This is a genomic window from Microbacterium sp. CFBP9023 (assembly GCF_034045055.1).
Classification (GTDB): Bacteria; Actinomycetota; Actinomycetes; order Actinomycetales; family Microbacteriaceae; genus Microbacterium.
This window is the reverse complement of sequence record NZ_JAXCWI010000001.1, coordinates 56807-114477: the sequence shown is the minus strand read 5'-3', so window position 1 is coordinate 114477 and position 57671 is coordinate 56807. Positions and strand designations below refer to the sequence as shown.

Sequence of the window (57671 nt, the reverse complement as noted above, 5' to 3'; positions counted from 1 at the left end):
CCGCGATGCGCTCGTGCGCTCGTGGCGACTCACCCGCGGTCGCTTCTGGATCGCCTGGGGAGTCACCTTCCTGATCGGCGCCATCATGGGCGCCGCGATGCAGCTCGTGAATCTCCCCGTGTCGCTGCTGAGCTCGATGCTCGGATCGGTCATCGCCCCGACCGGCTCTGCGGACACTGCCGCGATCATGGGGTTCGTCTTCGCCCTCCTCGCCCCGCAGATCCTGCTCCTCGTGCTGCAGGCCATCACGCTCGTGGTGCAGAGCACCGCAGGAACCCTCGTGTATCTCGACAGTCGGATGCGCTACGAGGGTCTCGACCAGGCGCTGATCAGTCATGTCGAGCGACGCGACCTGGGGTGGACGGAGGAACAGCTCGGCGACCCCTTCGTCGTCGACGCCTCGCGCGCCGTCTCGAGTGCACCGCCGCCCAAGCAGGTGCCCGAATGGGCGACGATGACGCCGGCCGGCTATGGGGCGCAGCCGTATGGAGGGCAGCCGTATGGAGGGCAGCCGTACCCGGCACAGCCATACCCGGCACAGCCGTACCCCGGGCAGCAGTACCCGGCACAGCCGTACCCCGGGCAGCAGTACGGGTACCCGACTCAGCCTCCCCCTTCACAGCCGCCGTACGCGCCGCCGGCTGCGACCGTCCCGCCTCAGCCACCGGCGTATCGGCCGGCACCGGCGCCCGCCGCTCCCCCGGCATCCTCAGCGCCCGCGGACGACTCCACCTGGGCGGCCCCCGGAGCGGGCAGCGAAGGATCTGCATGATCCGCCCGCTGGACGATGTGCTGGTGCCCGACGGAGACGAGGCGAGACAGTGGGCCGAGCAGGAGCTCTCCGACCCGCGCTATGCCGATGCGAAGCCGACGTGGTTCGATCTCGTCGCGCGTGACATCGGACGGTTCCTCGCCGATCTGTTCAGCTCCGACAACGGCGCCAGCGTCGGGCCGTCTGCACTGATCATCGTCAGCGTCATCGTCTTCGGCGCTCTTGTGGCGGCCCTCATCATCTGGGGTCGCCCTCGCCGCTCCCAGGCGATCCGTCGGCCGGGTGCCGGGCTTCTCGGCGCCGAGGACGACCGTTCGGCGGCGCAGCTGCGTGCGGATGCCGACCGTGCCGCGCGAGCGGCGGACTGGGACGAGGCGACGGTCCTGCGGTTCCGCGCGCTCGCGAGAGGACTCCTCGAGCGCGACCTCATCGAGCCGTCCCCCGGCGCGACGGCCCAGGCGATCGCGCGCGAGGTCTCTGTCGTGTTCCCTGCGGAGACGACGCCCGTCCGCCAGGCCGCCGTGTTCTTCGACGACGTGCGCTATCTGCGGCATCCCGCGACCGCTGATCGCTACGCGGAGCTCGCAGCGACAGACGACCGTCTCAGTGCCCTGCGCCCGGAAGCAGTGACCGCGTGAGCGTTGCCGAGCAGCAGGACGTCCCCGCGTCGACCGCCGAACGCGCGCCTCGAGGCCGACGGTCGCGAGCTCTGCTCGGATGGCTGATCATCGTGGCGCTCGTCCTCGGCGGCGTCTTCGTCGCGATACAGGTCGGTGTGCGCATGCCCGATCAGCGGGGTTCGCTCGATCCCGAGAGCGTGAGCGACTCGGGTGCCATGGCCATCGCGCAGATCCTGCAGGAGAACGGCGTCGAGGTCTCGGTCTTCCGTTCGCGCACCGAGGCGAGCCAAGCGCTCGATGACGACGCCACGCTCGTGATGGCGAATCCGTACACGCTCTCCGACGAGGCGATCACCGAGCTCATCGATCCCGCCGACCGGGTGGTCTTCCTGTCGAGCAGCACACACCTGCTGAGCCTCTTGCGGATCGGCGACAACGCCACCCCGGATTTCACCCCGGTGCGGGCGGACTGCGACGCACCCGAGTTCGCGGACGTCGGCTCGATCCGTCCTGATCGGCTGTTCACACCCGCCGACGGCGTGGAGGGATGCTTCGGCGACGACGACGCGGCGGCCGTGCTCATCGATGAGAGCGACGGAGCCACGCATGTCGTCGTCGAGGGTGCGCGCCTCTTCAGCAACGCCTATCTCGCAGACGACGGCAACGCCGCACTCGCGCTCGCGCTGCTCGGACAGACCGAGCGCGTCGTCTGGTACGTGCCCAGTTTCGGCGACACGGACATCGAGGGCGAGACCGAGGACACCCTCGGGTCGCTCACCCCTGGATGGGTGACACCGGCCATCCTGCTGCTCATGCTGGCCGGCGTCGCGGCAGCACTGTGGCGCGGTCAGCGCTTCGGACCGCTCGTCGCCGAGACGCTGCCGGTGACGGTCCGCGCCTCGGAGACCATGCACGGTCGCGCACGTCTGACCGCGAAGGCCGGCGACGCCGCGCACGCGGGCGAAGCTATCCGTGACGGGAGCCGGCGCCGCCTGGCGCGCAGGCTCGGCCTCGCTGTCACCGCCAGTGCCGAGGAGGTCGCGGATGCCGCAGCCGACCGGCTGCGCGTGCCGCGTGGCTCGCTGCACGAGCTGCTCGCGGGCGCGCCACCCGTCGACGATCCGTCACTGATCGACCTCGCGCGCCGACTGCAGGAACTCGAGAGCGCCGTCGACGCCTCGTCCTTCACGGAGCGGAGATCCGAATGAACCGCCCCCGCCGAACCGCCGTCCATCCATCATCCGACCGGAAGCCGAGGACACCACGTGACCGCTGAGAACTTCAACGACGCCGAGCTGCGTCAGGCCATGCACCGCGTGCGCACGGAGGTCGACAAGGCCGTCGTGGGCCAGGCGGGCACGGTGACCGGCCTGCTGGTGTCGCTGCTCGCGCGAGGACATGTGCTGCTCGAGGGCGTGCCCGGGGTGGCGAAGACCCTGGTCGTGCGCTCGTTCGCCCGGGCGCTCGGCCTCGACACGAAGCGCGTGCAGTTCACCCCCGACCTCATGCCGGGAGACGTCACCGGTTCGCTGGTCTACGACGCCCGCACGGGCGAGTTCGACTTCCGTGCGGGTCCGGTGTTCACGAACATCCTTCTCGCCGACGAGATCAACCGCACGCCTCCGAAGACCCAGGCCGCCCTGCTCGAGGCGATGGAAGAACGTCAGGTGTCCGCCGACGGTGTCAGCCGAGCTCTGCCCGACCCGTTCCTCGTCGCCGCGACGCAGAACCCGATCGAGCACGAGGGCACGTATTCGCTGCCGGAGGCTCAGCTCGACCGCTTCCTGATGAAGCTGGTCGTGGGAATGCCGGAGCGGGATGCCGAGGTGTCCGTGTTGCGCAAGCACGCCTCCGGCTTCTCCCCGCGCGAGCTCACCGGCGTGGAGGCGACCGTCTCCGCGGACGAGATCCGTGCGGCTCAGGATGCGGCAGGACGCGTCGAGGTCACCGATGACGTCCTCGGCTATGTCGTCGACCTCGCCAGAGCCACGAGGCAGTCGCCCTCGGTCGAGCTCGGCGCGAGCCCACGCGCCTCCACGGGTCTGCTCGCCGCTGCGAAGGCGTGGGCGTGGCTCAACGCATCCTCTGCCGTCACGCCGGATCACGTGCAGACGATGCTCGTCCCCGTCTGGCGGCACCGGCTGCAGCTCCGTCCGGACGCCCAGATGGAGGGCGTGTCCGCGGATGCCGTGCTCACATCCGTCGTCCAGCAGACCAGGGTGCCGATCTAGGTGTTCGTCACCGGCCGTCTCGCGCTTGCCGTCGCCGTCGGCATCGTCCCGCTCGTCCTCGCCGGGCTGGCGGACTTCCCGCCCTATGCCGCCCTCGGCATCTGGGTGCTGCTCTGCGTCCTGCTGATCGTCGTCGACGTGCTGCTGGCTCCGAGCCCCCGCTCCGTCGTCGTGACCAGGCGCGTGCCGACGCGCACCCGCATCGGCGAGCAGGTCCCCGTGAGCGTCGCGCTGCAGAATCAGGGTCCCCGGACGCTCCATGCGCTGATCCGCGATGCCTGGCAGCCGACGGCCGGAGCGGGTGAGGCCCGTCAGCGACTCAGCGTCCCGCCGGGTGAACGGCGACGCGTCTCCATCCCCCTGCTGCCACGACGTCGCGGCGAGCTGGCGAGCGAGTTCGTGATGATCCGCTCGCTCGGTCCGCTCGGCCTCGCCGGCCGGCAGGCCCGTCACCTCGTACGCGGGACCATCCGGGTGCTGCCCGCCTTCTCGTCGCGGAAGCACCTCCCCTCCCGCCTCGCGCGTCTGCGGGAGCTCGACGGGAACACGAGCATCCAGGTGCGCGGTCAGGGTACCGAGTTCGACTCGCTCCGTGAGTACGTCCGAGGGGATGACGTGCGGTCGATCGACTGGCGCGCCACCGCTCGCGCGGGCACCACGATGCTGAGGACGTGGCGACCGGAGCGCGACCGCCACGTCGTGATCATCATCGACACCGGCCGCACGGCCGCCGCGCGCGTCGGCGACGGCACGAGGGTCGATGCCGCCCTGGAGGCGTCTCTTCTGCTCGCGGCCCTCGCCGCGCGTGCGGGCGACCACGTGCATCTGCTCATGTACGACCGGGTCGTGCGGGCGCGCGTGACCGGTGTGGAGGGGACAGCGCTGCTTCCGGCGCTGACCGATGCGATGGCTCCGGTGCACGCGCGTCTCGTCGACACCGATTGGCCGGGTGCTTTCGCTGCCGTGCGCACGCTCACGACCCGTCCGTCGCTCATCGTGGTGCTCACCGCTCAGGATGCGGCCGAGTCGGCTCGCGGATTCCTCGGTGCGTTCCCCGACGCGAGCAGGTCGACATCGATCCTCGTCGGTTCGGTCACCGACGACGGCATCGCGGATCTCACGACGCGGCGCGGATCTCGGGAGGAGATCTACCTCGCTGCAGCGGCCGAACGCACGATGCGCGACGCGGAGAACGTGGCCGACGCGGTGCGCCGCGCGGGAGGCGAGGCGATCGCCGCTGACCCCGAGTCGCTGCCTCCGAGGATCGCAGACCGGTACCTGGAGCTGAAGGCCGCCGGGCGCCTCTGAACGCAGAGAGTCAGCCGGCCAGGAGCCTGGGCGTACCTGCCTCGTACTCGACGAGGTCTCCGGTCTCGCCGCGGCGATACGCTCGACCGCCGATCACGAGCATATAGATGAGGAACGCCGCGAGGGCGGCGACGCCGATGCCGATCTTGACCGGCCAAGGCAGCGCCCACCCCGTCACGAATCCCTCGATCAGTCCGGACACGAACAGCGCGAAGACGAGTCCGATCGCCACTGTCGCGAGCGAGCGTCCCTCGGACGCGAGTGACTCGCCTCTCGAACGGTGTCCCGGCGCGACCCACGACCAGAACAGGTGCAGACCCGCCGCAGCCGCGACGAAGATCGATGTCATCTCCAGGAGCCCGTGCGGAAGGATGTAGAGGATCATCACATCGACCTGGTCGTGTGCGGCCATGACCGCGCCCGACACGCCCAGCCCCATCGCGTTCTGCACGAGGACGTTGATCGGCCAGATGCCGGTGATGCCGAACAGCACGCATTGCAGGGCGATCCAGGCGTTGTTCCACCAGACCATGCCCATGAACACCGCGGCCGGGTTCTCGGTGTAGTAGCCGGTGAAGCTCTCGTCGGCGTACTGCTCCAGCAGGTCCGGCGGGCCGAGGGTCGCGAGGAGTGCCGGATCTGCCGAGATCCATGTCGCGGTCCCGACGACGATCGCGATGAATGACGCCGCGATCACGAGCGTCGTCCAGCGCAGTCGATAGAGCGCGGCGGGCAGCTGCAGCGAGAAGAATCGGCCGGTCTGGGTGAGGATGCTGTCGGACGCCCCGGTGAGTCGCAGCCGCGCGCGCACGAGGATCGTCGAGAGGTACGCACCTTGAGGCGACTCCCCCACCGAGGTCTTGAGCTCAGCGAGATCCGCGGACGCCGCGCGGTAGCGGACGATCAGCTCGTCGACGCCCGCGCCGTCGAGCCGAGCACGGCTCAGCTGGTCGAGCCGTTCCCACTCGGCGCGGCGTGCATCTGTCAGCGCATCGGCATCCACCTGATTTACTGTACTCATGTCCGCCGCGCTCGATGCATCCGACGAGGTCCTCTCGGGCGAGGCCGTCGCGATCGACGTGCAGCCGATCGGCTTCGTGTTGCGAGCCGCGGGCGCGATCATCGACCTCCTGGTCAGCCTCGCGGTGTTCCTGTCGACGATCTTCCTGCGGATCTGGCTCCTCGACATCGGCGTCCTGACCCAGGCGACAGACACGATCGCCTTGATCGCCTCGATCGTGATCAGCTTCGTGGTGCTGCCGATCACCATGGAGGTCGCCCTCAAGGGCCGCAGCCTGGGCAAGCTCGCCGTCGGGGGTCGGATCGTGCGACTCGACGGCGGCGCGACCGGTTTCCGCCATGCGTTCATCAGGGCACTCCTCGGCGTCCTCGAGATCTACATGACGCTGGGCAGCATCGCGGTGCTCGCCGGAGCGTTCAGCGCCCGCTCGCAGCGGCTGGGAGACATGGTCGCCGGCACCTACAGCCAGCGCGTGCGCACGCCGAAGCTGATCCCGAGCGTCCCCGTGCTGCCGCCGATGCTCGCCGGCTGGGCGCAGATCGCCGATGTCGCGCGCCTCCCCGACCGTCTCGCGCGCCGCATCTCGCAGTTCCTGCAGAGCGCTCAGCGGATGGTCCCGTCAGCTCGCGCCCGAGTGGCGCAGGATCTCCTGACCGAGGCATCGCCGTTCGTCTCGCCTCTGCCTCAGGCCGCCCCGGAGGTTGCGCTCATCGGCATCACCGTGCTGCGGCGCGAGCGGGAGCGCAGAGCGCTGGAGAACGCCGACCGCCGAGCGGAGAAGCTCACCGGCCGACGCGTCGGGGCCTGAGCACACCGGTCTCTTCGCGAACCCCGGCGCCGTCAGAATCGGATCGCGTCGATCACCTTGACGCGAAGGGCGACCAGTGCAGGGATGAAGCCGGCGACGGCGCCCACCAGGATCGACGCGGCGAGCCCCACGAAGGCCGCGCGCATCGGGAACGGCGGAACGTCCTGGATCCCGTAGAACAGCGAGGTGACGACCCAGTCCGAACGGAGCACCGCGACGACGATCGCGATGCCGACGAGCCCCGCCACCGTCGTCGCGACGAGGCTCTCGAGGAAGACCGAGAAGAAGACCCGGCCCGAGGTGGCGCCGAAAGCGCGACGCACGCCGATCTCACGCACTCGCTGCCGCATCGCGACGAGCTGGATGTTGATCAGACTCAGAGCTCCCAGCGCGAGGATCACGGCAGCGATGCCGCCGGTGACCATCTCGAACGTCGCCTGCGCATCCAGCGCACCGGGCTGGGCGGCCCAGTCCGACCGGCTGACCGACACCGTCTGCCCGTCCGGGAGCCCTGCGCGAAGATCCATGGCGAGCACCGGTGCGATCTCGTCGACCTGCTCCTGCCCGAGCCAGACCTCGTACTGCGGCCAGGCGCTCTCCGGCAGAGCATCGACGCGGGCACGATACGCGTCGTAGAGGATGTCGACCCGAAGCTCCTCGTCTCCGAACCCCTGGCGAGGCACGACACCCACGACCTGATAAGTGCCACCCGCAGGCCCCGCGAGCGTGAGAATCGGATGCTCCGCGACGGGCGTGCGACCGATGCGATCCCACAGCGCCTCCGTGATCACGACGGGCGGGGAGAGTGCGTCGGCATCCGCATCCCGCATCCATCGGCCCACGAGCAGCTGCTCGCGGTGGATCTCGGAGTAGAGCGGATCGATCAATCGTGAGTTGACATCGACGATGCCGTCCGGCAGCTGCACCGGAACGACCATGCCCTGCGCGATCCGGGCCGTGTGGCTGAACTCGAACCGCTCGGTGACGCGCGTGAACCTCTCATCGAAGGCGTCGAAGTCGACCGGCGCCCCGTCGTCGCTGCTGATCGTGACGACCAGGGTCGCCGCCCTGCCTCCCCAGCGATCCGACTGCTCTGCCTGGAACTGACGCTGATATTCCGAGACGGCGACGACCCCGGTGAGGGCTGCCACCGAGACCGCGATGCCGATCAGGCTGAGCAGCACACGCAGCTTGTGGACGCGGATCTCCGCCCACGCATCCGACAGCGCTCCGAGGATGCCGGTCATGACGCGGCTCCGCGACGCGAGTACGGCATGGCCGGCATGCTGCCAGGTGTCGGCATCTCGGCCCCGGTGGACGTAGCCGCCGGTGCGGATGCGGCCGGGACGGATGAAGAGGGAACGGATGCGGAGGGAACGGACGCCGCGAGGGTCGAGGCTTCGAAGGCGCGGCTGAGATCCGCAGGCTCGAGGACCCCGGCGTCGAGTCGGTAGTGCCGTCGGGCACGGGCGGCCACATGGAGGTCGTGCGTGATGGTCACCAGCGCCGCGTCGGTCTCGGTCGCGACCTCGTCGAGCAGCGACATGACGGACGCGCCCGTGTCGATGTCGAGTGCGCCGGTCGGCTCGTCCGCGAGGATCAGCACGGGCCTGCGCACGAGGGCCCTCGCGATCGCGACCCGCTGCTGCTCTCCTCCCGAGAGTCGATCGGCGACCTGCTCGATGCGATGACCGAGGCCGACTCTCTCGAGCATGTCAGCGGCGATCTGCCTCCTGTTCCAGAACAGCCGACCGCGCGCATGGCCGAGTGGCATCATCACATTGTCGAGCGCGGTGCGCCCCGGGAGCAGATTGAACTGTTGGAACACGAAGCCGACGTTGTCGCCGCGCAGCCGGTCCAGCCGCCCCGACCGCATCCGACGCACTTCGCGATCCTCGAACGACACGGAGCCGGTGGTCGGAGCGTCGAGCATCCCGAGGATGTTGAGCAGCGTCGACTTCCCGGAGCCCGACCTGCCGACGATCGAGACGTGATCGCCCGCACTGACCTCGAGCGTGATCCCTCGCAGGATCTCCAGCTCCGAGTCGTCAGCGAGCCGCACGCTCTTCGTCACATCGCTCAGCGCGACGAGAGTCACCAGCTGACCCCGCTGTCGCACTGCTCGACTCCGGGAGCCACCTCGTAGCAGACCTCCTCGACCGGGGCGACGAAGCCGGGGACGAACTGGCGGATCGACTCCCCCTCTTCGAGGCCGGAGACCACCTCGACCATGGCCCCGTCATTCACGCCGAGCTCGACCGCTCGCTCTTCCGGTTCAGCGCCGTCGCCGGCATCGACCCAGACGTTGCCCGTGCCCGCGCCACCCTGCACAGCGGTGACCGGCACCACCAGGGCGTCGTCCACCTGCCCGAGCGCCAGATCCATCGTCGCCGGCAGACCGGCGAAGACGACCTGGTCACCGGGCACCGCGCATCGCACGCTCGCTGTGCCCTCGGCGCTCACCTGCACCCGCACTCCTGTGCACACGAACGGCGCGGGCCCCCCGGTGATCGTCACCGATGCGTCGGCCGGCGCATTCACCAGGCGGTACAGCTGGACCGGCTCGACGGTCGCGAGCAGGTGGTAGCGCGCGGGCGTGAGCGTGAAGATCTCGGTTCCGGTGGATGTCGCCTGACCCTTCACGAGAGCGATCTCCGAGACGTCGCCGGCCTCCGGCGCGACGACGTCCACATCCTTCTTGGGCTCGTCCTGCCTGATCGTGAAGAGCTTCTGCCCCGCCGCGACGGTCGCCCCGTCGGGGACATGCACCGCGACGACCGTTCCGGTGATCTCCGACCGCACCGGGAACGCGTCGTCGCGTGCGACGTTGCCGCTCAGGGTGAGAGCGTTCACCACCGAGCCCCGTTCGACCGGGATGACGGGATCGACGATCGACGACTCGGGGCTGACCATCGCCTCTGTGGCGTCCGGGAAGAACGCGATCTTCACGAGAGCCGCGGCGCACGCACCGAAGACGAGAACGAGAAGAAGAGGGAAGATCCAGCGTCGCCAGACGATCACGGCTGCCTTTCCGGCGGCGCCGCCCTGGCGCATCCGCGGTCAGCGTATCGGCATGCGTCGATGACCCACCCGCCCCGAGGCGGCGTGTCCCCGTCGGCGATGCGGACGGTATATCAGGCGCGAAGCGCCTCGTGCCGGACGACGAGCCATCCCGCAGGAACGGACAGGCGGTCCGCATGCTGTGCGCACAGATCGTGCGCGTTCGGGTGGCGCGCCATCCCCAGGGGCCCGAGCGCGGCCATCTGATCGCCGTAGTCGTAGGTGAGAGTGGCCACGGCCTCGCGCGCGCAGCCGACCTTAGAGCAGAGTCTTCCGTCCATTCACGCCAGGCTACGTCGAGGTTCATCGGATGAGCGGATGCCGCGCCGCCGCGCCCGTCGGACTCGGCCTAGACTTTCGCTATGCCCCGTCGCTCCCGCACCTCTGACGCACCCCGCCGCGGGGCCAGGCACGGGCGCCACGGTCGGCTCGGACGCAGCGAGGTCGTGCGCCCTCCACTCGCCCCTCTCGACGGGCGCATCGACCGGTTCGATCTGACCGTCGGCACTGCGGTGGAGTTCCTTCGAGGAACCTGGCCCGAACTGCAGGAGGTGCGGTTCGAGATCGGCGCCATGCCCGCGTTCGAGGCCGCAGACGAGGTCCCGCGCTGGTACCTCGATCACGAGAAGGCGCGCATCGTGCTCTTCCGGCTTCCCATCGAACGGCTGCTGCCGCCGGGACACGACGACTCCGCCCACCGCAGGATGGCGATCGAGAGCGCCGTGTTCAGAGCTGCGGCCGAGTACGTCGGCCGCGAGCCCTGGGACCTCGGCGGCCACGAGCACTGAGCTCAGAGACCGTCCTCGCCGGTCCGCGGGTCACGGGTAGACGGTGATGCTCTGCTGCGCCCCCGCAGCCGGCCATACCGGCCAGACCGCGAGCGCTCCGGGCGCGCTCATCGTGACGGAGGCATGCACCGGCGCCGAGGTCGACAGCGCATACACCGTGCGCGGCGTCACATCGACCGACGCCGACGAGTGGGCGGGGACAGTGACCTCGACGGGCTCTCCGCCCGATGTCGATGCGACCTGCACCGTCGCATCGACATCCTCGTCGTTGGCGAGCACGAGGCGCGGCGTCGGCCCGGCAGGAACGGCGACGTACACGTCATCCTCGAGCTCCGGCGCCGGCGTGACCCAGGCGAAATCGTCCTGCGGCCCGGCGACATCCTGCTGCCGCACCGCGGCGAGCACAGGGTTGTCCGATTCGATGCTCATCGTGTAGTCCCCCGGCGACAGCGCGGAGAGCGACAGCTCGGTGGGTGCGTCGGCGGTGAGCGGAACGGTGAACTCGTCGGCGATCGTCGACGCACCGACCTCTCTGACCGTCACGACGGCCTGGGAATCGACCTCGGGTGACATCAGCCGCAGAACCGCCATGTCTGCGTTGTCGCCCTGGTTCTCGAAGACCTGGATGCCCGGGAGCACCGGCTGACGCTGCGCAGCGGGAACCGCATCCTGCAGGTCGATGCCCGAGGGATCGAGGGTCCGGGTGAGCGACGACTGCAGTACAGCGCGCACGGGCGACCCTGTCGCGGTCACCTTGACGATCGGGAAGTCCGATCCGGCGGCGATCGAGGACAGCGCGAGCGCGACCTGAGACTCCGCGGGGACGATCACGGTGCTGGACGCCCGCGCAGACCCGAACACGCCGAGAGAAACAGTGGAGGGCACGACCCCGGGGTTCGTGAGAACGATCAGGTCCTCGGTCCCGGTGGCGACCGTTCCGCCGACGAGCCACGACTCGATGCCCGCAGGACGGCAGGGCGCCGCGGCGAGACCGAACAGGTCCGCCTCCTGCACGCTGACCGACTCCGTGGCGCCGAGCAGCGGCGCCTGGCGTCCCTCGACAGGGCCCACGAGGCGTTGCGCGGATCCGCCGTCGGCGAGGTCCTTCGCAGGCAGGGGACTCGACTCCGGTCGCCCGGACGACCCCTCGGAGGTCAGTTGGGGAGACGCCGCCGACACCATCTCGAGCGGGTTGGAGGGATCTCGACCGACCGCGCGAAGGTCACCGTTGCAGACGAGAACGGTGTCACCCGGAAGGGGCGCCACCTGCGCCTGAGCGGGCTCGTGCGAGACAGTCGGCCACGGCGCGGTGATGCCGACGACGACACCGACGACGCACGCTCCTGCGACGACGGCGCCTGTCAGGACTCGAGCGCCGGTCGCCGCCACCCGGAATGCGCGGTTGCGGGTCATCGCCGCTCCTCCTCACCCTGTTCGGTCGACGGCTGGGCCTCGACTGCCGCATCCGGCTCGGGCCCGTCCGAGGGCGCGGCGTCGGCTGTTGCGGCTGTCTCAGCGACCTCCGGATCGCTGTGCGGTTCTGCGGCGCCGTCGCGGTCCTCGGGGTGCCGAGGCAGCACGAGCGGCTCTTCCGGTGCTCGTCCGACGATGCGCGAGCGGGCGCGAGCTGCTCGCCGCGACGCACGTGTCGGCACGGACAGCAGCAGCGCCGCGAGCACGAGCACGAGCTGGACCGTGATCACGAGGCGCGCTGTCGCCTGCTGAGCGGTCGAGAGCGGAGCCCGTGGCGAGGCGTCGGCCTCCAGCCTGTAGAGCACACCACGGTCGGTCGAGCCGGCCTGGACGAAACCGGCCCGCTGGTCGAGCGATGTCACCGCGGCCGTGCGCAGAGAGCGAGCACGGTCCGACTCCTCACCCGAGACCTGTGCGAGCAGGACGTACGAGATCCCCGTCCGAGCCAGCTCATCAGCCGCATCGAAGTCCCTGGCCGAGAGCAGATCGACCGCGAGCGTCGTGAGGTCGGAGCCGCGCAGCTCCGTCGCTGTCGAGAGGATCGTCGTCTGGGCGCTCAGCGTCTCGCTTCCGCCCCACGCCACCTCGGTCGCCAGGCCGCCGTCGTTCTGCGGGGTGAGCACGAGGGTTCCGATCTGACGGTCGGCACCCGCCTGCGCTGCGACATACGCCGGCAGCGTCGATGCGGGACCGTCTCGGAGCTCCGACTCGTCCGCGTGGACCGCGGCCAGGGCAGGAACAGCGCACACGGCGATCGCAAGACCGGCGACCGCCGCGCTGAGCACCCGGACCCGTGGCATGGTCACCGCGGTGTCGAGCGTCACGAGGGCGGCTCCGGTGACGCCGATCCACGCGAGGCTGAGACCCGAACCCGGCCAGATGGCGACGGGAGTCCCCTGGGCGAAGGACACGGCGACTCCCACGGCCAAGAACGCGGTGGCCAGGCCGCAGAGCGCGACGAGCAGAAGAGTGATTCCGGCTCGCCAGCGCGGGGCGACCGCTGATGCGAGAGCGAGGAGCGCGAGCGGGGCGAGCAGCACCCCCACCCACGGCGCGAGCTCGAGGCCGAGCCACGTCGCCCACCCGGCCATGTCACCGCTGGGGAATCCGCTGGCCAACGCGAGTCTGCCTGCGGCATCGGCCGCTGCCTGCGGACCGGCCCAGATCGAGCCGGGATCCGCGAGCACCGCGAGGATGTCTCCGCGGCTCAGCTGCCAGACCACGAGCGGCGCGAAAAGGGCGACGGCAGGAATCGGCACCCAGACAAGGCGGACGGCTCCGCGGATACGAGCGCCGGCGAGGGTGATGCCGAGCGCCACGACCCACAGCAGGAGGAGTGCCGGGGCGAGCGAGGGCGCACATGCCGCGACCGCGGCGAAGAGGAGCGACGCTGCACCTGCCGCGCCCCACGAACGATGGGCCACCGCCCCGGCGTGGAAGAGCCAGGGCAGGAGGAGGTGCACCAGCACAGCGGCGGGGCGACCGTCGACGAGCGCGGTGAGGAAGGTGGGAGCGAGCGCCCACACGATTCCGGCGAAGATGCGCAGACCCGCACGATCGGTCACTCGCGTGGCCGCGAACCAGCCGCCGAGCACGGCGAGGGGCAGCGCCAGCACCCAGAGGAGCACGAGGGAGAACGACGGGGCGGCCGGCCAGAGGGAGCCGAGCACAGCGAGCACTCCGGAGAAGGGATCCGCGGGGCCGACGACGTCGACTCCGAGACCGCGCAGCCCCCAGGCGGCGTCATTCCACAGCGCACCCACCGTCGACCGCAGCGGAAGCAGCGCACCGCCACCGAGCACGGGCCACGCGAGGATCGTGGTGAAGGTCGCGATGCTGACGACGAGGGCGCCCAGCACCGCCCAGGCGCCGCCGCCCGAGAAGAACCGGAGCTCACTGACCGCTCCGCCCTCGCTGCCGTGGCCGTCATCCAGCCGACGACGAAGATCGGAGCTGCTCACACGTAACGGGGCGATGCTCGACCAGCTCGAGGTGCGGAAGGAGCGGATGCGAGAACGAGACCGCGCGATCGCGCCGAAGCGGAAGATCGCCGTCACCGCAGCCGCCCACTCGGGCGCGACGGCCTCCGGCCTCTTGCCGATCAGGTCGGCCATGGATCGCCAGAGCGCGAGAGGAAGCAGAGTGAGCCAGTGCAGCGGAACGGAGATCGCCGGGGCATAAGCGAGGCGGCGGTGCAGCTGGGCGAGTCTGGTCGCGAACGCGCGCCTGCCCCGCGCGGTCGGAGGTGTCCCTGGTCCGTCCGGTGATACGGATACGCGCGCCGAGGGCGCGAGCACGACGCGTCCGCCGCCGAGGCGGGCACGCACTCCGAGGTCGAGACCCAGGTCGGCTCCCGCGAGCGCCGGATCCGGACGCAGCGCATCGCGGACCTCGCCGCGGATCAGCATGCCGCGGATGTCCGCACCGAGCGCGTCGTCGCTGGCATCGTGCTGTCCTTGGTCGAGCTCGCCGCCGGCCAGCTCCACCGAGCGCCCCAGGGTCGTCATGCTGACGCCCAGAGAGACGATCTCGCGGTCGTTGTCGGTCTGCACGAGCTTGGGCGCCACGATCGCCGCCGACGGAGATCGTTCGAGAGTGCCGATCAAGCGCTCGAGCGCTCGCGGGTGCGGAGCGGTGTCCTGCGCGAGCAGCCAGACGGCGCTGCCCTCGAGGATGCGGGGTCTGGCGAGTTCGACGGCATCCGCGAATGAGGTGTTGCCGCGCGCCTGGATGATGCCCTCGACTGTGCTGGTCACGGCCTCGCTCTCGCGAGCCGACGCCGCGTCGCCGCACATCACGAGGGTGATGGCGGCTGCGGGCGTCGTCTGGGAGCGCAACGCATCGAGTGTGCGGAGCAGCTGCGCGCGGGCGGAGGAACCGGGGCGCGCGACGATGATTGCGTGAACTCGGGCTGGCATGACGTGGTCAGCCTATGCGTGCGACAGGAATCGGGGGCTGACCCGACCCGGCGTGGCCGCGAAGCTATGAACGCGGACGAATCACTGCCGGGTCAGCTCGCGCGACGCTTGAGCTTGCGGCGCTCGCGCTCGGAGAGACCGCCCCAGATTCCGAAACGCTCGTCGTTGTTGAGCGCGTACTCGAGGCACTCGCCGCGGACATCGCAGGACGTGCAGATCCTCTTGGCGTCGCGGGTCGATCCGCCCTTCTCGGGGAAGAAGGCCTCAGGATCAGTCTGCGAGCACAGTGCATCGCTCTGCCATGCGAGAGCATTGTCATCGTCGGTCTCGACCTTGCGAACCCCGGGAACACCGAGGTTGATCGGATCGACGAACCAGTTCTCCGGTACGTCTGAACGGTAACCCGTCATCTCGCTCTCCAACCCCTAAATTCCGCCCCCTCGGCGGGCCGTGCTCAACTAATTACACCCGTGTCATTCCCATCGGTCAAGTCGCGGATCGTAAACCCTCAATCCGGTCTTGAAGGTTCTTGACCTCCGTACGGCGTGTCGCACGTCCGCCCGAGGAGTCAGCGGCCGGAGGTGAGATCGCCGGGCGATGCGACGAACGCCTCGCCCTGGCCGCCGACGGTCAATCGGACCTCGTCGGCGGACGCGAACGCGACGGTGCCGACCGGAACATCGAGCACTGCACCGTCCGCACCGCCCACCCTGACGCGACCGGACGTCGCGAGGACCATCGTCGGTCCGTCCACGTCGATGACGACGTCCTGGCCGTCGAGTTCGACCCTTCTCAGCGAGAAGTCCGCGACGGGCACCGGGTACTCCGTGATCGCACCATCCGTCGTCGGGCGCAGCACCGGCACCGCGCCGGTCGTCGTGTCGAGGACCGAGAGTAGCTCGGCCACATCGATGCGCTTGGGCGTGAGACCGCCGCGCAGGACGTTGTCGCTCGCCGCCATGATCTCCACTCCGAGACCGGCGATGTAGGCATGCAGGAGCCCGGCCCGCAGGAAGATGCCCTCGCCCCTGCGAAGCACCACGTGGTTCATGAGCAGCGCGACGACCACACCGGGGTCTCCCGGATAGGTCTCCGCGATCGCCGCCACACCGCGGAGCGTCTCGGCCCATTCCCCCGACGCGGAGGCTGCGGCCGCGCTCACAGAGGCGACGACGTCGTCGACCACGGACCGCGCATCGCCGGACAGCAGCCAGCCGATCGTGTCGCGCAGGACGTCGCCCTCACCGCGGAGACGATCAGCGAGTTCCTCGACCCCGGCGCTCTGCTTCAACTCCCCCAACAAGCCCAGGGTGTCGCCGACGGGGCGCAGCCCGCTCAGGGATTCGAACCGGTCGCTCAGGGCGACGATCAGCTCGGGCTTGTGGTTGTCATCGCCGTAGTTGCGAGTCGGGTCCGTGGCGTCGAGCGTCGATTCTCTCGCCCACCCGGCTCTCGCCTGCTCGACGGTCGGGTGCACCTGGATGGACAGGGGCGATGCGGCCGCGAGGAGCTTGAGCAGGTACGGCAGAGCACCGCCCGTGACGGCGTCCAGCGTCCCGCCGCCCTGCACGTCGGACGGGTCTCCCGGGTGGTCGCCGAACCACACCTCCGCCTCAGGCGCACCCGTGGGGGTGCGGCCTTCCAGGTCGGCCAGGAGCGTCGGGGATCCCCACGCGTAGTCACGGGGTGCATTCGAGAGACTGAGCAGCATGCCACCAGGCTATTGGCAGGGAACCCACGGTGCCACGACCGTCCCATCGGTGACTCGCGACTTCCGCGCGGTAGCCTGAACGCGATGGCGCAATACACGAAGCACCCGGTCGCCGCCCCGCCCGCCGCTCCCGAGCGCGAGTCCACGGGGCATCTTCTGCTGCGCGGGTACATCGGCCTGGTGCTGTTCGCGACCTTCGCGCACTCGGCGGTGTACAACCTCGTGGGCGAGATCGGCGCATTCATCACCCTCCTCGTCTTCCTGATCGCGACGCTCTCCATCGGCGTTCCGATGATCGCCCGTCGGCGACCTGCCGCGTTCGCGTGGCGTCGCCTGCCCTGGGCCGCCATCGCATACACCACGCTGGCCCTGCTCTCGATCGCGTGGTCTCAGTGGCGCGGAGCGACCATCATCACCTGGGTCCTGCTCGCCACCGTCACGGTGAACGCGCTCTTCATCGTCCATGTGCTCACCTGGCACGAGATCGTGCGGGCACTCGCTTCCGCGTTCAAGTGGATCCTCGGCCTGTCCCTCGCGCTCGAACTGTGGGTCGCCCTTGTCGTCCACGCTCCGATCCTGCCGAACTTCTTCGTGCGGCCGGACGGCGAGACCGACGCCCACTGGTACTGGGTTCGCGGCAACCTCGTCGACGGCGGACGGATCCAGGGCATCGTGGGCAATTCGAACGTGCTCGCCATCGTCTGCCTGTTCGCGATCCTCACCTTCGGCGTGCTGTTCGCCGCGCGCACGCGCTGGCGCACCACTCTCGCGCTCTGGGCCCTCCTCGCGGGATACTTCCTCGTCCGGGCCGGATCCGCGACGGCATACGTGTGCGCCGCCGCTGCCGCCGCAGTCCTGGTCGTCGCTCTGCTGATGCGCCGCGCGACGTCTCCGGGCGCACGAACCCGACTGTATGTGCTGTTCATCGGCGGCGCCGTGGTCATCGGATCCGCCGTCTGGCTCCTGCGTGAACCCCTGTTCGCCCTCATCGGTCGCAGCGCAGACCTCACCGGGCGCTCCGACAAGATCTGGGACAAGGTCCTCGCGCGTGCCGCGGAGCATCCGATCTTCGGCAACGGGTTCTCGAGTCCCTGGGTCCCCTTCGATCCTGCCTTCGCCGGATGGATCGAGGATCACGGCATCACCGTGTTCCACGCGCACAACATGTGGCTCGACGTGCTGATGCAGCTGGGCGTGGTGGGGGTCGTCCTTATGGCTCTCGCCTATCTCAGCCTGCTCTGGCGTTCGTGGTTCTTCGCCATCGACCGCCCTCGCTGGGATCTGAAGTCGGACCGCGACTATTCGGCGATCACTCTGCTTCCGAGCCTCTTCACGGTCGTGCTGCTCGTGCAGGGTCTGACGGAATCGACCCCGATCATGCTCTGGGGCTGGATGCTGCTGGTCCTGCTCTCGTTCAAGATCAAGGTCGTGCCCCTGGTCGGCGTCGGTGAACGCGAGCGTGTGATCGAGCGCGGCGAGCGAAGCCGGCGGGTTCCGTGACGCCCGAACGTCGTCTGAGCGATCTGCTCGGCTCGGCCGAGTTCGCCCGCGCGTACACGATCGCGGTCCTCACAGCGGTCTTCTCGTCGTTCGCGATCGAGCACATCGCCTCATCGGTCACCCTCGCGACGATCATCGCCGTCCTGTGCGTCGTCGGCGCCTGGATCCTGTGGGTGCGCAGGGAGGAGCTGTCGCTGCTGCGGATCGCTCCGTCCTCGCTGCTGGCCTTCCTGGCGTGGGCCGCCGTCAGCATCGTGTGGACGACCGACAAGTCCGACACCGCTTTCGGTTGGATGGAGCTCTTCGGCTTCGCCTTCCTGGCGATCACCGTCGGGCACATCCGCGACACCCTCCAGACCGTCCGCGCCCTGGGCGACTCGCTGAGGTTCCTCCTCCTCGTGTCTCTGGGCCTGGAGCTCCTCTCCGGCGTGCTGCTCGACACGCCCTTCCTCTTCCTCGGCATCCAGGGAGACCTGGCCGTCGGCGGACCCGTGCAGGGGATCTTCGGCAGCAGGAACATGCTCGGTTTCGTCACCGTGATCGCACTCATCACTTTCGTGGTGGAGTGGCGGTCGCAGTCGCTGACCGCTCGCATCGCGATCCCCTCGATCGCGCTCGCGGCGCTGCTGGCCTTCTTCTCCTCCTCCCCCACCGTGCTCGTGCTCGCGGCCGCAGTCGGCGTCGTCGCCGTCGCGCTCGCGATCGTCCGTCACACCCCGCCCGAGCGGCGGACCATCGTGCAGTGGGTGCTCGGTGTCCTCGTCGCTCTCGCCCTCGCCGCCGCGTTCGCACTGCGCCATGTGATCATCGCGCTGCTCGATGCCGGTTCGGACTTCTCGATCAGAGCGACCCTGTGGAACACGATCCTCGATTTCGTCGCTCTCAAGCCGGTCGAGGGGTGGGGCTGGTACGGCGCGTGGGCCCGCGGAGAGTTCCCGTTCACGTACATCAACTTCCTGCTCGACGACCACCACCAGAGCGCGCTGAACGCATACTTCGACGTCCTGCTGCAACTGGGCGCCGCCGGCCTCGTGCTCTTCCTCCTGTTCGGCGGCATCGCCACCGTCCGGTCCTGGCTCGTCGCGAGCGCTCGGCGTTCGGTGGTCTACGCCTGGACCCCGCTCATGCTCGTCACACTCGCCGTCGAGTCGATGTTCGAGAGCTTCACGATCGTCGGCGCAGGCTGGTTCATGCTCGTGCTCTGTGCGCTGCGGGCCGGCCAGACGAGGTCGTGGCGGGAGAACATCGACGCCGCGCACACCGGAGCGATCCCGACGCTGCGTCCCGAACGCTGACCTCCGCGCCGCGCCCTCGGCGGATTCCGAACTGCTCCGGGTAGGGTGGATCTGCTCGCGGCGCCCTGCGGGCCCCGAGCCTCCGGAGATTTCACCTCGTGACTCATGCCCCCTTCGACCCGGCCTCCGCGACGATCGTCATCGTCACGTACAACCGGTCTCACCTCCTGACCGGCCTCCTCGAGAGCATCACGGCGATGGACCCGAAGCCGGGCCACGTCGTGATCATCGACAACGCCTCGTCCGACGACACCACCGAGGTCGTCGACTCCTTCCGTCCTCGGCTCGGCACCGAGATCATCTACCGACGCCTCGAGACGAATACCGGTGGGTCGGGCGGCTTCAGCGAAGGCATGCGCACGGCGTACGAGCTGGGTTCGGAGTGGATCTGGATGATGGACGACGACGTCGAGGTCGTGACCGACGGCCTGGCGAAGATGGGCAAGTGGGCCCCGCGGTTCAAGAGCATCCAGGGCCGCCGGTACGACTACGACGGCAGCGAGTTCTACTGGCAGTACCGGATCGCCGAGCGCATGGGCATCCCGATCCCGTTCGCGCCGTCCGGGTTCGATGCGTCGGGCTACAAGGAGATGAACAGCGGATGCTTCGAAGGCATGTTCATCCATCGGTCCATCGTGAAGCAGATCGGTCTGCCCGACCACCGCTTCTTCATCTACTGGGATGACCAGATGTACGGGTGGCTCGCCTCGCGCAAGACCACTGCGGTGATCGTCGACGAGTTCGTCCTGCGACGCACTCGCGAGATTAAGCAGTGGGACATGGGCATCCGCCACATGAACGCCTCGAGCAACGCCTACCGGTTCTACATCATGCGCAACCGGGCGTACATCAAGCAGTACTACCGCGTTCACCGCAACTACAACCCCGTGCTGTTCGGCCTCGGGACGTCGATGACGTTCGCGAAGGAGCTCATCCGCCTCCTCTTCGTCGAGCGCACGGTGCGAGGGACGAGCAATCTGTTCCGGGGACTCAAGGAGGGCGGCAAGCTCGGCCGCGATCGCTCCTGGACGCCCATGCCCGCTCTGGAGGACTGACCGCATGACCGACGAACCGCAGCCGGAACTCCGCTGGGCGCCACTGGAGCCGAAGCCGAGCAATCCTGGTCGTGTCTGGCTCATCGTCGGGCTCGTCGTCGCCGTGCTCGTCATCGTGGGCGTGCTGCTGTTCTTCCTCCTCCCGCGGGGCGAGACCCCGACTCCGGGAGCCAGCGGCTCGCCCTCCCCTTCCGCGTCGGCATCGACATCACCGTCCCCGTCAGCGTCAGCGTCGCCGACGCAGACCGAGACCCCTCAGCCGACGGCGGAGCCCGCGCCGACGATGACACCGATCACGACCCCGCCCCCCGTCGCCGACCCCTCGGTCGACGCCTTCCGCGGACAGGTTCAGGGCTGGCTCGATGATGCGCTGACAGGACTGCAGATCGTCAGCGAGTCCAGTGGACAGGACGCGACCGAGGTCATCGAGAGCCTCCAGGCCGACGCGCAGCGGCTCGGCGAGAGCGCTCCGCCCTCATCCATCGAATCCGCCTGGGGCAGCGCGCTGAGCGAGTACGACCAGGCGCTCAGCTCGCTGCACTCCGACGCGGCCGCAGGGATGCAGCCGAGCGTCGACAGCGCACGCTCGGCTGCGAATCAGCTTCGAGGCCTCGTCGGGCTCTGACCCCGCGGCGGCGGCCCGATCCGTTCGGCTCAGTCGCCGTCGGACTCGAGGCGGCGCAGGCGCTCCTCGTAGTGCGCCGCGAGTTCGAGGCGCAGTCGCGCGCGCTCGTGCTCCGACTGGGCGCGGCTGAGCGCCTCGTCGGCTTCCAGATCAGCCACATCGAGGCGCACGCGCAGCCACTCGAACCGCTGCTCGAGCGCGGCGACCTGAGGAGCGATGCGATCGAACTCGGATCTGATGTAAGAGAAGTCGGCCTGGGTTCCCGCGAGGCGTGCCTCGTAGTCGCGCTGCGCGTGTTCGACCTGCTCGAGAGCACGCCCCATGCGGGCGTCCACTCTCGCGTCTACACGGCGTTCGACGACGGCGTCGAGTCTGCGACGGAGTCGGTTCAGCATTCAGTCCTCAATCATTCGGGTGATTGTCGATGGTCTGTGGGATTCAGCGGTGATACGTGACGCGGCCGGAGTCGATCCAGTGCCGCACGAGCGCCGACTCCAGGTCGATCCGGTGCTCTGCTCCGACCGCCGAGGGGTCTCCGTAGGCGTGGTTCCATGATGTCTGATCCGGCGCGTCGACGAAGGAGAATCCGGCCGCATCGACCGTGGCGTCCGGGAACAGGCGGGTGGCGATCCAGAGCATCACCGTCCCCGTCGTCGCCCACTGGCCACCGCTGCGCGGATCGGCTCCCATCGCCTCGCCGAGTGGCAGCACCACCTCGCGGTTCGGCATCGTCACGATTCCGAGATCCGCGGGCCAGAAGGCCGGGAGCTTCGGGTTCTCCCAGAGCAGGCGCCCGGGTTCGATCATCAGGTAGAGGCGCTCGGAGTAGCCCTCGAAGAACCAGGGCGTCGGACGCACACCACGATTGAACACGACGACGTCGGCGCGCCGACCCACCGACGGCATGCCGTCGACGTCGTCGACACGGAAGCCGTTGACTCGGAACACGATGTCAGCCGTGTCGATCATCGCGGCGCGCTCGTCGGACGGCTCGAGCGGCTGATTTCCGACGACGGCGATCCGGCGAGCGGTATCCGCTCGCCCGTATGCCGCGACGAGCGGACGGAGTCGGTCGTAGAAGTCGACCTCTCCGGCAATCGCCCTGTCATCACCGACAAGATCCGTCACACGCCCCATGAGACCTCAGCTTAGGGCACCGCGGCGGCTGTCCCATCGGCGGGGCGGCGAGTCACGGAGAGGACGCGTCTAGAGTTGTCGGCGTGACTTCTTCGCAGACCATCCCGCTCTCCACGGCGACCATCGGCACCGGCTCCCCCGTGTTCACGATCGCTGAGATGTCGGGAAACCACAACGGCGACATCGATCGGGCGCTCGCGATCGTCGACGCGGTCGCCGCCACCGGCGCCGACGCTCTCAAGATCCAGACTTACACCGCCGACACGCTCACGATCGACTCCGACAAGCCCGCCTTCCGGGTCGCGAGCGACCACGGGCTCTGGGGCGGCAGGAACCTCTATTCCCTCTACCAGGAGGCTCACACGCCGTGGGAGTGGCATGCGCCGATCTTCGATCGCGCGCGCAGCCACGGACTCATCCCCTTCTCGACGCCCTTCGATCCGAGCTCGGTCTCGTTTCTCGAAGAGCTGGGGGTCGAGATCTACAAGACGGCATCCGCTGAGATCGTCGATATCCCGCTCCTCCGGGAGGTCGCGCGCACCGGTAAGCCGATGATCGTGTCGACCGGCATGGCGACGCTCTCGGAGATCGATGCGGCGGTCACCGCCATCCGCGGTGCCGGTGGCACCCAGCTCGTGCTGCTGGCCTGCACAGCGGCCTATCCCGCGGTTCCCGAAGAGGCGCGACTGGGCAACATCGCGGCGCTTCGAGACGCCTTCGACGTGCCGGTGGGGCTCTCGGACCACACGCTCGGGATCGGGGTCGCGGTCGCCGCTGCGGCCCTCGGCGCGGTCGTGATCGAGAAGCACGTCACGCTCGACCGAACGGACGGCGGCGTCGACGCGGACTTCTCTCTCACACCCGACGAGTTCAGCGCTCTCGTCGTGGCCTCCGAACAGGCGCGCGTCGCATCCGCGAGCGGTGTGTCCTTCGGACCGACCGCTCAGGAAGAAGCGGTGCTCGCCCTTCGCCGTTCGCTGTTCGTCGTCACCGACGTCCGAGCGGGCGACACCGTGGGACCCGAGAACGTGCGGTCGATCCGCCCCGCCGGCGGACTCCGCCCCGATGACTTCGCCCTGGTGAGCGGACGCACGTTCACGCGAGACGTCGAACGCGGCACCCCGCTGACCTGGGATGCGCTCTAGACCGCGAGTCCTACGAGAGCCGCCACCGGGCGAGGGTGAGGAAGCCGTCATCGTCGGCGGGCAGGTACGGCAGATAGCCGGCGCGCTCGAACAATCGTCGTGATGCGACGTTGTCGCCGTGCACGGTGGCCACCATGCGCACCGGCGGCTGTGCGGCGAGGGCTCGCTCCGCGGCCTGGAGCACCGATGCCGCCAGCCCGCGGCCACGGCTCTCGGGTGCGACCGTGATCGAGATCTCCCACTCGTCGGCCGACCGTCGGTCCCATCGGCAGGTGGCGACCGGCACCCCGTCGGACTCGACGATCAGGAGTCGCCGGTCGGGGTTCCGCAGGCTTCGCGCGAGCCAATCGGTGTGCGATCTCCAGTCGATCTCGCCGCGTGAGCGCGAGCCGGAGCGGACCTCCGGGTCGTTGCGCCACTCGAACAGTCTCCGCCCGTCGTCGACGTTCGCCGCACGGGCGACGAGTCCGGAGGGAGGCTCGACGGAAGGGCGGGTCGTCAGCAGCTGTTCCCAGGACGCCACGATCCGCCAGCTCCCGAGTCCGTCGACGGTCCGCTTCAGCTCGGCGGCCGTCCGGGCGAGCGATGCCGGAGAAGCCAGGAGATCGGCGAGCGCGCCGATCCTCTCCTCGAGTCCGTGATGGGGCGGCTCCCCGAGGCCCACCGCGAGCCCCTGTTCGACGACCTGACGGTAGCCGACCCGCTGGTTGTCCGCCACGCAGACGAGCGCCATGGGAAGACCCATGCACGCGAAGTCCCAGACCGAGGTGCCGGCAGCCGTCACGGCCAGGTCGTGGGACGCGGCGATCACGGGGAGGTCCTCGACGAAGCCGAGGACCTGGACGGCATGACGCGAGGACCCCGCCGCGGACAGCACGTCGGGACGCCGCCGGGGGTCGATCACCGTGATCTCCACCGGAGAAGGAACGCGATCGAACGCGGCGACGACGCGCGCGGTCACACCGTGAGGGTCCGTGCCGCCCATCACGATCAGCACGCGAGGCGCTGCCGCCGCCGTTTTCCGGGCGTCACGCTGAGCGAGCACCTGAGCGCGTACGACAGCCGCGTCGATACCGGCCAGATGACTTCGGCTGCGTTCAGGACTCGCGAAGGTGCGTTCGGACGCCAGATTGGCATCGATGGCCAGATCGGCATCGCGCACACCGAACGGACCATCCTGCATGTTGCTGAGCAGCACTGCGAGGGACGAGAGATCGGGGACTTCGCGATAGGTGTCCAGATGGATCACGTCGGCGTCCCGCCCGAGCTCCGCGAAGTCGCCGAGGCTCGCCGCGGCGCCGTCCACGGTGAGCAGCTCGAGTTCCGGATCCATCCGGCGCAGGACCTCCGCGCCGACCGCATCCACATCGCCGAACACCGACGCCGCCCACCCCCGGTCCCGCGCCTCGCGGGCGATGGTGAGAGTGCGCATGAGGTGCCCCATGCCCGCCTCGACACCGGCATTGCAGTGCAGGAGGACCCGTCGCCCGCTCATCACACGTCCCTCTCCTCGGGGGCGCGGCTGCGCCCACCCGATAGGATAGGCCGGGCATGGAACAACCCGAGCATCCGTGCCATCACGACAACGCTGAGGAGACAGAGTGTCGGTTCTCGAGGGCGCGAGCATCCTCATCACTGGCGGCACCGGGTCGTTCGGCAAGGCGTTCATACGTCACGCCCTGACCCACATCAATCCCCGGCGTCTCGTGATCTTCTCGCGCGACGAACTCAAGCAGTACGAGGTGCGGCAGCAGTTCGGCGACGACCCTCGACTCCGGTGGTTCATCGGCGACATCCGCGACGAGAGGCGACTCGCTCGCGCGCTGCACGGCGTCGACTACGTCGTTCACGCCGCTGCCCTCAAGCAGGTGGACACGGCCGAGTACAACCCGTTCGAGTTCGTGAAGACGAACATCCTCGGCAGCCAGAATGTGATCGAGGCGTCGATCGACGCCGGTGTGAAGCGCGTCGTCGCGCTGTCGACGGACAAGGCCTCGAGTCCGATCAACCTCTACGGTGCGACCAAGCTCACGGCCGACAAGCTCTTCATCACCGGCAATCACTACGCAGCCGCGTACGACACGCGGTTCGCGGTGGTCCGCTACGGCAACGTCATGGGATCCCGCGGCTCGGTCATCCCCTTCTTCTCCCGCCTGGGTGCCGAGGGAAAGCCGCTTCCCATCACTGATCTTCGATGCACGCGGTTCTTCATCACACTCCCCCAGGCGGTCGAGATGGTGATCGACACGTTCGAGCTCATGCAGGGCGGCGAGCTCCTCGTTCCGCGGATCCCGTCGATGAAGGTCACCGATCTCGCCCACGCCGTCGTGCCGGGAGCGGAACTCGTCGATGTGGGCCTGCGCCCGGGCGAGAAGCTCCACGAGGAGATGATCAGCCCGGAAGAGGGCCGTCGCGCCGTCACGGTCAGCGACGGGAAGTACTTCATCATCCAGCCCGACCTCGCGTCCTGGGGCTATCAGATGCCCGCCGGAGCCGTACCCGTGCCGGAGGGCTTCGCGTACCGGTCGGACAGCAACGATCAGTGGTACTCGCAGCAGGAGATCTCCGAGATCATCGAGGCGGGGATCTGACGATGCTGCCCTACGGACGGCAGTCGATCTCCGAGGAGGACATCCAGGCCGTCGTCGAGGTGCTCCGTGGCGACTGGCTCACGACCGGCCCGGCAGTGGCCGCATTCGAAGCGCGACTCGGCGAGATCGCCGGCGGGCACCGGGCGGTCACCGCGACCTCGGGCACGGCGGCGCTGCACATGGCGTACGCGGCTGCGGGGGTCACGCACGGAGACACCGTGATCTCGACTCCGATGACCTTCATCGCCACGACCTCGATGGCGTCGGTCCTCGGGGCCGACATCGTCTTCGCAGACGTCGAGGAGGACACAGCGCTCATCGACCCGGACGCGGTCGACGCCCTCGTCGATGAACGCACCAAGGTGATCGCCGCCGTGGACTATGCGGGACACCCCGCCGACTACGACAGACTGACAGAGATCGCGGCGCGTGTGGACGCGCTCGTCCTCGACGACGCCGCCCATTCGATCGGCAGCACGTACCGGGGTCGGCCGGTCGGCGATCTCGCGGACCTGACGACGTTCTCGTTCTTCCCGACGAAGAACCTCACGACCGGCGAGGGCGGTGCGCTCGTCGCCAAGGATCCGGAGATCGCCCAGCGCGCCCATGAGTTCCACTTCATCGGGCTGGTGCGGGATGCCGATCGCTTCGCGATGACGACGGAAGGCGCGTGGCATCAGGAAGTCCATGAGTTCGGGTTCAACTATCGCCTCGACGACATCGCCTGTGCACTCGGGATCGCCCAGCTGGCGCGGCTCGACTCGTTCCGGCGGCGACGCGCCGAGATCACGCGGCGCTACGACGCGGCTCTCGCAGGCGTCGACGGGGTCCGCACTCCGATCCAGCGTGACGACGTCGAGCTGATCCGGCATCTCTATCCGGTGCGCATCCTCGACGGACGCCGTCGGACGGTCTTCGACCGGATGCGCGCGGACGGCATCGGGGTGCAGGTCAACTACATGCCCGTGTACTGGCACCCCGTGTACGCGGACGCCGGTTATCGCCGCGGAATGTGCCCGAACGCGGAGGCCTTCTACGCCGAGGAGCTCTCGCTCCCCATCCACCCCGAGCTCACCGACGACCAGGTCGACCAGGTCGTCGAGTCGCTCCTCAGGGCTCTGCGTTGACGCGGATCGGGATCATCACGCAGGCGCGGATGACCAGCACCCGTCTTCCGGGGAAGGTGCTGATCCCGGCCGGTGGCCGCTCCATGCTCGACCACCACCTCGACAGGCTCGCCGCCACCGATCTGCCGATCGTGCTCGCCACCACCACGAACGCCGCAGACGACCCTCTCGCCGCGCTCGGGCACGCACGCGGCATCGACGTGTTCCGCGGCAGCGAGACCGATGTGCTGAGTCGGTTCGCGGGGGCGGCTTCCTCCGCCGAGTTGGATGTCGTCGTCCGAGTGACGTCGGACTGCCCGCTGATCGATCCCGCCGTGGTCCTCGAAGGCGTCCGTCGATTCATCGAGCTGGACGATCCTCACGCTCATGTCTCCAACGTCCTCCAGCGCACGTACCCGCGAGGCTTCGACTTCGAGGTGTTCTCCGCGGCCGCTCTCGCCGACGCCGACAGGAACGCCACCGAGCCGGCGGAGCGCGAGCACGTCACCCCTTATCTCTACGCGGGCGGGTCACCGCGGGCGAACATCCACTCGATCACGCAGGACGTCGATGCCTCGCGCTATCGGGTGACGCTGGACACTCCGGAGGACCTGACGGTCATCCGCAGGCTGATCGAAGAGCACGGTGCCGCGTCGCTGGACGCGACCGGGATCGTGGCGGTGCTCGACGCGCATCCCGAGCTCGCCGCGTTCAACGCGCACGTCGAACAGAAGAAGCTCGGGGAATGACCGGGAGATCGCCGGCGAATCCCGCTCAGCCGCGGTTGTAGTCGGCGTTGTAGCGATCGAGGACGTCCGCGATCGGCCCGTCGAGCATGAGCCCGCCCTTGTCGAGATAAAGACCGCGGGTGCAGAAACGGCGGAGGTCGCGCTCGTGGTGACTCACGAAGAAGAGGGTGCGCCCCTCGGCGAGCAGCTCGTCGATGCGCTTGTAGCACTTCTCCCGGAAAGCCTTGTCTCCGACCGCCAGCACCTCGTCGACCAACAGGATCGGCTCATCGAGCTGCGAGACGACGGAGAACGCCAGCCGCACCTTCATCCCGTTCGACAGGTGCTTGTAGGGAGTGTCCTCGAATCCGGCGAGTTCGGCGAAGGCGATGATGTCGTCGTATCGTCGCGCCACCTCGTCTCGCGACATGCCATGCAGGCCCGCCGTCAGAGCGACGTTCTCCCGCACGGTCAGGTCCCCCACGAATCCACCCGTGATCTCGATCAGCGGAGCGACCCCGCCGTGCACGGTCACCGATCCCTCGTCGGGGAGCAGCACCTTGGCGACGAGACGGAGAAGCGTGGACTTCCCCTGACCGTTGCGCCCGACGACGCCGATCGATTCTCCTTGCTGCACCGTGAACGAGACATCGCGCAGCGCCCAGAACTCGCCCGGACGCGAGCGACGCGACGCACCCGCGAACAGGTCCTTGAAGTTTCGGCTTCCACGGCGGTTCCGACGGAAGCGGACACCGAGATCCTTGGCCTCGATCGCGACGGTCATCCCAGCTCCTTCAGCACGGAGCGCTCGAGGGAGCGGAACGTCCACACGCCGAGGGCCAGGATCACCAGGGTCATGCCCACGCTGACCAGCAGTGTGAAGGGGTTCCACTGGTCGGGGAAGAACGGCATCCGATAGAGCATGAAGATCCCTGCGAGAGGATTGAATGCACCGAGCGTCTGGAAGATGCCGGGGAGGTCGGTGACGTTGTAGATGATCGGCGTCGCGTAGAACATCGCTCGGAGGATCAATGCGGTCGTCCGTTCGAGGTCGACGAAGAGGACGCAGAGCGGAGCGACCAGCAGGCCGAGTCCCACGAGGAGGACGGTCTGGAGGAACACCGCGACCGGCACCCAGAGGACTCCCCAGCCCACCTGCACCGTGTGCGCCGGATCCTGCTCGACCAGCAGGTTGATGATCACGAAGGCAGCGAGCACAGGCAGCGAGAAGAGGAACTCGATTCCCTTGCTCAACACGATGCGGTTGACCCAGATCGAGCGCGGGATCGCGGTGGATCGTACGAGCCGCGCATCCTTCTTGAACGCGCGCGTGAAGTCCGTGACCGACGTGTTGAACCACACCCAGGGCAGCAGAGCGCTGATGAGGAACACGATGTACGGGTCCTCGCCGACGTCGCGGTTGAAGATCTGCGTGAAGACGAACCAGTAGATCACGCTCATGACGAGCGGATCGAGCACCGACCACAGATAGCCGAGCAGGCTCGTCGAGTACCGCACCTTGAGGTCTCTGGCCGACAGCAACCACAGAGAATGCAGATAGCGCCGGGGCGTCCCGGGCGCCCCGACAGCAGCGTGACTCACGGTGTCGAGTCTACGAGAGCGAGTTGTTCCACAGCGACAGCGCCGAGCCGATGGCCATGTGCATGTCGAGGTACTGGTACGTGCCGAGGCGTCCGCCGAAGTGCACGTCCTTCTCGCCCCTCGTGAGCTCGCGATAGGCGAGCAGGCCGTCACGGTCCGTCGGGGTGTTCACCGGGTAGTACGGCTCGTCCTCGCGGTTCGCGAAGCGAGAGAACTCCCGCATGATGACCGTCTTGTCCGACTCGTAGACGTCCTTACGCTCCGGGTGGAAATGCTTGAACTCGTGGATGCGCGTGTACGGCACGTCCATGTCGGGGTAGTTCATCACGCTGGTGCCCTGGAAGTCGCCGATGTTCAGCACCTCCTGCTCGAAGTCGAGCGTGCGCCAGCTGAGGGCACCCGCCGTGTAATCGAAGTAGCGGTCCACGGGGCCTGTGTAGACGATAGGCAGCTGTCCGACCGTCGCCCTCTTGTTCAGGGGCTGAGCCTCATCGAAGAAGTCGACGTTCAGCTTCACCTCGATGTTGGGGTGATCGGCCATCCGCTCGATCCACGCGGTGTAGCCGTCCGTCGGCAGCCCCTCCCACGTGTCGTTGAAGTAGCGGTTGTCGTATGTGTATCGCACAGGCAGGCGGCTGATGATGTCGCCGGACAGCTTCTGCGGATCCGTCTGCCACTGCTTCGCGGTGTAGTCGCGGAAGAACGCCTCGAACAGGGGGCGGCCGACGAGCGCGATGCCCTTCTCCTCGAAGTTGGACGCCGTCTTGACGTCGAACTCCCCCGCCTGCTCGCGCACGAGGGCCCGTGCCTGGTCGGGCGTGTAGGCCGACTGGAAGAACTGGTTGATCGTGCCGAGGTTGACCGGCATCGGGAACACGGTGCCCTTGTGCGTCGTGTACACGCGGTGCACGTAGTTCGTGAAGCTCGTGAAACGGTTGACATACTCCCACACCGTGGCGTTGGAGGTGTGGAACAGATGCGCGCCGTAGCGGTGGACCTCGATGCCCGTCTCGGGCTCGGCCTCGCTGTAGGCGTTCCCGCCGATGTGGTGGCGACGGTCGATGACCGTCACCTTGCGGCCTGCATCGGCGGCGCGTTCTGCGATGGTGAGGCCGAAGAAGCCCGACCCGACGACAAGAAGATCCATGTTGCTGCTTTCTGCCCACAAGGCTGACATCCGCACGGCGTCGCGCGGCACACAGCAGACAACTCTACCTGCAGCGCACTCGGCGCTGCCTGTCAGCCCGCCTCGGTGCCGAGAGGCCCTCCCACGTCCAGCATCTGCTGGAGCATCGGGGCGAGCGTGCGCCCATACGAGTCGGAGAGGTGATTGTCGTCGATGTAGACGGCGACGTTGCCGATCGAGCCCCTGCACACGCCCTCAGGACACAGCCAGGGTCGGAAGTCCACCGCGATCACCCCGTCAGCCGCCGTGAGATCGTCGAAATCCTCTCCGTCGACGAAGGCGAGTTCGGGCACGTCGCACGATGCGGCGTCGGCACCCGGAACGACCTCCGAATCCTCCGACACGCACTCGTACATGTCGAAATCGAAGCGAGGATTGTCGCGCACGGCGATCACCTGGATGCCGTTCGCCGTGAGCTCCTCCGCGATCTCGCGGATCCCCTCGACGAGAACCTCGGGAGACGAGGGCGTCGCCCGGGTCGCGACCAGGTAGACCGCATCCGGCTGGACCCTCATCGCATACTCGATCGCCGCGGCGCGCCATTCGTCGCAGGGTGTACCCGCCGCCGACCAGGTCGGAGCTCCGATGCCGATGGCGCACCCTCCCTTCAGCAGAGCGACGAGGCCCCATCCCTGCTGATCGGCGAGAACGGCGAGAGGCGACATGAGCTGCTGTGCGTGCGAATCCCCCATCACGAGCACTCGCCAGGCGTCGGAGTCCTCCGCTGCCGCTGTCTGGGCGCAGCTGCCTTCCAGCGCAGGCTCCACAGGTTCGAGGTCTCCCGCGCAGCTGCCGTTCAGGTCCACCCACTCGTCATCGAGCGCCGTGGCCGGCGGCATCAGCGGGAGATCGGTGACGGCGAGATCGATCGGCGAGTCGATCTGGGCGGCACCCGGATACCCGCCGCTGTCGCTGTCCATCAGCGCCGCCGCACGATGCTGGATCGTGAGCTGCCAGGCGGCGAGGGGTGCGGCGACCAGCAGGACCGAGGCCGCGAGTGCGAGGACGCCGAGACGACGGGAGCCCTCGAAGAACGCGGCGTCGCGGATCGGGCGCTCCACGAGCGTCGACACGATCCGCGCCAGCACGGACGAGACCAGGACGATACCGGCGCCGGCCAGCCATCCCGGCTCGGACCTGCCGCTCACCATCATCCAGGTCACGAGGACCGGCCAGTGGACGAGGTAGAGCGCGTACGCGTCATGGGAGACGAATCGCAGCGGCGCCGACTCGAGGATCATCGCGGGGCCGCCACGCGGGCGGTCGCGCCCGGCGACGATGACGAGCGCCGTGCAGATCACCGGCCACAGAGCGAGATACCCGGGGAATCCGCCCTGCACGTCGAGCACGATTCCGCACATGACGATGCCGACGATCCCGACCCAACCGAGGAGTGCGGCGATCGACGGTCGGACGCGGACATGCGGGAGAGCGATCGCGACGAGCGAGCCGGCCGCGAACTCCCACAGTCGCGTGCGGGTGTCGAAATAGGCGAAGGACTGGGCGCGCATCGTCTCGACGACCGAGAATGCGAGCGAGGCGACGAAGATCGTCCCGAAGACGACGGCGAGTGCGGGGATGACGAGGTGGCGCCGACGACGGAGGATCAGCCAGACCGCGGCGATGATGAGTGGCCACAGGATGAAGACCTGTCCTTGGACCGACAGCGACCAGAAGTGCTGGAACGGACTCGGGGTCGCGGAGTCGCGAGCGTAGTAGTCGACCTCCGACAGGGCCAGCGTCCAGTTCTCGACGTAGAAGAGACTCGACCAGGCCTCACGCCAGACGCGCGGCCACTCGGTCTGCGGATACGCCGCGAACGCGACGCCGAGGACGCCGACGATCGTCACGGCCGCGGCGGGCAGCAGCCGCCGGAAGCGGCGCAACCAGAAGGACGCGAGCGCGAGCGGACGCTCCGACCCGACTCGTCGCACGAACGACGCGGTGAGGAAGAAGGCGGAGACCATCAGGAACACGTCGACGCCGCCCGAGACGCGCCCCAGCCACACGTGGTACGCCACGACCAGCAGGATGGCGAGCGCGCGCAGACCGTCGATGTCCGCGCGGCGGGTGAGCGGATCCCCGGCGACAGGCGCGGTCGGAGGAAGCGGTGTCGGGTGCGTCGTTTTCATGAGGGGCGGCGTATCGGCGAGGGGTGTCGCCGCAGTCGTCTCGGGTCGACCGTCTGCCTCTGCCAGCCTATCCGCCCGTTGCGAGCAGTCGCTCGGCCGCCGCGTCGATCTCGGTTCCCAGCAGTCTGGCGTATTCGAGATTGAGATGATCCGCGTCGTAGTAGACGGGGATGCCGCCGACCACGGCGTAGCACGATGTCGCGTCGCAGAATCGGTCGGTCAGATCCAGCACGCTGATCGACGGTGACGCTGCCTGTGCGCCCGCCACGACCACCGGGTCGACCGGGTGCGCCTCGGCTCGAGGGCGCGCGCAGGACTTCGGGTCCTCGGCATTGTGCAGCACGCAGTCGGGGCTTCTGACCTCAGCGTTGAACGGAGGATCCGCCAGCGCGAGCACCTTGATCCCCTCCTCGCTCCACCGCGTCCAGTAATCGAGCAGTCCGTCCGACATCTGATCGACCTGCGGCCGGTCGCTGCCGTCGTCCACCAGCTGGAGCCTCGACGCCATCGCGGTGATGACGAGGTCGGGATCCTCTTCGGCGACGGTGTCGGCGAGGTCGCTCGACCACTCGCGGCACCTCTCGACGTCGGCGGCACCCCACGCGCTGCGGAACCCGATGAACTCGACGTCGGCTGCGGGACACCCGCCGTAGAAACTCGTGTCGACGATCCAGCCGTGCTCCTCTGCGATGTCGAACACAGCTCCCTGCCACTGCTGCGCATGGGAGTCCCCGATGAGCCATACCCTCGTCGGATCCTCTTCGCCTCGCGAGAAATCGCACTCGTGGGTGGTCTTGAGGTCCCCATACGTGAGAATCGGCAGGAACTCGCCGCACTCCGCAGGCGTGTAGAAGTACTCGTTCTTCTTGGTCATCACCGAATAGTCCGCAGCCCCGAAAGGGTCGTCGCACTCAGCCCCCGGTGCGAGCGCCGAAGGCCCTTCGCACGTCGACGCGGCGAGGTCGTCCGGTGGGCTGTCCGCCTCGACCCTCGCCGCATATGCGGCAAGGACCGCCGCCACGAGCGCCGCGATGACGAGCATCCCCGTGACCATGAGCCCGAACGCGCGGCGTGAGGAGCCGCGCCAATATCCCCAGGTCTGTCCGGCGTCTTCGACGAACCTCTTCGTGAGCACGGCCAACACCAGCGAGATGGCCAGAACCGCGACCTTCGAGAGAGTGCTCGCTTCGCCACCGATGACGAACGGGGCGACGACGATGAGCGGCCAGTGCCAGAGATAGAGCGAGTACGAGACTCCGCCGATCCACTGCACAGGTCTCAGTGCGGTCACCTTCGCATGCCGGAGAGCGGCGTGCGAGTTTCCGGCGAGGATCACCGCTGCGGTGCCGAGAACCGGCACCAGTGCGGCGTACCCGGGGAAAGAAGTCGCATGATCATAGGCGAAGGCGGCGACGACGATGAGGCCGAATCCGAGCAGGCTGACGATGTCGGCCGCGGCTCGTCCGAGCGGGATTCGACTGCCGAGCAGCGCGACTGCCCCGCCGATCGCGAACTCCCATCCGCGCGTGAACGTCGCGAAGTACGCCTGAGGCGGAGCCATGGTCGTGTAGACGACGCTGGCGACGAAGGAGGCGACCCCCACCAGCGCGACGACCGCGATCAGCGCCGTGGCCGTCCGCGCTCTCACTCCGCGTCGCGTGTCCGGTCGTCCGGTGCGCCGCGACACGGCCAGCGCGGCCACCAGCAGCACGGGCCAGACGATGTAGAACTGCTCTTCGACCGACAGCGACCAATAGTGCTGGACCACGCTCGCCGCATCATTGAGCGCCGAGTAGTTGACCGACATCGATGCCAGGAACCAGTTCTCGACGTACCCCGCGCTCGCTGCGACCTCCCAGGCGCCCCGCTCCCAGCGAGGGTAGGGAAGGAACAGCACGAGAAGCACGAGCGACACCGCGAGGACGAGCAGCGCCGCCGGAAGCAGGCGCCGGATCCGTCGGGCGTAGAACGCACCGAGGCGCACTCCCCCGGTCCGTGTCATCTCGCCCACCAGGTGCCCCGTGATGAGGAAGCCGGAGATCACGAAGAACACATCGACTCCGACGTAGCCGCCGGGCAGGCGCATCGGCCAGAGGTGATTGAGCACCACCAGGCCGATGGCCACGGCGCGAAGTGCTTGGATGTCGGTTCGGAACACCCGCGCCTTCGGTGCCGCGGTCGGAGCGTCTGCGCTCCGCAACGACACGCTCACGACGCGAGATACTCCCTGAGGAGTTCGTCTCCCACGCGAGGGGTGAAGCCGATGCTCTGCACCCGGGTCAGGTCGAGGACGCTGTTCGTGGGGCGCGGAGCGACGGGCGACGTCGCCGCGGCGAAGTACGCGTCAGTCGACACACCCGTGACCCGCGCCGGATCCTCGCCGACGAGTTCGAACACACGGCGGGCGACGTCGGCCCAGGTGACGCTCTCGCCCTCGGATGTCAGGTTGTAGACGCCGAACGGCGGGCGGGTCTCGACGAGGGTGCGGATGAGGCGCGCGATCTCGGCCGCGAACGTGAGTCTCCCCCGCTGGTCGTCGACGACCTTCGGGTCGACTCCCTTCGCGGCCAGCGACGCCATGGTGCGCACGAAGTTCCCACCACTCCCGATCACCCACGAGGTGCGGACGATGTAGTGACGAGGGGCTGTGGAGACGGCGAGATCGCCCGCCGCCTTCGACTGGCCGTAGACGCCGAGTGGACACACGACGTCGTCCTCCGTGTACGGTCGCTCGGCGGTTCCGTCGAAGACGTAGTCACTCGACACATGCACGAGGGTGATGCCGTGCTCCGCAGCGATGCGAGCGAGAGCTGCCGGTCCGGCGGCGTTGACCGCCCACGCATCCCGCCTGCCCTCGGGCATCTCCGCACGATCCACGGCCGTGTACGCGGCGGCGTTGATGATCGTGTCGTAGTCGCGCCACCGTCGCGCGTCAGTCAGAGTCGTCGATCCGAGATCGAAATCCGCGCGCGTCGTCCATTCGACGCTGCCGACGCCTTCGAACTCGGCTCGCAGCGCGGTTCCCAGCTGCCCGCCCGAGCCGATGACGAGGGTCTTCCTCGGGGCGACCGGCTCGACATCCGCGAGACGCGGGTGTGCGAGGTCCTTCGCAGACACCTCGGCCTCGGCGAGCGGGATGGGCCAGTCGATCGCGACGGTCTCGTCAGCGAGATTCAGGAACGAGTACGAGGCGTCCGGCGACCAGTGATCGTTCACGAGGTAGGTGTACGCGGTGTCAGGCTCGAGGGTCTGGTAGGAGTTGCCGACGCCGCGAGGTACGAAGATCGCCTTCGAGGGATCCAGCTCCGCCGTGAAGACCGCTCCGAATGTCGGGCCTTCTCGCAGGTCGACCCAGGCCCCGAAGATCCGACCGGTCGCGATCGACACCCACTTGTCCCACGGCTCGGCGTGGATCCCGCGGGTCGTGCCGACGGCGTCGTTGAAGGAGACGTTGTTCTGCACCGGACCGAAATCGGCGAGGCCCAGTGCGGTCATCTTCTCGCGCTGCCAGTTCTCCTTGAACCATCCGCGCGAGTCGCCGTGCACGGGCAGATCGAAGATCTCGAGCCCGGGAATCGTCGTCTCGGTGCGACTCAGAGGCTTTCCGAAGTCGATCTCGCTCACCGGGTCACTGTCCCTTCGACGCGTAGAACGCCTCGGTCTGGTCCTTGGACGGCGCCCACCACGATTCGTTGTCGCGGTACCAGGCGATGGTCGCGGCGAGTCCAGACTCGAAGTCGGCGAACTCCGGCTTCCAGCCCAGCTCGGTGCGCAGCTTGGTGGAATCGATCGCGTACCGCAGATCGTGGCCTGCGCGGTCCGTGACGTGGTCGTACGCGTCTCGCGGCTGGCCCATCTCCTCGAGGATGAGCTCGACGACGTCCTTGTTGTTCCGCTCTCCGTCGGCGCCGATCAGATAGGTCTCGCCGATCCGACCCTTCTCCAGGATCGTGAGCACGGCGGACGAGTGATCGTTCGCGTGGATCCAGTCCCGGACGTTCTCCCCGGCGCCGTAGAGCTTCGGCCGGATACCGCGGATGACATTGGTGATCTGCCGAGGGATGAACTTCTCGACGTGCTGGTAGGGGCCGTAGTTGTTGGAGCAGTTCGAGATCGTCGCCTGGACGCCGAACGAGCGGACCCACGCGCGCACGAGCAGGTCGCTGCCGGCCTTCGTCGACGAGTACGGCGACGAGGGGTTGTACGGCGTCTGCTCGGTGAACCGCTCGGGGTCGTCGAGCTCGAGGTCGCCGTACACCTCGTCGGTCGAGATGTGGTGGAACCGCGTCTCGTGCCGACGCGCCGCTTCCAGCAGCGTGTACGTGCCGATGATGTTCGTGTCCAGGAAGGGACGAGGACTGTGCAGCGAGTTGTCGTTGTGCGACTCCGCCGCGTAGTGCACCACGGCGTCCGCTTCTGCGGTGAGCCCGTCGACGAGCTCGGCATCGGTGATGTCACCGTGCACGAATCGCACCCGGTTCTCGGGGAGCCCCTCGAGCGACGCCCGGTTTCCGGCATAGGTCAGCGCGTCGAGCACCGTGACCGTGTGATCGGTGTTCTCCACCGCGTAGTGGACGAAGTTCGAGCCGATGAAACCGGCGCCTCCGGTGACGAGGATGTTCGACATCAACGACCTCTTTCCAGGGTCTCGAGCAGGTAGGTGCCGTATCCGGACTTCACGAGCTTCGTGGCCCGCTCGCGCAGGTCATCGTCGGTGAGGAAGCCCTGACGCCAGGCGACCTCCTCGGGGACGCCGATGCGCAGACCCGTGCGGCGCTCCATGGTGCGCACGTAGTCGCCGGCATCCGACATCTGGTCGAAGGTCCCGGTGTCGAGCCACGCTGTTCCGCGCGGGAGCACCTCCACCTGGAGCGCGCCTCGTTCGAGATAGGCGCGGTTGATGTCGGTGATCTCGTACTCGCCGCGAGCGCTGGGCTCGAGGGCGCGAGCGATCTCGACGACGTCGTTGTCGTAGAAATAGAGTCCGGGTACGGCGTAGTTGCTCTTGGGGTGCTCGGGCTTCTCCTCGAGCGAGACGGCACGACCGTCGGCATCGAACTCGACCACTCCGTAGGCGTTGGGCTCCGCCACCCAGTAGGCGAACACGGCGCCGCCCTCGACATCGGTGTAGCGCTTGAGCTGCGTTCCGAGCCCCGGGCCGTAGAGCAGGTTGTCACCGAGCACGAGCGCGACCTTGTCGTCGCCGATGAAGTCCGCTCCGATCACGAAGGCCTGTGCCAGGCCGTCCGGCGAGGGCTGCTGTGCGAAGGTGAGGTTCACTCCGAACTGCGAGCCGTCTCCGAGAAGCCGCTCGAACTGCTCGGCGTCGTGAGGCGTGGTGATGATCAGGATGTCTCGGATCCCGGCCAGCATCAGCGTCGACAGCGGGTAGTAGACCATCGGCTTGTCGTACACGGGAATCAGCTGCTTCGAGATGCCGATCGTGATCGGATGCAGTCGGGTTCCTGAGCCACCAGCGAGAATTATGCCTTTCACCCCCATATCGTGCCACATCCCAGCTGGGACTCAGACAGGCACGATTTACTTGCGTCACATCGTTCACACTGGCATCGTCTGTGCATTTCCGTCACAATGAGCAGGTGACCGGCTCAAAATCCCCCCACCTGCTCGGCCTCATCGCCAGTGCAGCGGCTGTCGTCTTCGCCGCATCCCTGCTCGTGGCGACGCCGGCCAACGCCGTCGCGCCCTCCTCCTCCGGCGCTTTGTCTACTGCGGGCGCCACGCTGACATCCTCGACCGCAGTGACGGGTTCCGCGGACACATCCATCCGGGACACCGCGAACCTCGCGCAGTTCAAGCCGGGGAACATCATCTCCGATGGCGTGTTCTTCCAGAGCGACACCATGTCCGCCGGCCAGATCGACTCGTTCTTCCGCGGGAAGGTGGCTTCGTGCCGAGGTGGGTACGTCTGCCTCAAGGACTACCGTCAGAACACACCGAACCGTCCTGCGGACAGCTACTGCCGCGGATACTCCGGAGCGCCGAACGAGTCGGCGGCGACGATCATCGCGCGGGTCGCGCAGTCCTGCGGCATCAACCCGCGGGTGCTCATCGTCATGCTCGAGAAGGAGCAGAGCCTCGTCACGCACACGTGGCCGAGCACCTGGCGCTTCGACATGGCCCTCGGCCAGGGGTGCCCGGACACTGCGCCGTGCGATCCGGCCTACGCAGGCTTCTTCTACCAGATCTACGGCGCCGCCCGGCAGATGCAGATCTACGCCGAGGGACGCTGGTTCACGTACTACGCGCCGGGGAAGACCTGGAACATCCTCTACCACCCCAACCGGGCCTGCGGGTCCGCCCCGGTCAGGGTCGAGAACAAGGCGACCGCCGCTCTGTACTACTACACGCCCTACCAGCCGAATCGGGCGGCGCTCAACGCCGGATACGGCACCGGGGACGGATGCTCCAGCTACGGCAATCGCAACTTCTACCAGCTCTTCACCGATTGGTTCGGCAGCACTCAGACGACGGGCGCCGCTCCGGCCACCCTCGCGCAGGTGCCGGGTCGCGCGGAGATCTACCTCGTGCAGTCCGGTGTCCGCCACCATGTCGTCGCTGCGGAGGACCTCGCCGCGCTGCGGTCGAGGCTCGGCGGTGCCGTGTCCGTGGCCGCGGCGTACCTCGACCCGATGCCCGAGGGCAAGCCGGTCACGCGGTACGTGCACGACCCTCGCACCGGGACGCTGTACCTCCTGGAACCGGACGGCACCCGCCACCGCTTCGTCGACGCTGCTCAAGTCGCCCTGTTCGGATACGCGTTCAGCTCGTACGTCAACCTCACCGGCACCACTGCGGACCGATTCTCCGAGGGTGCCCCTGTCGGTTCGTTCTTCCGCTCGGGGGCGGACCCCGAGGTCTACCTCTACCAGGGCGGTCTGCGCAGGCATGTGGCCAACCAGCAGACCTGGCTCGAGGTCTCCAAAGGAACATCCGGGTACGTCGCGTCGATGAAGCCGTCCGCGGCCGCATCGATCGGCAACGGGCTCCTCGTCATCAAGGCGAACAGCCTGATCCGCGCCGCGGGAACACAGGATGTGTTCCTCACGCTTCTCGGCGACCGCCTGCTGCGCGTACCGAGCACCGCCCTCGCCCGTGAGTTCGGCGCTGCCGGCATCACCGTGGTGCCGAGCAGCTCGGTCGCAGCCAACACGAGAGTCGGTTCGACGCTCACCCCCGTCGTCTCGTGCGGCAGCAGCACTCTGATCGCCGCGGGCGGCAAGCTCCATCCGGTGTCGGGCACGCAGTATGGCGGCATCAAGCCGACCACGCTGGGCAGCGGGGAATGCGGCGCGATGCCCCGCTCGAAGACCACGGTCTCCGCACCTCTGTTCATCCAGCCGCAGGGAGCCCCGGAGATCTACGTCGTCTCGGGCGGCACGCTGCGTCATGTGCCGTCCCCTGCCGACCTGCTGGCCCTCAACGGGTCCAGGCCGTTGAAGGTGCTGCCCTGGTCACCGGCCACCGTCGAATGGTTCGGCACCGGTGCGGCGAACCTGCCCGAGAAGTCGTTCGTGCGATTCACCGGGCGCGAGGAGATCTACCGATACGAGAACGGGACGTTGCGTCACGTCCGCAGCATCAAGACCCTGCTCCAGCTGAACGGGGGAACCGCGCCGCGCGAATACGTGCTCCCGGGTGATCAGCTGTCGCGATACAAGGTGGGATCCCCTCTGCTGACCAGCGGAACCGACTTCGTGCAGTTCACCGGCGCGCCGGAGATCTACTTCTACGAGAACGGCAAGCTCCGGCATGTGACGTCGATCGGGGTTCTCCTCCGGCTCGGTGGAGGGCGTGCACCCGCAGTGCTCCAGCTCGCCCCCGCCTTCAAGGCCGACTACGCCATGGGCGCTCCGATCACGTGATCGTCGCGTTCGGCCGATCGGATAGGATCGGTGAACTATGAGCTTGTCGTCGGACCGTGTCCTCGTGATCGTCCCCGCATGGAACGAGGCCCGCAACGTCGGACGCACCGTGCACGAGATCCGGGCAGCGAGCGCCGACTTCGATCTGCTCGTCGTCGACGACGGATCGACCGATGACACGAGCGCGGTCGCGCGAGAGGCCGGCGCCACGGTCATCTCCCTCCCCTTCAACCTCGGCGTCGGCGGAGCGATGCGCACCGGCTTCACGTACGCGAAGCGCCACGGCTACACCCGGGCCATCCAGGTCGACGCCGACGGCCAGCACAACCCCGTCGACATCGCGCGAGTCCTCGACGGCCTCGACACCGCGGACATCTCGATCGGCGCACGTTTCGCGGACGTCGGCGACTATTCGGTTCGCGGCCCGCGCCACTGGGCGATGGTGTTCCTGGCCAAGACCGTGTCCCGGGTCGCGAAGACCCGTCTGACAGACGTGACGAGCGGCTTCCGCGCTGCCAACAGCAGAGCCATCGAACAGTACGTCCGCTATTACCCCGCCGAGTACCTCGGCGACACCATCGACTCGCTCGTCGCAGCGTGCCACGCCGGATTGACAGTGACGCAGGTGCCGGTGGCCATGCGGCCGCGCGTGCACGGCACCCCGAGTCAGGGCCCGATCGGAGCATCGATCTACCTGCTGCGTTCGGTGTTCACCCTCGGCCTGGCGATGCTGCGACGACCCGGTTCGACGAGTCGGTCCGCATCCGTGGGCGAACCGGAGGTCGCACGATGATCGTCATCGTCGGGATCGCTCTCGCTCTCGTCATCCTCGCACTGGTCTTCTGGATGCTGCTGACGCGACGTCTTCGCGAGAAGTACGCGGTGATGTGGATCGTCATCGCGCTGAGCGTCCTGCTGCTCGGGATCTTCCCCCAGCTCCTGCTCTGGGCGACATCGCTGCTCGGTGTGCAAGTGCCGGCGAACCTGCTGTTCGCTCTCGCGATCACCCTGCTCCTGGGAGTCGCGCTGCACCTCTCCTGGGAGCTCTCCCAGGCGGAGGACGAGATCCGCCGCGTCGCGGAGGAAGCGGCGCTGTCGCGCGCGGAGATCGACCGGTTGGATCGCCGCATCGCCGCTCTGGAGGCTCAGCACCGCGGCCGCGACGCCGACAGCGCTCCCCCGGCATGACGTCCGGAGCCCCGAGCGCCGATGTCTGGGGCGTCGTCACCGTGCATCGCCCGGCACAGGTGCCTCCGCTTCTGGGAGATCTCGCTCCGCAAGTCACCGGCATCATCGTGGTCGATGACGGCAGCGGTGCAGAGTTCGACGTGATCCGCGCGGACATCGCATCGACCGGTGCGCAGGTGATCACGTTGGAGAGCAACCGCGGCATCGGTGCGGCACTGAATCACGGCATCCGCTGCGCCATCGAACACGGCGCGAGCGCGGTCGTGACATTCGACCAGGACTCGACCATCGCCCCCGGCTTCGTAGCCGCTCTGGGCGCCGCGCACGAGCATGCGCGCGCGCACGGCGTTCCCGCGGGCCCCGTGGTTCCGGAGTTCTTCGCGGACGTCTCCCAGGCCGGGTCATCGACGCCGCAGGGAGTGGTCCACGCCGCCCACGCGATCCAGTCGGGCATGTATCTTCCGTCAGAGGTGCTCGAACGGGTCGGGCTGATGGACGAAGCCCTCTTCATCGACCTCGTGGATACGGACTTCGAGATCCGCTGCCTGGATGCCGACCTGCCGTGCATCGTCGCCCCCGGCCTCCGCCTGCCCCACCGCCTGGGTGCACGCTACCGGGTACCCGGCCCGCTCGGAGAGGTGCTTCCCACCCTCACGCTGAGCACGCCGTTCCGGTACTACTACAGAGCGAGGAATCGGATCGTCGTGGGACGGCGGCATCCGCGTCACCGGGCGCGCCTGCGTCGCGACGCGCGAGCCGACTACGCGTACTTCCTCATCGCGTGGATGCTGGCCAGGCCCCGATCCACCATGCGCAAGCTGCTCATCGCGGGGTTCCGTGACGGACGCGCTGAGCGCCTGGGCAGGATGAGCCCGGAACTCGCCGCTGACGCCGCTCGAGTCACCTGGCGCGCGCGCCCTGTGTGACCGGCGCGAGATCTGCGAAGGGACCGCTCAGCGTGCCACCGTCGGAGTGCGCCGCCGGCCCCGGATCAGCCACCCCGCTGCCCAGCTCGCGACATAGGCGATGACGAAAGGCGTCGGGACGGCCCGCGTGCGGCGAACCCTCCGCAACATCCCCAGGGTCACCGGCAGTCGCCGACCCGAGCCGAAGAGCCGATCCAACTCGATCGCGCGTGCCGCGCGGGGATCACGCTCCAGGAGCGTCTGCGCCATGAGCTGGCGCCACCCCACATAGATCCAGAACAGCATCCGGGTCATCGCGGACGGCGTCGCCGCCCCCTCGTACCGCACGGCGAACGTGACGGCATTGCCCCAGGCTCTCCGCAGAGTCGCGATCGGTCCGAGTCTCAGCCTGCTCGGGTCGCCGAACACGTTCGCGGAGTGCTGCACGTAGTCCTGCACGACCTCATCCGCGATGCGACCGCCTCCCTGCGCCATCCCGACGACAGCGAGCCAGTGATCGTGCGCGACCGTGTGTGAGGAGAGGCGGGGAAACGGCAGCGCCGTCGTCAGCAGGTCTCGGCGGAAGAGGCATAGCGAACCGGTGAACTGATTCACGATCATCGTCGATGCCGGGTCGAGCTGCCGGCGGTCGGTGAATCCGAGCACCTCGTCACCGGGATGGGACACCAGACGCGCCTGCCCGGAGACGATCGCCGAATCCGAGAGGTACGGGAGCAGCTTCTCGAGCTTGTCGGGATACCAGAAGTCGTCCTGGTCGCTCAGCGCCACCCACTCGGTCTCGGCGGGCACCGCTGCGAGACCCCTCTCGAAGTTCAGGTAGAAACCCAGGCGTCTGCCGTCCGCGACGATGCGGAAGCGCTCGTCCCCGGCCGCGACCTCGGCGACGACCTCCTCGACGGTCTCCAGTTCTCCGTCGACGGAGATGATGCACTCCCAGTCGGTGACCGTCTGATCGCGAATAGAGGCGAGCTGGCGGGTGAAGAGTTCCCGGGAAGGTCGGTAGGCGGCGAGCACGATGACACCAACCATGGGACCCTGACCTCTCGTTCACGCCGACTCAAGTAGTCTAGGGTCGCACGCGTTCACGTCCGCGCCATCCGGAATGGTGTCGGGCCGCAATGGTCCGAGGAGTCCCATCGATGAAGGTTCTGCTGTCACGCTTCGCGGGCTTCAGCGCCGTTCCTCTGATCTCATTCGTCGCGCCGCTGTTCCTGCTGCCGATCATCCCGAACGTCTTCGGTCTGGCGGCGTGGGGCTCCGTGGGGACGGCTCAGGCCGTGGGAACCGTCTGCGCGATAGTCGCGGGATTCGGCTGGAACATCTCGGGCGGAGCGCGCATCGCGCTCAGTGCCGACGACGACGCCCGACGTCAGCTCTTCGGTGATTCGTTCTGGTGCCGCGGACTGCTCGTCGTCGCGGCGGGACTCGTCGGTGCCGCCCTCAGCTCGGCCCTGGTTCCCCCCGAGTTCCGCCTTGTCGCCGCCCTCGTCACGCTGGCGACCACCGCCGCGGCCATGACCGTCGTCTGGTACGCAGTCGGCGTCGGGGATGCGCGGGTCGTCCTGCTGTTCGAGACCGTGCCGGTGAGCCTCAGCGTCGCTCTCGCGATCCCGCTCCTCCTGCTCACCGAGCAGCTGCTGTGGTATCCGGTCCTCACTCTGATCGGCTTCCTCACCGGCCCGTTGCTTCTGAACCTCCGCCTCTACCGACGACCCGTGCCTCCGTTCGCCGGGCGGCGCATCCTGCGCGCATATCGCGCGAACGTCTCGGTCGCCGCGGCCGAGACGATCGGCGGAACCTACACCTCTGCGCCCATCCCGCTCGCCCAGGGCCTCCTCGGCGCGACGGCCAGTGGTCAGGCGACCTCCGCCGACAAGTTCTTCCGCATCGCCCTCTTCGCCGTCACGGTGCTGTCGAACACTCTGCAGAAGTGGGTGCTCGAAGTGTCTTATGCGCATGGCCGGGCGCGCCGCCATCTCGTGGCATTCGGCCTCCACACAGCCCTCGCTCTCTTCGGCGGTACGGCGCTGGCTCTGCTCGGCCCTGTGCTGTCCACGCTCCTGTTCGGCCGGGCAGCGACGCCCGAGATCGCCGTGTTCCTGGGCTTCGGCGCCACCTTCGCGCTGACGAGCCTGACGACCCCCTTCATCCGCAACGTCCTGGTGCCGGCCGGCCTGAACCGCTACGTGCTCTACGGCACCCTCGGCGCCGCTGTCGTCGGAGTGCCGCTCATGATCTGGGCGTCCCAGTGGGGTCTCAGCGGGATCATCGCCGGCCTCGCCGCCTCGGAGCTCGTGATCCTCGCCGTCGTCGGGTCGGCCGGAACACATCATCTGCTGCGGGAGAGGCGGGCGGCTTTCGCTCTCGTGGCACCGTCTGAGGGAGGAGTCGCACATGACTGAGACCGTGTGCGTATGCATGGCGACGTACAACGGCACAGGGTATCTGCGCGAGCAACTCGACTCGATCCTCGCGGGACTGCGGCCGGACGATCAGGTCGTCATCGTCGACGACGCGAGTACCGACGGCACCGTCGCCCTTCTCGAGACATACCGCGATGCGCGCGTGACCGTGTACAGAAACCCGAAGAACCTCGGTTACGTCAAGACGTTCGAGCGTGCGCTGTCGCTGGCGGACCGTGACGTCATCTTCCTCTCCGACCAGGACGATGAGTGGGTCCCCGGGCGTCGCGACCTGTTGGTCGAGGCACTCCGCGACCGCTCGATCGCCGCCGGCGACCTGGTGCTGCTCCCTGACGACTCGCCACTGAGCTCGCCGCTCACCGGACGACCCTGGCGCCTCGCTCCGCTGCCCTCGGGCGGATCGCTGGCGAACGAGCTGCGTCTGCTGGCCGGCGATGCCCCCTACTACGGCTGCGCGATGGCGATCCGACGTGAGGCCTCGGAGCTGATCCTGCCTTTCCCGCGGTTCCTGGTCGAGTCCCACGACCTGTGGATCGCGACGGTCGGCAACACGGCCCGTGTGCTCGCGCATGTGCAGAGCCCGGTTCTGCGACGTCGGCTGCACGATGCCAACGCGTCGGCACCGAGACCACGGGGTCTCCGCAAGGCTCTGCAGTCGCGGTGGATGCTTCTCCGTGCCTGGCGCGAGGCATCACGTCGCGTCGCCGCGGCACGGCGACTCAGCCGAGGCCGCTCAGCCCCGTAGACAGCGGCTGAGCCGCTTCCCGTGCCGACCCTCAGCGGGGATCCGCGACGTGTGCCAGGGCCGACCGCACACCCCGCGCCGTGCCATGCCTCAGGACGAGGGGCAACGCGGCGATCCCGTGCAGACGGGACATGAGACGTACTCTCGCGGTCCGCGCTGTGCGGCTCCATCCCCGCGCAGCGGCCGATCGACGCGCGATGCGGTAGTACCGACGCTCGTCGAGGAAACGACTGCCGTCGAGCAGCGTCTTCTGAGACGCGCTCGCAAGATGACGCCGATAGGAGAACGCGAGCGGCGGCGTATACGCCAGCGTGCCCCCGTCGAACGCGATGTCCATGAGGAGAGCGAGATCCTGGATGACGGCGAGGTCATCCGTGAAGTCGATCCTGCGCAGCGTCTCGACCCGCAGCGAGAGCGAGGGCCAATACAGCCAGTTGCCCCGGATCAGCGTCGTGGCCATGTCAGGGCCGTTGAACACGGTGATCCCCTGGCCCTTCGGGGTGAGCAGGCGCTGCTTGATCCGATCGACGAGGGGCAGCACGACCGCGCCGCGCTCATCGATGACCTGGACTCCCGGCTGGATCACATCCGCGTGGGGCACGGCACGCGCCGCGGCGCGGACGACCGCCACGTAGTTCGGGTGCAGGAGGTCGTCGCAGCCGAGGATCGTGACGAAGTCCCCGGACGCGCGGCGGACCGACTCCCGGAAGTTCTCGGTGATCCCGACGTTGTGCTCGTTCCGGGTGTAGATGATCCGCTCGTCCGACTCCTCGTCGAAGTGCGCCGCGACAGAGTCATCGGGATAACAGTCGTCGATGACGGTCAGCCGCCAGTCCGGGTCCGTCTGGGCGCGCACCGATTCGACGGTCTCGTAGAGCTGTTCGGGGTCTCCCCAGAAAGGCACGAAGATCTCGTACGTCATGAGCCGAGTCCGCACGAGACGATCTTGTAGAGCTTCGCATCTCCGCGCTGCTCGACGAGCTCGACGTAAGGCGAGCTCTCGAGGTCGTCGAGTCCCGAGTAGTCGCCGTCGTTCTCCTGGAAGTCGCCGTCGGCGCTGAAGTCGAGGACGTACGCGACACCGGTGTCCTCGAGGGCGTCGCACACCTGCGGAGAGTCGCCGTCTGTGTTCAGCTTCGTGTTGATCGCCTCGGCGTCGTCGGTGAGGTCCATCAGGAGATGCGGCATGAGGACGCGTCGCCCGCTCACGCCATAGGCGAAGGACGCTCCGGTCCACGGGTCCCCCGCGATGACGGCATCCTCGGGAACGAGCTCGTCGAGATCCTCCATGAGATCGAGCTCGTCCGGAGACAGGATCGGCCCACCCGGTCGCAGCTCGTAGGTGAACTCGATATCTGCTGCGGCCTGCCGGATCGCGGCGTTCTGGGTGACTCCGACGAGTGCGATCACGACGACGGCGATCAGGACGATCGGCAGACGCTCGGAGAAGCGCCGCACCGGCGCGAGCAGGCGCTGACGAAGAAGCCATGTGACCAGCACGATGCCACCGAGCGCAGCGAGCGGGAGGACTCCGATCGCCCAGAACGCGGCGATACGAGGCGGGTTGTTGTACCACGGGGCCGTGAACCAGAACCGGAGCGTCTCATACGGTGACGCCGACACGATGATGTAGAGCACGGCGGAGATGACCGCCATCGCCAGGACCGACCACCGCGCATAGGTGCCTCGGCGGATCACGCTGTACGCGCCGATGATCATCAGCGCGGTGATCCCGAGCGAACTCGGGTAGCCGTACACGCTCGCCGCGACGACCTCTCCGATGGAGTCGGGCACGGTGTTGATGATGGGCCAGTAGATCTGGCTTCCGGGGGGACGCACGACCTGCAGGAGGACCACGCCGACGGCGGCGTAGGCGACGAGCAGGCCGATCGCGATCACCCGCGGGCGTCCGGGAGCCCTCATCTGATGCAGAAGCCTGGCAAGGACGAAAGGCACCGTGAGAGCGACGACCGCCATGAGAGCCCCGGGGTGCGCGACACCCAGGCCCGGCACGACGAGCATCAACAGCAGGGCCCAGTCCTGGCGGCGCGACACTCGCCCGGGCCTGAGCAGCCACCAGGCGACGACGATCGCGGCCGGAGCCACGGCCAGGCCGAGGAACAGCGGATAGAGCACCCCGTAGTGCAGGAGCAGGAAGGGGAACGCGGGGAAGGCGGCAGCCAGAGCGCCCGCGATCACCGTCATGATCTGGTTTCGTCCCAGAAGCTCGCGCACGAGGAACACCGCACCGATCGGCCAGACGACCGCCGCGACGACGATGATCATCGCATTGGTGGCGAGGGGCACGGATGCTCCGCTCAGGGCGACGACGATGGAGACGAGCGCGTGCCATCCGGACGGGTAGAAGGGGACGCCGGCCGGCGACGTCATGCTTCCCAGCCACAGCGGCGATGCGTTCCCGGTGTCCAGGACGTACTGCACAGCGTTCAGATGGAAGAAGTTGTCGTAACGCTGTGAGAAGAACTCTGGGTCGTGCATGCTCCGCACGAGCACGAACGCGATCAGCGCAGCGGGCACTGCGATGGAGACGATGATCGCGACCAGCTGCCTCGCGCTCACGTGCGTGCGTGGTCGCGCCGGGACTCCGACGTGCTTCGACCAGAAGAAGGCGGCGAGCGACGCCACCGCGGTGAGTACGAGGACGGGCAGGATGCTCCATCGGATTCCCACGAAAGGCGCTGCGATGGCGGCGACCGCGACGAGGGAGACGCTCAGCGCCGGTGCCAGCGCGAGGAGTCTCATTCCGCGCAGGCGGATGAGGAAGCCGAGCAGGAGTCCCGGGAGGAAGAGAAGAGCTCCGGTGACGATCAGTGCGGGCAGGATCGAGACCCAGCTCACGCCGCCTCAGCCTCCGGGTAGCGGACCTTCGGATTGAAGGTGATGCCCTTCAGCCACTTGCCGAGCAGCTTCGCGCGCAGATCCAGCGGGACGCGACCGCGGTGCAGGCTCACGAAAAGCCGTGCGCCGAACTCGATGAAGTACAGGAATCCGCGATGGTGCAGCTGCCAGGAGGCCTCGTTGCGCACGCCGTACGAGAACTTCCAGAGGCTCTTGCGGTCGACCATCGCGAAGTTCACTCCGCGGTTGTCGCCCATGTCGTGGACCACGACGCTGTCGAGCACCTGCACGCCGGGACAGCGAGCGGTGAGGCGAAGGGTGTACTCGCGGTCGTCGAACCAGATGAAGTACTCGGAGTAGGGAAGCCCGTACTCCGCGATCGCCCAGCGTGGAATGAGCACGGAGACGAACGAGCACGCTGTGACCATGACATTGTTCTGGCCCTTGACGAGCAGACGACCCCAGTCCCACGTCGTCACGGGGTTGTTCATCTCGCAGATGCTGCCGTCGGTGAACTCGACGACGGAACATGCGAAGGGGACGTCGCCGCCGAGTTCCTGGACGGCCCCGTCGAATCCGGCGATGAGGCTCTCGAGCGCTTCCGGCTTCGGATAGCAGTCATCGTCCATGATCCACACGTGGTCCGCGCCGGAGGCGTATCCGCGCAGCATCCCCTCGGAGAAGCCACCCGCTCCCCCGGAGTTGGTCGACATGGTCACGACTTCGAGGGGGACGGACGTCTCGAGGGATGCCAGGTACTCCGCCGTGCCGTCGGTCGAGGCGTTGTCGATGACGAACAGCGTCTCGACGGCGTGCGTCTGCGCCTCGATCGATGCGATCACCGTCTTCAGCTTCTCGAGCCGATTGAACGTGACGACCACTCCAGCGACACTCACCATGAGCCCACCTCTTCCTTGAACCATGAACTCGCGGACTGCTGGGACAGCAACTTCTTCTCCGCCTTGCGCTCCTTCCGCCACAGCGCTTCCCTCGACTCCTCGTCGTCGACGAGCGGGGCCACCGCCTCGGCGAGTCGACGGGCGGCGACACGTGCGTGACGCGGAACCAGAGCGGATTCGGGGATGATGTCGCTCTGTGCACCGACATCCGTCGAGATCACGGGCACACCGTGTGCGATCGCCTCGAGCGTCGTGAGCGTGAGTCCCTCATTGTGTGACGCGACGACGAGCACATGCGCTTCATCGAGCGTCTCGGAGACAGGGGTGTCCGAGCTGCGTCGGACGATGTCCTCCCCCAGCCCCTCGGCACGGATGATGTCATCGACCCAGCTCGACAGCTCGCCGCCGCCGTGAAGGATGAAACGCAGCGAGTATCCCTGGCGCTTCAACCGCCTCGCCATGGTGATGTACACCTCGGGCGCCTTCTGCCGGGCCATCCGGCCGATGAACGCGACGGTGAACTGCTCACCCGCGGTCCGCGGACGGAACACGGCATCCTTCGGCTTCACGGTGAGTCCGCCGAGCGGTGCCATGACCACACGGTCAGCAGGGATGCGCTGCACATCGGTCATCCAGCGGGCGAGGCTCGGCGAGATGACGTGATGCGTCGTGATCGATCGGGACGCGATCGCACTGCTCAGCGGATACCCGCCGCCGGTGTACTCGACGATGTGAGTGCTGTCGATGATGGGGATGCCGGGACGCGATGCGGCGATCCAGGCGACCCGGTCGTACAGCCACTGGTTGTGGTGGATGACGACACCGCGCACGTCGAAGGTGCGCAGCAGCGAGCGGAGCAGCGGTTCGACGCCGGCGGTCTGCGAGGTGACGGTGGGCTCGGAGAACGGGATGAGCAGCGCTCCGTCGAGCTCGGGCCGCGTGACCCATGGCTGGTGAGAGTCCCGATTGGTCAGCACGATGGGAAGGAAGCCGGCTTCGCGCACCAGACGCACCGTTTCGAACGCCCAGAGTTCGGCGCCACCGAGCTCGAACCAGTGGAGTCCGATGATCACGGCCTTCGGCGCCCCGTCGAGAACCGGGCCGGCCGGCACGATCACGTCGTCCTCGTGTGCGCCCCCCGGACGGAACTCCGCCTCGTAATCACGAGGCTCGATGGCCGTCGTGAGCTTGCGGCGGAATCTGAGCAGCGAGAGGTCCCGGGCGTCGTCGTAGAGCAGCGGCGCGCGCGACTTGACGCTCCGTGCGATCCGGCCGACCAGGCCGGGACGCTGCGGGCGGTAAGGGTCCGAGTCGAGCACATCGTCGGATGACACGTGCAGATGCCTGGCGGGCGACGCCACGAGACGGGCCGAGGCCGCTTCCGCACGCTCGGGCTCACGCTCTTCGACGGAGACGGAGCTGACGATGTCGAAGCTCCCGATGCGGTGTCGGTTGTTCCTCGAGAGTCCGTCGAACGTGCTGTCGTCGGTCAGTCGAGGCGTCGTCTCCACCGAGCCGTCGTAGAGATGGATCCGCAGCTTTCGCTGAGGTGCCATGAGCGCGTGGAAGTTCAACGCGCCGACGAGAAGGCGGCGTTCGCGCTCCGACAGATCGGCGCCCGTCTGCGGGTCCTCGAAGCGGAAGAGTGCAGGCTGATCGAGAGCTTGAAGAGGTGTCACGGATACAGTTTGCTTTCGGATCGACGGACGCACGAGACCTCCGCGATCCTACCAGCGGCCCAGCCCCTGACCCTGGGTTGCGCCTGTGCCGCGCGTTCGGGCGCATCCCCATCGATCTGCCAGGGACACCGCGCGGAGGATCGTATGATTGCTCTCGGTGCGCCCGAGACCGTCGGCGCCTCGGAAGGTGGAATCGCGGTGCAACAGGCTCGCACAGCCGACGACCAGAGAATGACGACTCCTGGCGCGAATCGAGGGCTCCTCGAGGTCTTCCGGCAACGGCATCTCCTCTCGCTCATCGTGCGCAAGGAAGTCCAGATCCGGTATCGGGGGTCCATCTTCGGCTGGCTGTGGTCGTACGTGAAGCCACTCGTGCAGTTCGTGGTGTTCTTCGTCGCGATCGGCGTCTTCCTCGGCCTGAACGACCGCGTCGACTACTTCCCGATCTATCTGCTCTCGGGCATCACCGTGGTGACCTTCTTCAACGAGGCCTTCTCCAACGGCACCCGGTCCCTGGTCGACAACGCGGCGCTCATCAAGAAGATCTACCTGCCTCGCGAGATGTTCCCGATCGCCAGCATGATGATCGCCGCCGTGAACACGGTGCCGCAGATCATCGTCGTGATCGCCATCTCGCTGTTCTTCGGGTGGGCTCCCACCTTCGCCTCGCTCGGCGCCATCCTTCTCGCACTCGTCATCATCGCCGTGCTCGCCAGTGGTCTCGGGCTCTTCTTCGGGTCGATCAACGTGACGTTCCGCGATGCGCAGAGCTTCGTCGAGATCATCGTGATGGTCGCGATCTGGGCCTCCCCCGTGATGTACGAGTGGACGCAGGTCGCCAATGTCGTACCCGACTGGCTCTTCGTCCTCTATCGACTGAACCCCATCACCGCCGCCGTGGAGCTCTTCCACTACGGCGTCTGGTTCCCGCTCGGGCCTGACGCGTCCCCGCTCCCCGACGTGTGGATGTATGGGCTCATCGCCCTCGTGACGTCTCTCATCGCGCTGGTCATCGGCCAGCTCGTCTTCCGCCGACTGGAGGGCCGCTTTGCCCAAGATCTCTGATGCGCAGCCACTTCCGCGGATCATCATCGACGACGTCCACAAGACCTTCAAACTCCGGCACACGCATTCGATCAAGGAGACGGCTCTCGCCGCGATCCGTCGCAAGCCGCTGACGACCGACTTCCACGCCCTGGACGGCGTGTCGTTCGACATCCAGCAGGGCGAGTCCGTCGCTCTCCTCGGTTTCAACGGATCGGGCAAGTCGACGATGCTCAAGCTGATCTCGGGTGTTCTCGAGCCCGATGCCGGCACCGTGCTCACTCGCGGCCGCATCGCCGGCCTGATCGAGGTCGGCGCGGGGTTCCACCCCGATCTGTCCGGACGCGAGAACATCTTCCTCAACGCCGCGATCCTCGGCATGAGCAAGAAGGAGACCGAGGCTCGGTACGACGAGATCGTCGCGTTCAGCGAGATCGAGCAGTTCATCGACACCGAGGTGAAGCACTATTCGTCCGGCATGTTCCTCAGACTCGCGTTCTCCGTGGCGATCCACACCGAGATGGACGTCCTGCTGATCGACGAGATCCTCTCGGTCGGCGACGAGCCGTTCCAGAAGAAGTGCCTCGCTCGCGTGCGCGAACTGCACGCTGAGGGGAAGACGCTCGTCGTGGTCAGCCACGACCTCAACATGGTCTCGAACCTGTGCGACCGCGGCATCCTGCTTCAGAAGGGCAAAGTGCGCTTCGACGGACCGAGCGCGGAAGCCGTCGAGGTCATGCGCTCCTGAGAGCCCGCTGACGCTGTCGGCGAGCTCGACGACAGCGGTGAGGGTCGTCTCAGAGATCCGCGTGGAGTCCCCACACACGCTCGGCCGCGCCGAGCCAGGAGAACGACCTCGATCGATCCGCGCCGAGCACGCTCAGACGCCGTGCGCCGTCTCCGACCGCATCGACCACGGCCTCGGCCATCTCGGTCGACGGCACGATCGCGCCCCCGTCAGCGATCACATCCTGATGGACTCCGCTGTCGACGGCGACCACCGGCACACCGAGGGTCATGGCCTCGACCGCACGCCATGGCCACGCAGCGCGTGGGCTGGTCGCGACCAGCGCCGACGCCCCGGCGAAGACGGCCGCCCGATCCTCCGTCGACAGAGCGCCACGGATGTGGGCCCGTGCTTCAGGCAGCCCGGCGGCCACTGCGACCTCGACGAGTCGCGGTTCTGCCCCCTCCGGAGCGTCGAGCACGACGGCATCCCTGCCGGATGCGACAGCTGCCCGGAAGCCGTGCTCGAGCGACTGCGCCGATCCGGTGAGCAGCACATACCCTTCCGTCAGGGACAGAGCGGCTCGTCGTTCTCGCGCGTCGAGGGGCATAACCAGAGCAGTTGGGGCGGCCCCAGGGATGACGCGGATCCGTCCGCTCAGCTTCGCGATCTCCGCCAGTCGCTCACCGACCGAGTGGGAGGGCACCACGACGGCATCCGCGTGCTTGACGGCTCGCTTCAGCATCGCCCGCTGCCAGGCGACCACGGACTTGGTGAGCGAATCCGGCTCGTCCCACGCCTGCAGATCCCACAGCGTGACTGTCGTCTGATCGAGGTCGTGCAGGCGGTCGTGACGCACCAGCGGAGCCATCAGGGTCGGCGAGTGGATGAGCCCCCCGCCCACCCCGGGGACGATGCCCAACTGCCAGGACGCCGCGAGCTCGCGCCGCGCGAGTGACAGTCTGCGCACGTCGACCAGACCCGGGATCTGCACGTCGACGCCCGACGGGACGATGGCCTCGACCTCGCACCCGGAGGGGGCGGTCGAGATGAGCGCAGCGGTGAGGTCCGACGCGGCTGAGGCGTGGTCCGCGTGCACGACATGCGTCAGCTGATCCAGAACAACACGCAGCCGAGCACCCATGCGACAACAGTAATCGCCCACCCGCCCCGAACCTGGGAGCAGCACCGGGTGCGCGGAGGATTGCGGGGCCGTCCGCCGCCGATATCTCGCTTCGTGCTTGAATGCAGGGGTGAGTGACGGACGTCTGCCTGTGCGTCGTCGATGGTTGCGGTGGACCATCGGCGTGATCGTGACCCTCATCGTGCTCGCGATCGGCTGGGTGGGCATCCGCGGAATCGGTGCTGTGAACGATCTGCAGCAGGTCTCCGCGGCGTCGTCGAAGCTCAAGCAGGCGATCGGGCAGGGCGACCTCGACACGGCCGCGGCGCTCTCTGCGCGCATCGCTCACCACGCGGGGTCCGCGCACGACCTGACATCAGATCCGATCTGGTCAGGCTTCGGTCTGCTGCCCTGGCTCGGACCGAACTTCTCAGCGGTGAGCGACGTCGCCGAGATCGCCGACGACGTCGCGTCGGACGCGCTCGTTCCGGTGCTGGCCGCCGCTGAGGAACTCGATCTGGCGAGTCTCGGACTCTCGGGCGGCGTCGTGGACCTCACGCCTTTCGCGCAGATCGAGCCCCCGTTGGCTGAGGCGAGTGCCACGCTGACCTCTGCGGAGACGCGAGCGCTCGACATCGACGCGGGCGCGACGATTCCTCCACTCGCCGATGCCGTGAGAGAGATGCGATCGGCCGTCACGCAGGCTGCCACCGTCGTGGGAGCGCTGCATGGAGCGTCCGCACTGCTGCCCAGCATGCTCGGCGGCGAGGGTCCCCGCAATTATGTGCTCGCGATGCAGAACAATGCCGAGCTGCGATCGTCCGGCGGCATCATCGGGGCGATCGCCCTGCTGCACGCCGAGAACGGCCGGATCACGCTCGTCCAGCAAGCCTCCACGCAGGACTTCCCGGCCCTCGACACGCCGATCCCCCTCAGCGAATCGACCGTGGCCCTCTTCGAGGACCGCCCCGGTCGATACCTGCAGAACCTGACGAGCATCCCCGACTTCACCGAGGCCGGGCCGGCGATCGCGACGCGCTGGCAGAACCGCTTCGGGCAATCTGTCGACGGCGTCATCGCGGTCGACGCGGTGATGACGGAAGACCTGATCGCAGCCACGGGTCCGCTCGCGTTCGGGCCGTTCACCGCCACGGAGGACACCGTCGTGAACCTGCTGCTCTCAGAGATCTACGCGAGCGTGCCCGACCCGTCCGCGCAGGACGAGGTCTTCTCGCAGGCCGCGGGAGCGCTTCTGTCCGCCGCGCTCACGGAAGCCGCCCCGAAGGATCTCGTCGCCGCTCTCGCGGAGTCTGCCGATGAGCGACGCATCCGCATCTGGAGCGCGCACGAGGATGAGGAGGCGATCCTGTCGGCGTCGACGCTCGGCGGGGCGCTGCCCGAGGACGGCCCCCAGACCCACGTCGGCGTGCTCTTCAACGACACGACCGGCGGGAAGATGGACTTCTACGCGGACGCGGCCATCACGACGTCGATCGGCACGTGCGACGGCAAACCGACCACGCAGGTGACGGTGACCTGGAAGAACGACGCGCCCGCGGACGCCGGGACGGCGCTGCCGCCATACGTGACCGCAGACGGGTTCTACGGAGTGCCTCCCGGATCGACCAGGACCCTGATCACGGTGTACGGGCCCGAGGGTGCCACCCCCTCCCACATCGACGGTGACGGGGAAGAGATCAGCGTGCAGACGGCTCTGCTCGGCTCCCGCTCCGCCGTTCAGCACGAGGTGCTGCTGGCTCCGGGCGAATCGTCGACGATCACCGTCGAATATCAGGGAACCGGCGCCGGAGAACGACTGACGGTGGTCGACCACACGCCCATGGTCACCGCGCCTGACGTGTCCCGCGAACAACTGCGTTGCGCGTCGTGACTTTCCTGTTTCGATGAGGTAGGGTCATTCTCACTGGGGAATATCTGAGTTCTGCAATTCTGTCGTGGGGACAGGAAGAGCTCACGCAGTCGGATGCAGGGGTGTATCCGAAGGCGATTCCGCGTGTATTTCTGGGGAGAATCATGCTGAAGAAACTGGCTGCCATCAGCCTTACCGCTGGCGTACTCGTGCTCATGGCACCTGCTGTCGCCTCCGCCTCGCCGGTCGTTCCGACCGAGTCCGACTCGTATGCCGGCACGCCGCGGGTGAGCGTCGATGATCCGATCATCGACATCTGCGAAGTGTCCACCGTCGTCTTCGGCGCAGGCTATTTCCTGCCGTCTGAGAACGTCGGAGTGTCGGTCTCTGGCCTCAACGCGGGCGACTCCGCTGTCTCGGGCAACACGGCCGCGGCGGACGGCAGCCTCGTCGTCACCTTCCGCCCGCCGGCCGACGGCGAGGGCTCCTACGCACTCGCCTTCGACGGGTCGCGGTCGTACACGGCGACGATCACCGTCTCGCACGGCCACGATTCGGCGGTGAGCTGCGACCACGATCCCGGTGTCGCGGCCGCGGGCACGGAGCTTCCGCTCACCGGCGGCGGGCTCGAGCTCGCCCTCACGGGTGGCAGCGTCTCGCCGTGGGTTCTCGGAGGTGGGGCAGCCGCTCTGGTGGCTGGTGGAGTACTCGTCGCCACAGGCGTCACGCGCCGTAAGCGCGCCTAGGTCAGGTCCCCGCTTTCAGCGGGAACCGACTGGACGACGGTGATCCCTCCCCCTCCGATCACCGTCGTCTGGTGAATCCGGTCCTGAACCGGAGGCCCACGGCCGCCACCTTCACTCTCAGGTGGCGGCCGTGGGCTCACTCATGCGCACCGGCCATTCGAGGGAGAACATCCCGATCGACGCCACCGCTCACGGAGTCGGCGTCGGCGTCTCCGTCGGCGGGTGCAGCGTCTGCCGGACCAGCTCGTGGATGTACCCGTAGTCAGGGGTGTGCTCGTCCACCCCGTTGTCAGGAGTGAGCTCGATCGTGGCGACGGTCTGCTCCCGGGCCTTCGTCATCAGGTCGAAGAACTCGGGCAGCTTGTCCTGAGGCAGATCGGTGCTGATCAGCGCGGTACCCGCGGCGGCCACCTCGTTGAAGCGCGTGAGCACCGTCTGCGGGGTGAACTGCGCGAGGATCGCCTCCTGCAGTTCGCGCTGGCGCTTCATCCGATCCCAGTCGCTGGTCGTGTAGCGCGATCGCGCATACCACTGCGCCGTGTCACCGTCCATGTGCTGCTCGCCGACCTCGATCCACCCGATCGCCCATGCGTCGACGTCATACGGGTCGGTGCCCTCGGGCGGACCGCCCTTGGGCAGCCGCTCCGTCACAGTGATGTCCACACCGCCGAGCGCGTCGACGAGCGCAGCGAAGCCGTGCATGTCGACGAAGACGTAGTACGGGATCTCGATGCCGAGAACGCC

52 protein-coding genes (2 of these 52 running past the window's edge) are annotated in these 57671 nt (G+C 67.9%); 25 read left to right on the top strand and 27 right to left on the bottom strand.

What is annotated here, in order from left to right; genetic code table 11:
- The 5 genes from SOM10_RS00510 to SOM10_RS00490 form a co-directional block, all read left to right on the top strand.
- Positions 1-772 carry the 3' portion of a hypothetical protein gene (locus SOM10_RS00510; protein WP_320487959.1) on the top strand. 653 nt of this gene lie to the left of the window's left edge, so 772 of the gene's 1425 nt are visible here — the last part of the coding sequence; its start codon lies off the left edge, out of view; the stop codon is at positions 770-772.
- Positions 769-1410: a DUF4129 domain-containing protein gene (locus SOM10_RS00505; protein WP_320487958.1), complete on the top strand. Its 642-nt coding sequence runs from the start codon at positions 769-771 to the stop codon at positions 1408-1410. The genes SOM10_RS00510 and SOM10_RS00505 overlap by 4 nt, the downstream gene beginning before the upstream one ends.
- Positions 1407-2600, top strand: coding sequence for a DUF4350 domain-containing protein (locus SOM10_RS00500; protein ID WP_320487957.1), 1194 nt, complete (start codon positions 1407-1409; stop codon positions 2598-2600). The genes SOM10_RS00505 and SOM10_RS00500 overlap by 4 nt, the downstream gene beginning before the upstream one ends.
- Before the next feature lie 99 nt (positions 2601-2699).
- Positions 2700-3623: an AAA family ATPase gene (locus tag SOM10_RS00495; protein WP_222839202.1), complete on the top strand. Its 924-nt coding sequence runs from the start codon at positions 2700-2702 to the stop codon at positions 3621-3623.
- Entirely contained in the window at positions 3624-4931 is a 1308-nt protein-coding gene (locus SOM10_RS00490) for a DUF58 domain-containing protein (protein WP_056278220.1), read from the top strand.
- Between the two features lie 10 nt (positions 4932-4941).
- On the opposite strand, the gene SOM10_RS00485 is transcribed toward SOM10_RS00490, so the two are convergent.
- Complete coding sequence (locus tag SOM10_RS00485) at positions 4942-5934, bottom strand: stage II sporulation protein M (RefSeq protein WP_053095656.1); 993 nt, start codon at positions 5932-5934, stop codon at positions 4942-4944.
- 16 nt (positions 5935-5950) lie between these two features.
- On the opposite strand from SOM10_RS00485, the gene SOM10_RS00480 reads away from it, so the two are divergent.
- Positions 5951-6760: an RDD family protein gene (locus SOM10_RS00480; protein WP_320487956.1), complete on the top strand. Its 810-nt coding sequence runs from the start codon at positions 5951-5953 to the stop codon at positions 6758-6760.
- Between the two features lie 32 nt (positions 6761-6792).
- Here SOM10_RS00480 and SOM10_RS00475 read toward each other — a convergent pair whose 3' ends face one another.
- From SOM10_RS00475 to SOM10_RS00460, 4 genes are all read right to left on the bottom strand, one after another.
- Complete coding sequence (locus SOM10_RS00475; protein ID WP_320487955.1) at positions 6793-8007, bottom strand: ABC transporter permease; 1215 nt, start codon at positions 8005-8007, stop codon at positions 6793-6795.
- A complete protein-coding gene (locus SOM10_RS00470; protein WP_320487954.1) occupies positions 8004-8858 on the bottom strand; it encodes an ABC transporter ATP-binding protein in 855 nt (284 codons plus the stop codon). Before SOM10_RS00470 ends, SOM10_RS00475 begins: the two co-directional genes overlap by 4 nt.
- Positions 8855-9814, bottom strand: coding sequence for an efflux RND transporter periplasmic adaptor subunit (locus tag SOM10_RS00465; RefSeq protein WP_320487953.1), 960 nt, complete (start codon positions 9812-9814; stop codon positions 8855-8857). Before SOM10_RS00465 ends, SOM10_RS00470 begins: the two co-directional genes overlap by 4 nt.
- 80 nt (positions 9815-9894) lie before the next feature.
- On the bottom strand, positions 9895-10101 hold the full coding sequence (locus SOM10_RS00460; protein WP_053095653.1) for a DUF3499 family protein: 207 nt from the start codon (positions 10099-10101) through the stop codon (positions 9895-9897).
- 165 nt (positions 10102-10266) lie between these two features.
- On the opposite strand from SOM10_RS00460, the gene SOM10_RS00455 reads away from it, so the two are divergent.
- Positions 10267-10608 carry a metallopeptidase family protein gene (locus tag SOM10_RS00455; RefSeq protein ID WP_053095652.1) on the top strand — a complete coding sequence of 114 codons (342 nt, stop codon included), beginning with the start codon at positions 10267-10269 and terminating at the stop codon, positions 10606-10608.
- 30 nt (positions 10609-10638) lie between these two features.
- On the opposite strand, the gene SOM10_RS00450 is transcribed toward SOM10_RS00455, so the two are convergent.
- The 4 genes from SOM10_RS00450 to manA all read right to left on the bottom strand — a co-directional run bounded on the left by SOM10_RS00450 (position 10639) and on the right by manA (position 16710).
- Complete coding sequence (locus SOM10_RS00450; protein ID WP_056278215.1) at positions 10639-12021, bottom strand: DUF5719 family protein; 1383 nt, start codon at positions 12019-12021, stop codon at positions 10639-10641.
- On the bottom strand, positions 12018-14999 hold the full coding sequence (locus tag SOM10_RS00445) for a glycosyltransferase (RefSeq protein WP_320487952.1): 2982 nt from the start codon (positions 14997-14999) through the stop codon (positions 12018-12020). Before SOM10_RS00445 ends, SOM10_RS00450 begins: the two co-directional genes overlap by 4 nt.
- Before the next feature lie 92 nt (positions 15000-15091).
- Positions 15092-15409: a WhiB family transcriptional regulator gene (locus SOM10_RS00440; RefSeq protein ID WP_072591048.1), complete on the bottom strand. Its 318-nt coding sequence runs from the start codon at positions 15407-15409 to the stop codon at positions 15092-15094.
- 158 nt (positions 15410-15567) lie between these two features.
- Complete coding sequence (gene manA, locus SOM10_RS00435; RefSeq protein WP_320487951.1) at positions 15568-16710, bottom strand: mannose-6-phosphate isomerase, class I; 1143 nt, start codon at positions 16708-16710, stop codon at positions 15568-15570.
- A gap of 84 nt (positions 16711-16794) precedes the next feature.
- Between manA and SOM10_RS00430 the strand changes: the two genes are divergently transcribed.
- From SOM10_RS00430 to SOM10_RS00415, 4 genes are all read left to right on the top strand, one after another.
- Entirely contained in the window at positions 16795-18210 is a 1416-nt protein-coding gene (locus SOM10_RS00430) for an O-antigen ligase family protein (RefSeq protein WP_320487950.1), read from the top strand.
- Positions 18207-19505 (top strand): O-antigen ligase family protein, encoded by a 1299-nt coding sequence (locus SOM10_RS00425; protein ID WP_053095648.1) that lies wholly within the window; start codon positions 18207-18209, stop codon positions 19503-19505. The genes SOM10_RS00430 and SOM10_RS00425 overlap by 4 nt, the downstream gene beginning before the upstream one ends.
- Before the next feature lie 98 nt (positions 19506-19603).
- Positions 19604-20560 carry a glycosyltransferase family 2 protein gene (locus SOM10_RS00420; RefSeq protein WP_053095647.1) on the top strand — a complete coding sequence of 319 codons (957 nt, stop codon included), beginning with the start codon at positions 19604-19606 and terminating at the stop codon, positions 20558-20560.
- Between the two features lie 4 nt (positions 20561-20564).
- On the top strand, positions 20565-21185 hold the full coding sequence (locus tag SOM10_RS00415; RefSeq protein WP_320487949.1) for a hypothetical protein: 621 nt from the start codon (positions 20565-20567) through the stop codon (positions 21183-21185).
- 29 nt (positions 21186-21214) lie between these two features.
- Here the strand turns inward: SOM10_RS00415 and SOM10_RS00410 are convergent, their stop codons facing one another.
- Positions 21215-21580, bottom strand: a complete 366-nt coding sequence (locus SOM10_RS00410) for a hypothetical protein (protein ID WP_053095645.1) — start codon at positions 21578-21580, stop codon at positions 21215-21217.
- 43 nt (positions 21581-21623) lie between these two features.
- Positions 21624-22313 (bottom strand): hypothetical protein, encoded by a 690-nt coding sequence (locus tag SOM10_RS00405; protein WP_320487948.1) that lies wholly within the window; start codon positions 22311-22313, stop codon positions 21624-21626.
- 92 nt (positions 22314-22405) lie between these two features.
- Between SOM10_RS00405 and pseI the strand changes: the two genes are divergently transcribed.
- The gene (gene pseI / locus SOM10_RS00400) at positions 22406-23467 is read left to right on the top strand and encodes a pseudaminic acid synthase (RefSeq protein ID WP_320487947.1); all 1062 of its coding nucleotides are present in this window, start codon (positions 22406-22408) and stop codon (positions 23465-23467) included.
- A gap of 10 nt (positions 23468-23477) precedes the next feature.
- On the opposite strand, the gene SOM10_RS00395 is transcribed toward pseI, so the two are convergent.
- Complete coding sequence (locus SOM10_RS00395) at positions 23478-24962, bottom strand: bifunctional UDP-2,4-diacetamido-2,4,6-trideoxy-beta-L-altropyranose hydrolase/GNAT family N-acetyltransferase (RefSeq protein ID WP_320487946.1); 1485 nt, start codon at positions 24960-24962, stop codon at positions 23478-23480.
- Between the two features lie 106 nt (positions 24963-25068).
- On the opposite strand from SOM10_RS00395, the gene pseB reads away from it, so the two are divergent.
- Genes pseB through SOM10_RS00380 form a run of 3 tightly spaced genes read left to right on the top strand, consistent with a single transcriptional unit; the run spans position 25069 to position 27913 of the window.
- Positions 25069-26058, top strand: a complete 990-nt coding sequence (gene pseB, locus SOM10_RS00390) for a UDP-N-acetylglucosamine 4,6-dehydratase (inverting) (RefSeq protein WP_056278197.1) — start codon at positions 25069-25071, stop codon at positions 26056-26058.
- A 2-nt stretch (positions 26059-26060) separates the two neighbouring features.
- Positions 26061-27185, top strand: coding sequence for a DegT/DnrJ/EryC1/StrS family aminotransferase (locus SOM10_RS00385; RefSeq protein ID WP_320487945.1), 1125 nt, complete (start codon positions 26061-26063; stop codon positions 27183-27185).
- On the top strand, positions 27071-27913 hold the full coding sequence (locus SOM10_RS00380; protein ID WP_320487944.1) for a glycosyltransferase family protein: 843 nt from the start codon (positions 27071-27073) through the stop codon (positions 27911-27913). The genes SOM10_RS00385 and SOM10_RS00380 overlap by 115 nt, the downstream gene beginning before the upstream one ends.
- A gap of 25 nt (positions 27914-27938) precedes the next feature.
- Here the strand turns inward: SOM10_RS00380 and SOM10_RS00375 are convergent, their stop codons facing one another.
- From SOM10_RS00375 to rfbA, 8 genes are all read right to left on the bottom strand, one after another.
- Positions 27939-28676, bottom strand: coding sequence for an ABC transporter ATP-binding protein (locus SOM10_RS00375; protein ID WP_320487943.1), 738 nt, complete (start codon positions 28674-28676; stop codon positions 27939-27941).
- The gene (locus tag SOM10_RS00370; protein ID WP_056278189.1) at positions 28673-29494 is read right to left on the bottom strand and encodes an ABC transporter permease; all 822 of its coding nucleotides are present in this window, start codon (positions 29492-29494) and stop codon (positions 28673-28675) included. Before SOM10_RS00370 ends, SOM10_RS00375 begins: the two co-directional genes overlap by 4 nt.
- A gap of 10 nt (positions 29495-29504) precedes the next feature.
- Positions 29505-30641 (bottom strand): UDP-galactopyranose mutase, encoded by a 1137-nt coding sequence (glf, locus tag SOM10_RS00365; protein WP_320487942.1) that lies wholly within the window; start codon positions 30639-30641, stop codon positions 29505-29507.
- A gap of 92 nt (positions 30642-30733) precedes the next feature.
- Positions 30734-32812, bottom strand: a complete 2079-nt coding sequence (locus tag SOM10_RS00360) for an acyltransferase family protein (protein WP_320487941.1) — start codon at positions 32810-32812, stop codon at positions 30734-30736.
- Positions 32813-32879: 67 nt separating this feature from the next.
- Entirely contained in the window at positions 32880-35024 is a 2145-nt protein-coding gene (locus SOM10_RS00355; protein ID WP_320487940.1) for an acyltransferase family protein, read from the bottom strand.
- The gene (gene rfbD, locus SOM10_RS00350) at positions 35021-36436 is read right to left on the bottom strand and encodes a dTDP-4-dehydrorhamnose reductase (RefSeq protein ID WP_320487939.1); all 1416 of its coding nucleotides are present in this window, start codon (positions 36434-36436) and stop codon (positions 35021-35023) included. The genes SOM10_RS00355 and rfbD overlap by 4 nt, the downstream gene beginning before the upstream one ends.
- Positions 36437-36440: 4 nt before the next feature.
- Complete coding sequence (gene rfbB, locus SOM10_RS00345) at positions 36441-37439, bottom strand: dTDP-glucose 4,6-dehydratase (protein ID WP_053095634.1); 999 nt, start codon at positions 37437-37439, stop codon at positions 36441-36443.
- The gene (rfbA, locus tag SOM10_RS00340; protein ID WP_053095633.1) at positions 37439-38308 is read right to left on the bottom strand and encodes a glucose-1-phosphate thymidylyltransferase RfbA; all 870 of its coding nucleotides are present in this window, start codon (positions 38306-38308) and stop codon (positions 37439-37441) included. The genes rfbB and rfbA overlap by 1 nt, the downstream gene beginning before the upstream one ends.
- A gap of 104 nt (positions 38309-38412) precedes the next feature.
- Between rfbA and SOM10_RS00335 the strand changes: the two genes are divergently transcribed.
- From SOM10_RS00335 to SOM10_RS00320, 4 genes are read left to right on the top strand one after another with little or no spacing between them, the layout of a single operon-like run.
- A complete protein-coding gene (locus tag SOM10_RS00335) occupies positions 38413-40698 on the top strand; it encodes a hypothetical protein (protein WP_320487938.1) in 2286 nt (761 codons plus the stop codon).
- Positions 40699-40735: 37 nt separating this feature from the next.
- A complete protein-coding gene (locus tag SOM10_RS00330; RefSeq protein ID WP_285363049.1) occupies positions 40736-41491 on the top strand; it encodes a glycosyltransferase family 2 protein in 756 nt (251 codons plus the stop codon).
- The gene (locus SOM10_RS00325; RefSeq protein WP_053095630.1) at positions 41488-41886 is read left to right on the top strand and encodes a DUF2304 domain-containing protein; all 399 of its coding nucleotides are present in this window, start codon (positions 41488-41490) and stop codon (positions 41884-41886) included. Before SOM10_RS00330 ends, SOM10_RS00325 begins: the two co-directional genes overlap by 4 nt.
- Positions 41883-42812 (top strand): glycosyltransferase, encoded by a 930-nt coding sequence (locus tag SOM10_RS00320; protein ID WP_320487937.1) that lies wholly within the window; start codon positions 41883-41885, stop codon positions 42810-42812. Before SOM10_RS00325 ends, SOM10_RS00320 begins: the two co-directional genes overlap by 4 nt.
- A 27-nt stretch (positions 42813-42839) precedes the next feature.
- On the opposite strand, the gene SOM10_RS00315 is transcribed toward SOM10_RS00320, so the two are convergent.
- Positions 42840-43841, bottom strand: a complete 1002-nt coding sequence (locus SOM10_RS00315) for a glycosyltransferase (RefSeq protein ID WP_320487936.1) — start codon at positions 43839-43841, stop codon at positions 42840-42842.
- Positions 43842-43951: 110 nt separating this feature from the next.
- Between SOM10_RS00315 and SOM10_RS00310 the strand changes: the two genes are divergently transcribed.
- Both SOM10_RS00310 and SOM10_RS00305 read left to right on the top strand, forming a co-directional pair.
- Positions 43952-45214, top strand: coding sequence for a hypothetical protein (locus SOM10_RS00310; RefSeq protein ID WP_320487935.1), 1263 nt, complete (start codon positions 43952-43954; stop codon positions 45212-45214).
- Positions 45207-45980 (top strand): glycosyltransferase, encoded by a 774-nt coding sequence (locus SOM10_RS00305; RefSeq protein WP_320487934.1) that lies wholly within the window; start codon positions 45207-45209, stop codon positions 45978-45980. Before SOM10_RS00310 ends, SOM10_RS00305 begins: the two co-directional genes overlap by 8 nt.
- Before the next feature lie 31 nt (positions 45981-46011).
- Here the strand turns inward: SOM10_RS00305 and SOM10_RS00300 are convergent, their stop codons facing one another.
- Genes SOM10_RS00300 through SOM10_RS00285 form a run of 4 tightly spaced genes read right to left on the bottom strand, consistent with a single transcriptional unit; the run spans position 46012 to position 51417 of the window.
- On the bottom strand, positions 46012-46902 hold the full coding sequence (locus SOM10_RS00300) for a glycosyltransferase (RefSeq protein ID WP_320487933.1): 891 nt from the start codon (positions 46900-46902) through the stop codon (positions 46012-46014).
- A complete protein-coding gene (locus tag SOM10_RS00295) occupies positions 46899-48839 on the bottom strand; it encodes a DUF6541 family protein (RefSeq protein WP_320487932.1) in 1941 nt (646 codons plus the stop codon). The genes SOM10_RS00300 and SOM10_RS00295 overlap by 4 nt, the downstream gene beginning before the upstream one ends.
- Positions 48836-49738 (bottom strand): glycosyltransferase family 2 protein, encoded by a 903-nt coding sequence (locus SOM10_RS00290; protein ID WP_056278153.1) that lies wholly within the window; start codon positions 49736-49738, stop codon positions 48836-48838. Before SOM10_RS00290 ends, SOM10_RS00295 begins: the two co-directional genes overlap by 4 nt.
- On the bottom strand, positions 49732-51417 hold the full coding sequence (locus tag SOM10_RS00285; protein ID WP_056278150.1) for a glycosyltransferase: 1686 nt from the start codon (positions 51415-51417) through the stop codon (positions 49732-49734). The genes SOM10_RS00290 and SOM10_RS00285 overlap by 7 nt, the downstream gene beginning before the upstream one ends.
- A gap of 231 nt (positions 51418-51648) precedes the next feature.
- Between SOM10_RS00285 and SOM10_RS00280 the strand changes: the two genes are divergently transcribed.
- Positions 51649-52482, top strand: coding sequence for an ABC transporter permease (locus tag SOM10_RS00280; RefSeq protein WP_053099057.1), 834 nt, complete (start codon positions 51649-51651; stop codon positions 52480-52482).
- Positions 52466-53209 carry an ABC transporter ATP-binding protein gene (locus SOM10_RS00275; protein ID WP_053095621.1) on the top strand — a complete coding sequence of 248 codons (744 nt, stop codon included), beginning with the start codon at positions 52466-52468 and terminating at the stop codon, positions 53207-53209. Before SOM10_RS00280 ends, SOM10_RS00275 begins: the two co-directional genes overlap by 17 nt.
- 49 nt (positions 53210-53258) lie before the next feature.
- Here SOM10_RS00275 and SOM10_RS00270 read toward each other — a convergent pair whose 3' ends face one another.
- Positions 53259-54332, bottom strand: a complete 1074-nt coding sequence (locus SOM10_RS00270; protein ID WP_072591032.1) for a glycosyltransferase — start codon at positions 54330-54332, stop codon at positions 53259-53261.
- A gap of 109 nt (positions 54333-54441) precedes the next feature.
- On the opposite strand from SOM10_RS00270, the gene SOM10_RS00265 reads away from it, so the two are divergent.
- Positions 54442-56202, top strand: a complete 1761-nt coding sequence (locus tag SOM10_RS00265; RefSeq protein ID WP_320487929.1) for a DUF4012 domain-containing protein — start codon at positions 54442-54444, stop codon at positions 56200-56202.
- Positions 56203-56345: 143 nt separating this feature from the next.
- A complete protein-coding gene (locus SOM10_RS00260) occupies positions 56346-56927 on the top strand; it encodes a hypothetical protein (RefSeq protein ID WP_053095618.1) in 582 nt (193 codons plus the stop codon).
- Positions 56928-57116: 189 nt separating this feature from the next.
- Here the strand turns inward: SOM10_RS00260 and SOM10_RS00255 are convergent, their stop codons facing one another.
- Positions 57117-57671, bottom strand: partial view of an LCP family protein gene (locus SOM10_RS00255; RefSeq protein WP_222839157.1) — the 3' end only. The gene runs 816 nt beyond the window's last position; only the last 555 of its 1371 coding nucleotides appear in the window; the start codon falls outside the window, past its right edge; it ends in the stop codon at positions 57117-57119.

Excerpts from the sequence above, each read along its gene's own strand:
- SOM10_RS00505 (WP_320487958.1), top strand. The coding sequence starts at position 769 with ATGATCCGCCCGCTGGACGATGTGCTGGTGCCCGACGGAGACGAGGCG.
- SOM10_RS00495 (WP_222839202.1), top strand. The coding sequence starts at position 2,700 with ATGCACCGCGTGCGCACGGAGGTCGACAAGGCCGTCGTGGGCCAGGCG.
- SOM10_RS00480 (WP_320487956.1), top strand. The coding sequence starts at position 5,951 with ATGTCCGCCGCGCTCGATGCATCCGACGAGGTCCTCTCGGGCGAGGCC.
- SOM10_RS00475 (WP_320487955.1), bottom strand. The coding sequence starts at position 8,007 with ATGACCGGCATCCTCGGAGCGCTGTCGGATGCGTGGGCGGAGATCCGC.
- SOM10_RS00465 (WP_320487953.1), bottom strand. The coding sequence starts at position 9,814 with ATGCGCCAGGGCGGCGCCGCCGGAAAGGCAGCCGTGATCGTCTGGCGA.
- SOM10_RS00460 (WP_053095653.1), bottom strand. The coding sequence starts at position 10,101 with ATGGACGGAAGACTCTGCTCTAAGGTCGGCTGCGCGCGCGAGGCCGTG.
- SOM10_RS00450 (WP_056278215.1), bottom strand. The coding sequence starts at position 12,021 with ATGACCCGCAACCGCGCATTCCGGGTGGCGGCGACCGGCGCTCGAGTC.
- SOM10_RS00445 (WP_320487952.1), bottom strand. The coding sequence starts at position 14,999 with ATGCCAGCCCGAGTTCACGCAATCATCGTCGCGCGCCCCGGTTCCTCC.
- SOM10_RS00440 (WP_072591048.1), bottom strand. The coding sequence starts at position 15,409 with ATGACGGGTTACCGTTCAGACGTACCGGAGAACTGGTTCGTCGATCCG.
- manA (WP_320487951.1), bottom strand. The coding sequence starts at position 16,710 with ATGCTGCTCAGTCTCTCGAATGCACCCCGTGACTACGCGTGGGGATCC.
- SOM10_RS00430 (WP_320487950.1), top strand. The coding sequence starts at position 16,795 with ATGGCGCAATACACGAAGCACCCGGTCGCCGCCCCGCCCGCCGCTCCC.
- SOM10_RS00415 (WP_320487949.1), top strand. The coding sequence starts at position 20,565 with ATGACCGACGAACCGCAGCCGGAACTCCGCTGGGCGCCACTGGAGCCG.
- SOM10_RS00410 (WP_053095645.1), bottom strand. The coding sequence starts at position 21,580 with ATGCTGAACCGACTCCGTCGCAGACTCGACGCCGTCGTCGAACGCCGT.
- SOM10_RS00395 (WP_320487946.1), bottom strand. The coding sequence starts at position 24,962 with ATGAGCGGGCGACGGGTCCTCCTGCACTGCAATGCCGGTGTCGAGGCG.
- SOM10_RS00385 (WP_320487945.1), top strand. The coding sequence starts at position 26,061 with ATGCTGCCCTACGGACGGCAGTCGATCTCCGAGGAGGACATCCAGGCC.
- SOM10_RS00375 (WP_320487943.1), bottom strand. The coding sequence starts at position 28,676 with ATGACCGTCGCGATCGAGGCCAAGGATCTCGGTGTCCGCTTCCGTCGG.
- glf (WP_320487942.1), bottom strand. The coding sequence starts at position 30,641 with ATGGATCTTCTTGTCGTCGGGTCGGGCTTCTTCGGCCTCACCATCGCA.
- SOM10_RS00360 (WP_320487941.1), bottom strand. The coding sequence starts at position 32,812 with ATGAAAACGACGCACCCGACACCGCTTCCTCCGACCGCGCCTGTCGCC.
- rfbB (WP_053095634.1), bottom strand. The coding sequence starts at position 37,439 with ATGTCGAACATCCTCGTCACCGGAGGCGCCGGTTTCATCGGCTCGAAC.
- SOM10_RS00330 (WP_285363049.1), top strand. The coding sequence starts at position 40,736 with ATGAGCTTGTCGTCGGACCGTGTCCTCGTGATCGTCCCCGCATGGAAC.
- SOM10_RS00325 (WP_053095630.1), top strand. The coding sequence starts at position 41,488 with ATGATCGTCATCGTCGGGATCGCTCTCGCTCTCGTCATCCTCGCACTG.
- SOM10_RS00320 (WP_320487937.1), top strand. The coding sequence starts at position 41,883 with ATGACGTCCGGAGCCCCGAGCGCCGATGTCTGGGGCGTCGTCACCGTG.
- SOM10_RS00315 (WP_320487936.1), bottom strand. The coding sequence starts at position 43,841 with ATGGTTGGTGTCATCGTGCTCGCCGCCTACCGACCTTCCCGGGAACTC.
- SOM10_RS00310 (WP_320487935.1), top strand. The coding sequence starts at position 43,952 with ATGAAGGTTCTGCTGTCACGCTTCGCGGGCTTCAGCGCCGTTCCTCTG.
- SOM10_RS00305 (WP_320487934.1), top strand. The coding sequence starts at position 45,207 with ATGACTGAGACCGTGTGCGTATGCATGGCGACGTACAACGGCACAGGG.
- SOM10_RS00300 (WP_320487933.1), bottom strand. The coding sequence starts at position 46,902 with ATGACGTACGAGATCTTCGTGCCTTTCTGGGGAGACCCCGAACAGCTC.
- SOM10_RS00290 (WP_056278153.1), bottom strand. The coding sequence starts at position 49,738 with ATGGTGAGTGTCGCTGGAGTGGTCGTCACGTTCAATCGGCTCGAGAAG.
- SOM10_RS00280 (WP_053099057.1), top strand. The coding sequence starts at position 51,649 with ATGACGACTCCTGGCGCGAATCGAGGGCTCCTCGAGGTCTTCCGGCAA.
- SOM10_RS00270 (WP_072591032.1), bottom strand. The coding sequence starts at position 54,332 with ATGGGTGCTCGGCTGCGTGTTGTTCTGGATCAGCTGACGCATGTCGTG.
- SOM10_RS00260 (WP_053095618.1), top strand. The coding sequence starts at position 56,346 with ATGCTGAAGAAACTGGCTGCCATCAGCCTTACCGCTGGCGTACTCGTG.